Raw genomic sequence first — 46,501 nt, 5'->3', positions numbered from 1 at the left:
GTTAAGACTATATTTTAACCGCCTTGATGCGAGAGAGTTCCTGCTTGTACGGATTCTCGCATCTTGAACAAGAAACTGTGTTTACAAAAAAATCCACTTGAACGCCGTGTGGGGAATGGAACATATGAGTTAATGTGCTTGTCTTATTGTTTCTATCACCTTCTCCACACTCTGGGACACTGATAGTTTTGAACTATCAAGTATCAGATGATCTCTGTCCCATTGTTCGTACTCGCGGTTGATTACAGCTTCCCAGTCCGGTAAGTCTAACCCCTGAATATCGGTTTTTCGGTTTTCTACACGAGAACGATGCTCTGTCTGGTCAGAGCAGATAACTTCAATTTCCAAAAATTGTGTACTACCAGAAAGCGCTACATCACGATAGGCATCTCTGGTCAGTTGCATTGGATTAACTGAATCAGTGATAACGGTCAACCCTATTCTCAAGTTTTCGCGGGCTAATGCGTATGCGACAAAGTACCCTGTTGGGCCCATATCGTTATCCTCATTTTCAGTTTCGCGAATAGCCTGTTCTATTGTATCAATTCGTAAATATACGGCACCAAGCTGTTTGGCTAGTATGCGTGCAATAGCACTTTTCCCGCTCCCGGGTAATCCACTAAAAATAATTAACATTATTATTCCCTTCTAATATGGTAAATGAAACTAAACTGGATTTTCCGATCTATACAGGCTCTGAATCCGACAGACCTGAGAACGATAGTACGCCTGCGGCGTGAGCTCGCCTGCTGCACAGCCGAAGTCCTTTCCACCCTCATCGCCGTATTTTATACTGTCTTTCATGTATATACCGCGGCCCGAAAAGCATCACGGAGCACTTCGCTTTGAGTTCTATAATCACCTGCGCTAACCAGCGAATCGATGAAGTCGCGAAGCTCCTCACCAACATCTTGCAACAAGCCCCTAATGCGACAGAACTAAGCACAGTAATGAAAGCCAAGTAACGTTAAATCGCAGCCTCGCTTTCACCAGGCCAATAATTGGCTTTTAATTAATCGGAAAAACAGCTAAATCTCTATAACCGTCTAATGGATGATATGCATATGATAAATTGGGTGCTGTTTTTAGCTTTCTCGCAAAGTGATTTTTTGTACTTACACTTCGGTTAAACGAAGTGTATATTGGGTCACCTAAAAAATGCCTAATTTCATCATAAAAACTTATACTCCCTTGATAAAAGGATGAAATTCTTTCATGATCAAAAATAAAACTTACACTTTTAAGGTTATTAATCACTGCAATTTTCTGAACAGTTTTAATATCATTTTTAATTTTATTTAAAGAATCACCTTCGACATTATAAACGATATCTTTCAATTTAACTCTGCCAGTTTTAGGCACGCCATCAATAATTAATAATTCAGGTTTGCAAATAATAAGTATTTCGTTGTGAAAACTATCGCTCATTTTTGAAGTAAAAAACTTAAAGTCTTCTAATGTATTAAATGGCACACCTAATAATTTATCATCTACTGCTTTGCCTCTGTTGATTCGATCAACTAAATCATAAGGATTTACTAATATTCCAGTCGATAGATTATCTAATCTACCTGCATGGTTTGGAAACCAAACATCAGAATCATGTGTCCCTAAAATATTTTGATAAGGTACATCAAGAACAAGATGTGTTGGAAGCACTCCACGCCCTTCTCCTTTAGAATAAGAAAGTAAAGAACCAGACATAATATCCCATGTAGATACTACATCTTCAAACCTTGCCCTTTCAAAAGGAGATATACCACCTAAATTTCTTTTACTCGTTACGCCAATTTCGGATGACATTGTATGGATAATCTGAAAGTCCCCATTCAATAGTCCTTGTTGCCAAGAATACAATTTACGTCTCTTTTTGATCACATTATTCATATTATTCACACTTAAAGAATTCAATTTATTTATTTTTACAAAAACACCATTATATAAAAATGAGCATATCATTCAGAAAAAATGACACTATTACAAACAACCTTTAGCAAAAAACACCCAAGAGTTTCCACACTATGAGCTTTGATGTTTTGCCATTTTCCATCTGTCAATAGCTTTGTTTTTCTGAATTTTTAGATTATATTTTTTTGTAATTAGAGCCATAAAAAATGGTATTATTTTTGGGTAAGCGTGAGTACTCTGAATCAGCATTATTTTTGTTACTTAAGTATTGTGAATCAATATGTTCCTGAATGTTCATTAGACCAGATGAAATCGCTCGCTTATTTTCGATTGCTGACTCTCCCCTCGTACCAGCAGCAAAATCAATTAATTTGATGTTATGTGTTTTTTCTTCAATGACGAAAGTCAATTCGCCAACATGCCTGCAGATATCATCCAGATGATCTTGTATATCTTTAATCTTGTTATATAGTGCTTGTTTATCTGTGACTTTTTGTATTATGGATAATATTTTTGGATCTACACTACTGTTTTGCATAATGGGTTTAATTTTGACAATGAACTTAATCATCTCTATTTTATATGCGGGTTCATATGATCTCATTTTATTTTTGTTATTTTCATTTACCTTACGACAATAAAGTTCCAAAGCTTTATTATCTTTCGTGGAATTTTTTTCTGGTTTTTCTTCTGGTTTTTCTTCTGGTTTCTCTTCAGTGAAATTACCATCCTTTGTCGGTATTATGTCTTGTAACTTGGGCAGAAGAAAGCCTGGGATAATAGTTGATAATTCATTATAATTTAATAGTTCACTTCTCTTTACCCGCGGCTTGCAAAACATTACACCGTAAAGTTCAGAAACATTAACATAAAAAGCTTTATCCATGCCTGAGTTATTTTTTTTCCAGGCAATAGTTTTTTGGGTTATTATTGATTTTTCAAACAAAAATTCTGGCATTAATTTAATTTCGGTTGAATGTAAATTTAGAGAACTTATAAAGTCAGGCATAAACCCCATCCTTAATTGTAAAACCTCAGTTGTTATTGATTGTTCAGAAGAAATGAACGTTAAATCTCTAGTGACATTTTAAGTATAAATAATATTTTTTGACTTGAGTTTAATTTTTCATTAACACTATTATCTTGATAACACATTAATAATGATCTCTGTTTCGCATGTTAAATACTGATATTTATTTTCAATCTTTACCCTTCGGAAACGATAAATCTTTTTAAAAAAAATTAAAGCTATACTTAGGTATTGTTTATACCTATGCTTTGGTTTTTAATGCTCAGTTCTTTTAATATTGACATATCTTCTTTATGTATTGATAAATATAGTTATATCTTGGTTTGTATCCACATTGGAATTTTTTTCCGAAAATTAAATAACAGAACCATATAACAAATGGTTTTATCCTACAGACGGCTCTATCGCATTAGGGATCGTCAGGCAACATGCTGTTTTTTTGTGATGTTACACTCCGATGTCTTTGATATGAAATGCCTTCCGCCGCCTGCATTATCCTGTTGGTATTATGGCTCTGTGTGTACGCTGGTATCTGGCTTATGCCCTGAGCTTGCGCAATTTGGAGAAGATGATGGCTGAACGCAGTGTTACCGCTAACCATTCCACGCGGCATCGATGGGGGCGTATGGATAAAATCGACATCAAAATCAATGGTCAGTGGAGATATCTGTACCTCGCAGTGGATACCGCAGGTCAAACCAGCGACTTTTTGCTGACCGCCAAACGGGACCCAACTGCCGTATTACGCTTCTTTCGCAAGGCCATTCGTTATCATGGCGAACCCAAGGGGGTTACTATCGATAAAAGTGGCGCCAACACGGCAGCGCTGACGACACTCAACGCCGACAAACCAGAAGAAGAAACCATGACTGTCAGGCAGAACATCTTTCAGCAAACGAGTCGTCATTTTATTCGAGATTAAAGAGACCCAGCGGGTTTCTATATATTTCAGTGCAGGGTGAGTGTGATCGCCAGCATCAAAAGCGAAATCGCCAATCACGAGCCGGAACGGATTATCTGGAAAGCAGATGCCACCCTCGTAAGAAATACCGAAATCTTTGCCATGGATATGAAACTGGTGAAGATAGTCATTGTCCCAGCCCTGCACAATCTGAAAAATGAAGTGAAGCGCGGCCAGTGACGTATCAGCAGCAATTCTTAGCCGACGCCAGACCATGGGACTGACTTCGCTAACCGCGATTTTGATAACATAGATCTTCATAGGCAGCTAACAAGCGCTGTTAGTCATGATGCCGGTTATTCTACTTCCGGCAGGGCGTTATCTGATGGTTGCCCCACACTTTTTTATGCTCTCCGGCTACGATACCTGAATAAAGGCACTCTCTAACAGAGTCTTAGCTCCCGCCGCTGGCAGGCTACTGTTCAAATGTAGCCCGGCAGTGATGTAGAGCTGAATTTATTCTTGCGTTATTTCTTGCGCCAAACGGTTAGCTGCCCCACGGCGTGTTGATATTTACGAGCCGTCTCACGGATGATAAACGGAATATCCATCGGCGCTCGCACTTCCAAAAAGTTATCCACTAACAAGCGTTGCAGGGCCTGATGTGTTGTTAACGCTTCACCGTTTTCACGTATCCCCCCCAACCAATTCTCCTTCGGCGTAAACTCTTCCAGCCAAGTGTAAGGCGAAGAGAGCATCAGAATGCCGCCAGGGCGGATCATTGTAACAATGTCACGCAAAAAGCGCTTCGGTTCACGTAGTCGATCAATCAGGTTGGACGCCAGCACCAGATCATAAGGTTCTTTTTGTGGTTTGAGGTTGCAAGCATCACCTTGTAAGAAGTGGACTTTTTCGGTTTGTTCAGTGCTCAATCCGACGTCTGCTAAGCGAACCTGGCAATATTCCATAAGCTCGCCCTCTTCTTGCATCGAGTAGCATATTTCTTCCCCGCCCGCTAACGACAGCGCCACGTCAATGAAGCGTGCCGAATAATCAATGCCAGTGACCTGTTCAAACGAGCGCGCTAATTCAAAACTGGCACGGCCGGTAGCGCAGCCAATATCCAACGCACGCTGGCGTTTATCACACAGTTTTTCAGCGATAGCGACCAGCGCACAGGCATAGTTATCCACGCCGAAATATGATTTACCATATTGAAAATCAAGGTATTGCGACACTAATGTGTCCGTTTCATACAAGTTCACAATCTGTTTTTCTTGATGGGTAGAGACGACATAGCGAAAACCCGCATGCTGGAAAAAATGACGACGGAAAGCATAACGCGATGAACGCAACGCTTCATTACCGGTTGAGATCCAACTTCCGCCTTTAATGATAGAGTGCTTTCCATCGAAGGTAGGCGTAGAAAAATCGTCATACAATGGGTGAACGCGAAAGCCAGTAAAACCGCCGATTGGCGTTGTCGTCCATTGCCAAACATTGCCCACGACATCGTAAAAATCTCCTTGGGGGAAGCGGTCAACAGGACAAGCAGATGCCCACCACGCCAGATTAATATTACCCGGTGCTTGCTGCCAGTCTGGCTGATCGCCCTCGACGTGCTGGCGTAAAATGTACCATTCGGCTTCGGTCGGAAGCTGAATAGACTTGCCAGTTTCATCGGCTTTCCAGCGGCAAAAAGCGGAGGCTTCGAGCTGATTAACTTCGGCTGGCCAGTCCCACGGCATCGGAATTTCTTCAGTCATAAGGCGCAGTTTGAGCGATTTAGGCTGCGTAATATCACCGACCCAAAATGTTGGGCAGATCGCCAGTGCGAAGTCGCGCCATCCCTGACCTTCTTCGTCCCACCATGCGTTGTTTTGATAGCCGCCTGCTTGGATAAATGCTAAAAACTCGGCATTACTGACCAGCATTTTACTGGCCTTAAACGGCCTAACCTCAGTCTGGAACGTACCGTATTCGTTATCCCAGCCGTAGGTATCATCGGTTTTACCTAACGTTATCTGGCCACCGGACTGTGAAATCAATGAATTGGCAGGGACACTGGCACAATCAGTCTGCGCATCGGTGCAACGTGGCCAATACGATTGTGGTGTGACCCATTCAATCGGTAACTGGCGGATCAGCACGCTTGAGGTCTCAAGATGAATGCGCTCATGCTCAATTCCCATCAAAACAACCCATGCTGGGTTATCCCAATTGAGCGGCAATTCTATCGGCATATCTTTGATAAATTGAGAAATCAGCGAGTAAGCTTTGCTACGGTAGTCACGTAATTGTTCAACACTCGGCCAATTATAATGGCTGTTATCGAGGTCGTCCCAGCTCATTTCATCAACGCCGATCGCCAGCATGGCTTCGATGCTATTGTCGAGGCGATGCTTAATCAGGCCCGCCGCTATCAGCTTATTAATATAGAAAGTGGCGGTATGGCCAAAGTAGAAAATCAGCGGATGGCGCAGGGAAATCGCTTTGTTGAAGTAAGCGCGTTCGTCACTAAGGCAGTCAAACAGGCGTTCATATAACTCCCAGGTTCGTTGGAAATAAGTCAGGATTTCTTGCCGTTTTTCTTCCGAGCTACGCCCGCTCAAATACAGCGTTTGCGTAGGTTCAGGCAACCCGAACTGGGTCATTTGTTGTTGATTCATGATTATTTCCTCTGCTTTCTGCTCATTAAAAGTACAGAGCAGGATTTAGCATTAATTATAACGGCTCGCATTCGAAATCCCTCAGACTCGCAATAACTGCAAATATATATCTCAGATATGCTTACCCATAATATGTAAGGTGTTCAGCTGGGTGGCGATACTGAATATCGAATCTTCAATATGTACTAACCCCTGACGGATATAAAAACGGTATGCCTGCGGGTTGCCATCCAGCACTTCCAGCCACAAGAAAGTTTCACCACGACGTTGTGCCATACTCACTATTTCTGCAAACAACGTCTCACCGTAACCTTTGCCTGTCTCACCGGGTAGGAAATAGAGCTTATGCAGTAGTGTTCCTACCGGACCACGTTCTCCCATAGAACAGTGCCAGGAGACTTTGGCAAACCCAACCGGATTTGTATCCTGCGCAATAAACCAGCTACTGGTATTACTCTGCAGGCTCTGCTGCAACACAGGCAGAGAATATTCCTGAGATAAAAAAGCCTGTAAGTCCTCGTGTTTATGCCACAGGTGAGAAAAATGGTGAGTATAGCTGGAATACGCCATTTCATTTAGTAACTCAGCGTCACCCGAATAAGCCTCTCGTATCGTAATCATTTTATTCTTAGTGTCCTGATTTAAATTAAAAACATCTGTACTTGTAGAAATTCAGTTTATACCTCTGGCCTATAATCTGATATTGTGCAAGCATCTCATTTGGATTAGAGGACGATATTGAAATAAACCCTGCATCGTCAGGTGGATTTAAAATAACAATGTCATTTGGGCAGTCGTTAATATCAAATGAGTTAATTCTATTTTCTTTCAAAACAAACCTCTTTGCTATTATTCGGTTTTATTTTCTCAATAGTTATAACGTAGTTTATTGAGATGTTATTTTGATTGGTTTTTAACTTTCACACAAAAAACACTTATCGTAGTAGATTGAACAAGGTAAATATTAATACACTTTAAAATACGGTTCTATAATCTTAATGTATAAAAATTACTTGTGAATTTATAGAGGATTTGTTTTTTTTATTGAAAGATAATTCTTTATTTAAACGGAAATTTTCATTTCGGTTTGTTGTAAGCAGTTCGGCACTGTTGCAAATAGCCAGTGGTGATAAACTGAGATCCCTTTCGTAGAAGGAGCAGCATATGAATCCTTTCCATGGACGGCATTTTCAGGGCGAGATGATCCTTTGGGCTGTTCGCTGGTACTGTAAATACGGCATCAGCTATTGCGAACTCAAGGAAATGCTGGCTGAACGGGGTATCAACGTTGACCACACCACTATTTATCGTTGCGTTCAGCGCCATGCCCCTGAAATGGAGAAGCGTCTGCGCTGATACTGGCGTCATTCGACCGACCTGCGCCCCTGGCATCTTGATGAGACCTACGTCAAAGCCGGCGGAAAATGGACTTATCTGTACCGGGCCGTCGACAGCCACGGCCGGACTATCGATTTTTATCTTTCGTCCCGTCGTAATACCCAAGCGGATAATCAATCCAATAGTGGCCAGTTTATTTATATTACAGTGGCAAGCAGAGTGACCTGCTTGCCCAGTTCAATTTTTAGTTGCTGACCCAGCCTCCTTGTTTAATCGCTTTGTTCAAATAGCCATTAATAAATTTCTTTGCATCTCGAATATTTATCTTTATAGAAGTGTTCGGTTGTGAGCCAAGCATCAAACGTTGGATAAATTGATTCTGCCCCGACTGCGTTACTAACATTTCTATTTTTTGTAGCCATATAATGGCTTCCTGCCCGGTTTCAGGAAAAAAGGTATCGAGATTAATATTTTGGAATTTAACACCATTAAATATGGTGCCCCCCTGAATTATTTGTAGCAATATTGAAATAGACCTAATATTGGGGGGGATTCTATAAGCTTGCGGCCCCTTATATCCAACAACCGTAAACGCCCGGCCGTTGGACAAAGTAGGTTCAGGTTCCATATCGAAAAAAAATGGCGCTATTGATGCGAGCTGCTGAACTTGAATTTGTGCATGGGTAATATCAACGGCATCAGCAATATCGGCTGCCTTATTGGCGGCGGCAATATCCATTGGCGCTTGATAGTTGAGACCTGATTTCCCCATGAAATGGTAATATCCATCAATCAATTCAGCGTTGGGAATAGACTCCAAATTGAAGTAGGTCATTACTTGAGTAATGGGTTTGTTTAATGAAAAGAGAATATTGGCTTTTATTTTTTGAAACGACATTGGTTGGCTATTCAAAAAGCTGAAGAATAGCCTTTCTTCCATATTAAGGGCATTAGCCACTTTGATGCTATGTCCTAAGTTTGAGCGCATAACAAAATCATTATCAGTAATATTGAGCAGCATACTTTGCTGCGTATGGTCGAGGATATTGACGGTAAAACGATTTTTCCACGACAGGCCAGCGATATAGAGATTCGCTACAGGAATATCATTAAGTGCCAAACCAATGCAGCTAAGGTTGTCTTGGTAGAAAATAATAATTTGCGTGTTTTTGTCTAACCAATTGAGCTCCAGTTGCTGTTTACTTAGGTTTAATTCTACAGTTGTCGCTTTGGCTTTAACTTCCAACGTTTTTGTAGTTGATGAATAGCGATTGTTATAGATAAATTCAGCCTGAGAGTTTGACCAGTTAGCATTGCTGACACTCAGTAAATCACTCTCAGATAATGCAAAGGAGAACCCTTCGCCTTGTTGGCTGGCAAAACGCCATACGCCTTGTGGGTTAAAGCTCAAGTTTTCACGCGCAAAACTGCCTGGATAGCGTGCAAGCAGGCTTTCAATAATACCGCCCATACTGTGGTCGGCAAACTCCAGGAAGGGTGCCTGACTAAAAGAGGTTGCATCAGCAATCACTGTTTCTAGGTAGATCAATGAAACCGCTATATTCCCGGATTGCTGTTCCAAGATGGCATTAAAGCTCAGATCCCCCATTTTCCCCGTAGCCATAATTTTATCATTAGGCCCGATCAGTAACTGCGCACTTTTAGGGAAAAGGCTCTTACGCAGTCGGTTACCATCACACAAAAGCAATTGTCCCTGAGATTGTGCCAACCACAGCCGATTGTTGGCGATATCAATCACACCATTGCTTTTGCCCGCCACAAAAGGAATTTTTGCAACCAGTGAAGCTAGAGGCCGCACTGCTTGCAGTATTTGTGCGGCATATTGTTCCAGTAGCGTATCGTCACTGAACATCAATACAGGGCGAGGTGGCGAGTTTTGTTCACCAACAGATAACGCCAGAGTTAATGTGGGCAGGCTATTATTTTGTTTGGTAACACCAGTAAGTGTTAGACGTGACTCTAGCAGCAGATGAATCGGGGGTTTACCATTAAACTGTATACGCTGATCTCCAACAGACAATATATTGTTATGTAAGGTTATAGCTTTGATCCGTTCTGGTAATAGTGCGCCGAGAACAATTTTATTGTCCACAACCGAGCTTTGTTTGATCAAGGCTTCAATATCAAAGATCCAATGCTCTTTGTCTGCATCTGCGCAGGTGATTGTGATTGCCACTGTTTTAGACGGCATGATCAGAGTGTATTCACCACCATTTCCAATCAATTGATAGAAAAGCTTACCGCGCTCAGTATCATCAAGTAGGGTGGGAACGATCAACGTGCGGACACGGCTGTCCAGTTGTACATTTATTGGTGTGGAAAATAGTTCGGCAGTTAAACGAGTAATAGCCCAATCTGTGGGTAAGGCATAGAAACCCCATTTAAACTGGGCGCCATAATATTGTCCCAATGCCGTCAAGGCTGACGGATTTTTATAACGGACCCCCGGTGCTTCATCGTAGCTGAATGTATAGTGGCGCTGTGCGGATGCGGGTAGCAGGAATATTTGCGCGTCTGTTAAATCCAGCTCTTGAGTGTGTTCCTTTAATCCCAAACCAAGATAAAGATCCAGCTTCAACCCGTAATCAATAGACGGGCCGCTTAAGTAATGGTCCCAATGACCGGAGTGAGTATGCCAAGATCCCCCTTTGCTACCCACCGAGGTAACGGAACCAAAATGGATATGGTTATCGCGAAAATTAATACTGTCGACCACGGCCCCTATAGCGAGCCCCCAAACAATAGGGCTTTGACCTGCATCTGAAATTTTCCTCAGCTGATTGGGTTGGCTGACGCTGGTTTGTATGGCATCAAAGGCAGTGAAGGCTGATTTGTTCTGTTCCGCGAGGGTGGTGTAGTTACCGACTAACGCGGGTAAACCCGCGGCAATGCCAGCCAATGGCACGGCGACCATGCCAAGCAGGCCACTGACCGCAGCGGAGGCCGCCGAGAGTGAGGTTAGTAGGGCTGCGATATTAGTGCCGACCATTAAGCTGCTTAGCGTTAAATTAGCAATCGTGGTATTGATTTCTACCGGGTCAGTGGATGCACTGAGTTGGAAACTCATGCCCAGAATATTAGCAGCATCCAGTAACAACCCGACAACCCCTGGGGCCACAGTACCAAGGAGTGATGTGGCCGCGCTAAGGGGTTTTAATTCAGTGGCAGAGGCAAGTTTGACCAAATTAGCCACTGCACTGACATCATGAACTAAGCCGAGGGTATTTTGTGCCAACTGAGTATAAGTCTGTAATTGTAATGGCCAGCTGAGAGCATTAATACCGCCATTGCTGGGATTAATATTCATCAATGTTTGAAGCATAAAGGCAGCATTTAAGGTGTGCGCCGCCTCGCCTTCAAGGACATTAGGTTTCGCAATGATTTTGCCACTTTGTTTATCTAACATTAGGCCGCTGCTAAAATGACCAAGCAGCTGCTCATAGCGCTGACTAAACTCAGAAAAGATACTTTCACTCGTGCTGATATATTGGATTTTATCGGTGAGTGAGTTGACAAAGGCCACCTGATGTTCGCCGTTTTCGCCTGCTTGCACGGTAAAAGTGGCATGCCAATGCTCATCCAAGTGGTTATCTAAGTGTAACTGACTCGCGGCGTCATTCCACTCATTACCCAGATTAACCAATTCCAGTAATTCCGAAACTCGCTGCTCAATTTCATTGCGGTGGGATTCATGTTTTTCGTTTAGCCGCAACAATTCACTGATGCGTTGACTCACCTGACGGTGCATTTCTTCCAGCAAGTTGGCAGACTGACTATCCAACTGATTATGTGTCGCTATGGCATCGTCAATATAAGGCGTGACTTGTTGCAATTCCTCGATAGACAGCGGTAGTTTATACAGTGACTGAGTTTCCTTATTCCAAACTAATTTGGTTTTGTAAACCAGCCCATGAATATCAGCGACCTCCTTATTAATCCAATGATCATTGATTCTTATTTCTTTTTTGCCATTCTCTAACACAAGCAGGTCATTCTCACGGGCATTAACTGACCAATTACTGTCATCCAGACCAAGTATTTCCGCCTGCTGTTTAAGCCAGATAGCCAATTGGCCCGGTAAAGTATCAGCCAGTGGCTGTTTCGGGTTAAGTAATGAACATCCGGTGAGATTGAGCGTAATACCTTTAATCAGAACAGAGCGAGATCCCAAACGTGCAAATAGTGATGATAAGTGACCTTTAAGCGTTTCGGCATTCATCCCACCAAAGGTAGTGGTATCACCCTCGGTCTCGCCATGGCCAACCAAGGTGATACGGATCTTGCCTTCTTTATCTAATTTAAGGGGGGAGGTATAGACAAACTTTTTATAGGTCTCGCCCCAGGTAAAAACTTCTGCCGGCTTGCCGTCACCTAATTGTAACCACTCACTTGTGTATCGGTGCTTATTAAATAATGCACGGCTTGCTTCAAAACAGGTATCATCGCCTTGCAATTGAAAGATTAAGGTTTTTTCGTAATGAGTGCCCTCAGGCTCCAGAGGTGTATTTGGCAATGACGTGAAGTAAGCTTGGTCGGGGCTTTCCCAGACTGAGAAATCGATAGTTTCCCCCAACACTCTTGACTTTCTAGTATTTCTGGCGAATACATCAGGATTAGTGATATTGCTATCCAATTCGTCAAGTCTATACATTATGGGGTCAGCCACGGAAAATTCAGCGCTGCTTTTTATGCTATTATCCCCAATATATAAATGACTGAGTATTTCCCGGGCAAGCGTTGTTGCAAAAAACTCATTAAGAATCAAACTTTCATTTACTTTATTAATTTTTATTTTTCTAAATATATTTTCTTTATGGAGGGTATCAGTAATAATCGACAATTCAAAAGAGTAGGCTGTGGATCTTGTAATAAGTGTTTTTCTTGCTACGAGTTTAATGTTTATGTCTTTAGAAAAAACCTCATCATTGAACTGACTTTCAAATTTCTGAGTGGCTTCCCACAGTGGCTTTTTTGTTATATTACTTCTCGCTGCCAGTTCATGCAAAGTGAGTACCTGATGAGTTTTTTTTTCAACAATATTTTCTGTCAACTGTGCCATCTTAAATATGGGGAAATTTAATGTTATTTCATAAACACTGATAACTTGCTCAGTTTTTATCTCCTCGATAACAGATATTTCTTTTTGCCCTTTATGTTTGATGCTATTGGGGAAAGTTGAATTTTCAACATCTATTCCCTGCTTTGGCTTGAGTTTTATTTTGTAAACCAGCGCCGTAGTTTCTACTTTATATCGGTTGAATAGCCAATCCGTTGGCATATCTACGAGTGTAGGCGGATCCTCTACATCTTCAATAGTAATTTTATTTTTATCGGCAAAGTCTAGGGCTGACTCTATTACGAAACCTCTAAGCTGATATTGTGCAAGCATCTCATTTGGATTAGAGGTTGATGTTGAAATAAACCCTGCATCGTCAGGTGGATTTAAAATAAAAGTCGAAATATCATAATTATCACCGCGAGATTTAAATCCATCAACCATGATGGTACCTGGTGATCGTGAGTCTATGCGATAAACAATCATATCTTCTTTATTTAAAATAATAATGTCATTTGGGTATTTGTTAATATTAAATGAATTAATTCTATTCTCTTTCAAAACAAACCTCTTTGCTATTATTCGGTTTTATTGTCTCAATAGTCATAATGTAGTTTATTGATATGTTATTTTGATTAATTTTTAACTTTCACAAAAAGTACTTATCGCAGTAGATTTAACAAAGTAAATATTAATACGTATTTAAAATACTATTTGATAACCTGAATGTATAAAATTTACTTGTGAATTTATAGAGGATTTGTTTTTTTTATTGAAAGATAATTCTTTATTTAAGCGGGAATTTTCACTTCGGTTTGTTGTTAGCAGTTCTATAGGCACTATTGCAAAGTTTTATTTTATCAAAAGTCGAACAGTAGCCCGCCTGCGGGGCCGGTGTCATGGGCGTTCGCCGTAATTGTTGCGCTTCTGCCCACTGCTCTCACACCAAATACTTCTGCCAAAGTTGTAAAAGCAAAGGCTGCAGTGCCTGTGGCATAAAAGTCACCGAGCAATGGATTGCTGAGCAACAACACATCCTCCTCGACTGCGAATGCAAGTCATGAATCCCGAAAATCACCTACGGCTATTTTTAAACCGGTAAACAATCTAATTTACTGATTTTATCATCAACGCGTTGTCTCACACCCCTGAATACTGTACATTAACACAGTATATTATCTCTTTTGGAAAAAAACATGCGTGTTGAATTGATTTATGACAAACGGAATGTCGCGGGTTTGGCTAATGCTGGTGAAATGATTAAGGCGGAACTCACTAAACGTGTGCATCGTGTCTTTCCAGATGCCGACGTCAAAGTCAAAGCGATGCAAGCGAATGGCATCAATACTGATGCGAACAAACAAGAAAAATCAGTGCTCAATCGTTTGGTTGAAGAAATGTTTGATGAAGCAGACGAATGGCTTGTCAGTGAGTTTTGATCTGAGGCAATCCGAGCAATTCCGCTCGGATTAAACGGTTTTCTATTGTATTCTAATAAAGTAAGGAAAATTTAATATTTTTAATTTTCTTTTAAGATTTAATTTAAAATATTAACCTTATATCAATGTTACCTTTCATTATCAATATTTAAGCCAATTAAAGGTCAGTAATGAAAAACGTAACATTAATAAAAAAAAGCGTATGCGCATTAGCATTGCTTATTACATGCCATACCGCCTCAGCTAGCTACGATTCAAGTATCACCGATAACTTAAAAATGAGCACCTCACTTGGGTTATTAAATGCAGAATCGCAAGAATCTGTCTATCAACCCGAAAACCAAGGGCACAAAGTCAGTCAACTGGATTGGAAAGTGAGAAACGCCCCCATCATCAAGATGGATATTTCATGGGATCTCTTATCCAGATTCACATTAACTGCCAAAGGCTGGAGTACATTATCATCATCAGATGGCATCATGGATAATTATGATTGGTTAAACCAAAATCAAATTAACTGGAGCGAGTGGTCCCATCATAGTAAAACTAATTTAAATTACGCCAATGAAATAGATCTCAACGTCAAGTTTTGGCTTTTAAATAATAGCAATTATCGTATTGGAGCCATATCCGGCTATCAGCAGAGTAACAATAGTTGGACGGCACATGGTGGTGACTTAATTTACAGTAATGGCAGCCAACTCATTAATCTGTCTGATGATATCAAAGCCATCAGTTATAAACAGAAGTTTGATATGCCCTATATTGGTTTAGCTGGCTATTATCGCCATCAAAATTTCGAGCTTAATACATTGTTTAAATATAGCAATTGGGTCAAGGCCAATAGCCTTGATAAGCATCATCTGCGTAACCAAAGCTTCAACGATACCAGCAAGAACGCTCGCTATTATGGCGTCGCTATGGATATCGGATATTACGTCACTAAAAATACCAAAGTATTTGTTGAAGCTTCTTGGAATCGATACTCCGAAGGTAAAGGAAATTCACAAACACTCAATCATGCTAACGGTGACGTCATCAATACGCAAGAAGGTGCAGGTATCGCTTACCGAAACCAAACACTTTCCTTGGGTTTGCAGCATAAATTTTAATCATCACACATCATGCCGCCCAGCCTCAATACACCGTCTACACCCTCGTAGCCCTCATATTAAGGCTGATTTTACACTTTAAATATCACTATTATTTTCAACATTTTTTAATTCTTACCAATAAACTTTGAGCATTACCTTTATCAAGTTTATGTTTTTCTTGGATATCGATAACAACAAAATCCCCTCATCTGTCACTGTTACATAAAGAAGCGTTAACAATGACGCACTTATCGCGATTTGTTACTGTGACTCATTTCAAGTTTTCCGCTGCTAAGCCGTTACTGGGATCATGTCTTCCCCATTATTTAGGACGCTCTATGCTTGATTCCATTCGTTCACGTATCTTGGCTGCCTGCATCATCATCGTCGCGGGTTCTCTCGCCATTAACACTTATTTTAACTATTCCGTTGCCAACAAATATAATAGCAGTGCCATCGATAATACGTTGACTGCCGTGACCGCCAGTCATGGTGTCGGGATTGCAGACTGGGTGGCCGCTAAAACACAAATGATTGTGTCACTCAAAGACAGTGCACTGACGGCAGACCCAATACCCGCATTGCGTCAAGTAGCCGCAGCCGGTAATTTCATTAACGTTTATATTGGCTACGCCAATAAGACAGCCACTTTTTCTAATCCTGATGGCATTCCTGAAGGTTATGACCCCACGGGCCGCCCGTGGTATTTGCAAGCAGTGAAGGTGGGCAAACCCGTAGTGACTCCGCCGTATGTTGATGCGGGAACTAACCAGTTAGTGGTGACCTTTGCCTTACCCATTATTCAGGATGGGAATGTCAAAGGGGTATTGGCTGCTGATGTCACCATGGATAGCGTTATTGCAAACGTGAAATCCATACATCCAACCGATGATAGCTTCGGCATGTTAATTGATGTCGATGGCACCATTATCGCTCATCCGGATGCACAACTAACCCTTAAGCCACTGAGTGATATTGCACCGTCCTTGGATCTAAAAGCACTATTGACAGCGACAGACCCTATTGTTGCTCAAATAGGTGAGCAGCGTAAGTTGCTGCTCGCACAAGCCGTACCGGGGACACAATGGTTTACGGTGGTCGCTCTCGATCAGGCACAAGCCACTGCCGGTATGCGATCATTACTGACAACATCTCTGGTGACGCTGATAGTGATTATTTTGATCGCTATTGTGATTATTGGCCTGATCACTCAACGTGCCTTACTGCCCCTGAGTCACGTGCATAAAGCCATGGACGCCATCAGCTCCGGCACCGAGGATTTAACGAGACGTTTGCCGATCGAAGGCCGTGACGAAGTGGCAAAAATTGCCCAATCATTCAACCGATTTGCCGACAAGCTAAGTGCTGTGATGGCTCAAATTCGCGATACCAGCGAATCGGTACGTATTGCTGCCAATGAAATTGCGGCTGGTAATCAGGATTTATCCGGTCGAACAGAATCGGCTGCGGCTAGCTTGCAGCAAACATCGGCAGCTCTGGAGCAAATATCGGCCACTGTTGCCCAATCAGCCAGTGCCGCACGCCAAGCAAACACGGCGGTACTCTCCGCTGCAAATGATGCTTCCCGCGGGGGGGACGTGATTGCAAAAGTGATCACCACGATGGAATCAATTGAGGCCGCATCGGGCAAAATTGGCGATATCACGAGTGTGATCGATGGCATTGCCTTCCAGACTAATATTCTGGCATTAAATGCTGCGGTAGAGGCCGCCCGCGCCGGTGAACAAGGCCGTGGTTTTGCGGTGGTTGCTGGTGAGGTCCGCACCTTGGCGCAACGCAGCGCGCAAGCAGCAAAAGAAATTAAAACCCTGATCGAATCCACCGTCAGCAGTGTGTCATCAGGTTCAGGCCAAGTGCGACAGGCCAGCAATACCATGACCGAGATTGTCAGCAGCGTCTCTGATGTCACTACGATCATGTCAGAAATCACGAACGCCGCAGATGAACAAATGCGCGGCATCCATGAGATCAATAGTGCAGTCGCCCAGTTGGATACGATGGTGCAACAAAATGCAGCGTTGGTGCAGGAATCAACAGCAGCATCAGCGGCCTTACAAGCGCAGGCCGTTGATTTAACTGGTGCGGTGAATCAGTTCAGGATCTAGTTCAGTAGAGCTTATTTTTTAGCAGAATGACCATTTATGCAGAACAACCGCTTTAGCGGTGTGATCGCTTATCACCCGCTAAAACGCCCTATCCCAATAAGATCCGTGCACCAATCTTAATCGGCGCAAAGTTATCGTTTGAGACCCCCGCCTCCGCTAACGCTAATTTGAGTTGTTGCGGGGGTTCATCCAACGATTCATCTGCCAACTCAAATACCCCCCAATGAATCGGCACTGTTATAGGTTGTTCTAATTGCTGGAATAACTGCACCGATTGCTGCGGGTCCATATGCTGCGCTTGCATAAACCAGCGAGGGGCATAAGCACCAATCGGTAATGCCGCATAATTGAATGGCCCCAACCGCTCGCCTATCGCGAGTAATTGCTGGCAATAACCGGTGTCACCAGTGAAATAAAAGTTGATTCCATCGCGTTTGACCACCCACCCCGACCATAGGCTTTGGTTGCGATCCCAAGGCGTTCGCATGCTCCAATGGCGAGCCGGTACACAGTGAAACTCAAATTCAGCAGCCGTCGTTGTATCCCACCAATCCAGCTCATGAACATGGCGGGCACCGTGTTGCAGTAGCCAATTTTTCAGTCCCAGAGGGGCCAAAAAGGTGATATCGGGAAAGCGCCGCAATAATTGGTTGATCGTAGTGACATCCAAATGATCGTAGTGATTATGGGAAATCACCACCACATCGATTTGTGGCAAAGCCTTCACTCTGGCGGGAACTGGGGTTTTACGGGCAGGCCCGTAGAAATTTAGCGGCGAAGCGCGACTCGATAGCACAGGATCAAAGAGGACTGTCTTTCCAGCCACACGCAGCAATAGCGAGGCATGTCCTAACCACCACAACGCATCTTGTTGACCACTGAAATCTGCTACCTGCCACCAGTCATTGATGAACTGTTTGTAGCCCTGCTGGGGGGGCTTTGGTAATGCTTGGCGTTTTCGTTCTTCACGCCAGCGTTTCAAATCTTGCGGATGATGAATAACTGGCTCCAGATTCTGGAATCCAAACTCAGTGTGATGTGGCTTACTCGCATCATAATAAGGGTTTTTCTTCGCCATTTTATTCCTTTACAGCTCACCGCAATGACAGCCAACAGACATGATTAGGCTGCACCTATTATCGTCATTTAGTCATTCTCAATTGCACCACTTTAACACGCCACGCAATAGACCTAATACTGGTGATGATATTTCAGTTTGCTGATGAAAATCTTGCCACATCGGTCACGGTCATGTTTAGCGTAAAAAGGCATTATCACGGATGCGTATTATCACGAGCTTTTCAGTGTTTTGTTGAAAACCCTCAATCACCACTAATTTGATTTATATCAATTTATCACTGCAATACGCGCCATTTCAGAGCCAAAAAAACCTTTTCGTGATCTAGCCCTCATTTTTAAAAACGCCTTACCTTTATAAAGAAAACAGATATCCATTATTTATGAAACATTGTTTTAATTTGAGGTGGCAGTTTAAATGAGTAAACCTATTACAACCAGGCACACATTGGCATATGGGAGTGCCAATTTATTGGGCAGTGGGGCGTTAGCCATCAGCGGTGCTTGGCTGATGTATTTCTACACCACCTTTTGCGGATTGTCTGTCGTCGAAGCCGCCACAATTTTTTCAATCGCCAGTATTCTTGATGCTATTAGTAACCCGATCATGGGTTATATCACCGATAACTTCTACAACACTCGCTTGGGCCGCATCTTTGGTCGGCGTCGCTTCTTTATCTTGCTGGGTATTCCGTTAGTATTAGTCTATCCGATGCTCTGGATGAGTGGCTTCGGGTTCTGGTATTACCTGCTGACCTACGCGCTATTTGAACTGATTTACACCTCCATCATGGTGCCTTATGAAACACTGGCAACCGAGATGACTACTGACTTTGCTAAACGCTCAAAATTAACCGGTTCCAAAGCCATTTTCGGTAAAGTTGCTAACTTTTTAGCGGCCTTTATTCCCGGACAATTTATTGCTATTTATGGCAAAGATTCAGCGACACCTTTCCTCTATACCGGTATCGCCTACGGCTTGATTATGTGCTTCGCGATGATCTGGCTATACAGCTCCTCATGGGAACGTCCAGCCAGTGAAGTAGTACGTGAAACCACCAGCAGTTTGGGTCAAGCACTGAAAAAACTGTGTGTGGACATGGCATCTACCTTCCATTTACGTATTTTCCGCAAGCATTTGGGCATGTATTTGTTCGGTTTCGGTGCTGAATGGTTGTTCGCTTCCGCCTTTACCTACTTTATTATTTTTGGCTTAGGCCAAGATGCTGCGCTGGTTTCTCAACTCAACAGCTTTAGTTCAATCATGCAGTTGATCTCGACCGCCGTCTTTATTGGTATATGCGTCAAAATGGGCTTTGCACGCCCGTTCCGTATTGCCCTGCAAGTGGTGATCGTCAGTGTCATTGCCTATGCCGCGCTCTATTTTACTGGCTGGTCACAAACGACAACTGTGGTTGTTTTATTCGGTATCACTGCGGTGTTCGGCTTAAGTACCGGCGGTATTTATTACATTCCGTGGACGGTTTATACCTTCCTGGCCGATGTAGACGAAGTATTAACAGGCCGTCGCCGTGAAGGGATCTACGCAGGTGCCATGACCTTTGCCGGTAAAATGGTCCGTTCGATTATTGTCTTTGCCATGGGTTGGACATTAAGCCGCTTTGGTTTTGTCTCAGGCCAGTCAAGTCAACCAGAAGTGGCGGTACAAGCGATTGTGGGTGTATTTGCTATCGGGGTCATCTCACTGGCGCTAGTGGCGATTTACTACACCACGCAAATGAAGTTAGACCGTAAGAATCATAAAATTCTGCTGGAAGAAATTGATCGTATTAAAAGTGGCGGTGCCATGGCGGATATCCCTGCACACGCCAGAGCCGTTGCTGAAGAGCTAACCGGCTGGAAGTATGAGCAATGCTGGGGGAACAACCCACTGGGTATGAAGGATTCTTCCACTGTTATCCCTAAACCGGTGACAGAAAGTTAACTGATCTAAAGTGAATCCATAAAACGCATCGGCCTCCCTCCGGTGCGTTTTTTGGATTAGTACTCAGAGGATGCGGATTTCTATACCATTTGCGTCTTCACCGACTTCCCTTCCTACTGAAAATGTAAATTATTCGTCTACTCGAAAATTTCAGCATGTTTTATTCACATATCCGATTACTATAAGTTCACGACCGCTTATTTTTTGATTTTTGGACATGGATAAAAGAGTGCTGAAACATTACTCCTTCTCGCTGCTGGCCGCTGCCCTACTCACCATACCTTTGCACAGCCAAGCCAAGACAGAGCTTTTGACCTCACAAGTTGTGGATCAATATGCTGAACATATTTTCTATAACAGTGGTGCCATGGGAATGGCGTTGGTGGTTATCGATAACAATCAAGTGGTCAATCGCAGTTTTGGTGAAACCAAACCGGGCAACAACCTCCGTCCGCGACCTGACTCATTAATTCGCATTGCCTCCATTACTAAACTGATGACCAGTGAAGTGATGGTTAAGCTGGCTGACGATGGCACGGTTAAATTGACCGACCCGCTACGGAAATACGCCCCTAAGGGTGCCAAGGTGCCTGCTTATAATGCCAAGCAGCCGATTACCTTGTTGAATCTTGCCAGCCATACCAGTGGCCTGCCCCGCGAGCAGCCCGGTGGCCCGCAGAAAAGACCGGTATTCACTTGGCCAACTAAAGATAACCGTTGGCAGTGGTTGAAACAGGCGACCGTAACCGTCCCTCCGGGTGTTAGAGCCGCATACTCCAACTTGGCCTACGACTTACTGGCTGATGCGTTATCACGGGCTTCTGGCAAACCTTATACCAGCTTGCTGCGTGATAAAATTACCGCGCCGCTGGGCATGAAAAATACCACCCTCACCCCAACGCCAGAGCAATGTAGTCGCCTGATGGTCGGCGTTGGCAGCAGCCGCTGTGAGAACACCCTTGCGGCTGCCGGAAGTGGCGGGATTTATTCAACGCCAGAGGATATGCAGCACTGGATGCAGCAATTCTTATCATCGGATAGCAGTGTGCGTAAAAGCTCAGCCAAACGCGAACAGGCGATGTATTTCCAGCGCCGTGACCTGACCTCGTTGAAGGGTATGGATGTGGCGGGTCAAGCCGATGCGCTGGGTCTGGGCTGGGTGTATATGGCGCCGAATGCAGACCTACCAGGTATCATGCAGAAAACCGGTGGTGGCGGTGGATTCATTACTTACATGGCGATGATCCCAGAGAAGAACATCGGTGTGTTTGTGGTGGTCACTCGCACGCAACTGACCAAATTCAGCAATATGAGCGATGGCGTTAATCAGTTGGTCGCTCAATTGGCCAAGAATGGCTGATTCGATGACGGCAGTGGAAACATTGCCGTAGTGGAATGATTGCCGTAGTGGAAATATTGCCGCCGAGTCCAAACGGTAGAAAAGCAAAAACCCTGTTATCTTATTTAGATAACAGGGTTTTTTATTGGTGCCGGCACCAAGAGTCGAACTCGGGACCTACTGATTACAAGTCAGTTGCTCTACCAACTGAGCTATGCCGGCGTAATTTGGCGGAAGGATAGAGATTCGAACTCTAGGACCTGTTACAGTCGACGGTTTTCAAGACCGTTGCCTTAAACCACTCGGCCATCCTTCCAATGAGCGGGATTATGGTCTATAGCGTGATGATATGTCTAGTGTTTCAATTAAAAAAAATTGAAATTTAGTTCGTTTGGTTAAACTTCACGCCAAAACTGGTCAAAAAAAACCTATCCGTTCAAAAAGTAAACGTAAGTAAACCCAATAGCGAAAGACGTGACGTGGGATCAGAAACAAAAAAACGCGGCCAAATGACCGCGTTTATCTCAGTATTTCTTCTGAAGACAGAATTAGAACTGGTAAACCAAACCAACCGCGACGATATCATCAGTGTTGATGCCCGCGTTTTTGGTGAAGGTGTTTTCATCCAGCAGGTTGATTTTGTAATCAACGTAGGTGGACATGTTTTTGTTGAAGAAGTAAGTTGCACCGACGTCAACGTATTTCACAAGATCTTGGTCGCCGTAGCCATTACCCAAGTCTTTACCTTTTGATTGCAGGTAAGCAAGGGATGGACGCAGACCGAAATCAAATTGATACTGTGCCACTAACTCAATGTTTTGCGCTTTGTTAGCAAAACCGTAGACAGCATCAGTACTGGTATTGCTGAAGTTACCAAAACGAGTCAGGTTGTAGGTTTGAGTATAAGTTGCCGCCAGATAGACATTGTTAGCATCGTATTTCAAACCGCCAGAATAGGCATCAGCATTATCGCCGTGGCCAAAGGCCAGCTCATTTTGCTGAGTAGTACGTTTAGAGCTCGCCATCGCAGCCGATGCACTCACGCCCCAACCCAAGTCATAAGACAGGGACATACCATAGCCGTCACCATTTTGGCCCTGTACATCACGGCCATTGTTGGTTTCAGTACCACTGCCGTTTTTGCCTTGATATTGCAGTGCAAAATCTAAACCATCAACCAGACCGAAGAAGTTAGTGTTACGGTAAGTCGCCATACCGTTACCACGTTGAGACAAGAAGTTGTCTGCACCGTAGGTATCGCCACCAAACTCTGGCAGGACGTCAGTCCATGCATTCACGTCGTACAGCACACCGTAGTTACGGCCATAGTCGAATGAACCGTAGTCAGCAAATTTCAGACCAGCAAAGCCAACACGAGTAAAGTTACCTTGATCTTGGTCTTCTGCTTTATTCAGGTTTGCTTGATATTCCCACTGGCCATAACCAGTCAGTTGGTCACTGATTTGTGTTTCGCCTTTCAGGCCAAAACGCATGTAGGATTGGTCACCATCTTTGCTCTTATCATCAGAGAAATAATGTAGACCATCAACTTTGCCATACAGATCCAGTTTGTTACCGTCTTTATTGTAAATTTCAGCCGCGCCTGCACTACCTGCAACTAATAAAGCCGGAACGAGCAGGGAAAGAACTCGAAGTTTCATCGTTATTATCCTCTATTATTAGATTAACTATGCCACTGCTCTTGCGAGCATATAATCCCAACCGGGTTCGTCTATTGTGGTAATAATATTCGGATTAATCCATACAGAAAATGCTACCAAGTTGCGAATAATGTTTCATATTCCCCGATAAGTATTTCTAGATGTAAATAACGACGAACTTTAATAAAAACAAATAATACACAAAATATAGCACTCATTGCTAAATTTAAATAATAAACACATTAAAAACAGATAGTTAATGAAAACAAAAAGATAGCACAAATTGACAAACAATATAAAATAACCCAGCACTATAATAGCGACGCTATCATCATTATTTATTATATTACTTTCATTGTGGCTTTCGCAGCCAGATAATTCGTTAGTTGACGGCCGGTCTTTTGACCGGCTTTTTTATTGCCTGTAATATAGATAGCAAAGTATATTTATAGTGCTAATCATATTCCCCCAATGAAATAGTGGCCTGATAATATAGTTTCATTATTATATTTCAGCACGAATAGCTTAAAATCAGCGGTGGATATTTAGGTGGATTGGTTAACTATTACCCAGCTACTTATTACTGTTACGTCTCATTAAATCACTAATAATGAACCTTCTGCCGCAAGTGGCATTGCACCCTCGCGGCAGAATATTCGATGAGGCTATTAGCGCTCCCGCAATGACTCTTTTACTTTATTAAGTGGTTTTATCAGGTAGTCTAACACTGTCTTTTGGCCGGTTTTAATTTCCACACTCGCGACCATGCCCGGCAATATGGGGAATAATTTACCGGCTTTATTTTTCAGCTCTGCCCTGTCCGTGCGAACGTAAACGCGGTAGTAGAATTGGTCACGTTTCACCTCGTCTTGCAGCGTATCCGGCGAAACCGTCTCCACCACCCCGTTCAAATTGCCGTAGATGGAGGAGTCATAGGCCGTAATCTTGACCGTCGCGGGGAGACCGGGCCGGATATAGGCAATATCACGCGGGTTAATCCGTGTCTCAATCAACAACTGTTCTTCAATGGGGACGATTTCCATCAGTTTACCGCCGGGTTGTAGCACCCCGCCCACAGTGGAGACCTGGATATCTTTGACGATGCCACGCACGGGGGAAATCAATGTCGTGCGGGTCAACTGGTCTTGCTTGCCAGAGACCACCTGTAACTGCGCGTCCAAATCCGCATTGTTTTTCAACTGTTCTTCTCTGGCCCTGACGGCATACTGGTTACGCGCCTCATCGATTTTACCGCGTAAGTCGCTGACTTGACGTTGTAGACGAATCACTTCTACCTGACTGGCAGCGCCTTTCGCCACCAGCGGTTCAGTCATGCGTAACTCCTGCTGCACCAGTTTTAGGGATTGCTGCAAGTTGCTGACGGTTTCATTAAGATTTTGTCGTCGGGAGAGATAAAATTGTGTCTCCCGCGCCACCAACTCAGGCTCTTTGAGGGTATCACTACCGAAAACTAAGGCTGCACCAGTTAACTCAGCACGCAAACGCTCGGAAGAGGCCCGCAAGGTACGGACTCGAGCGGCAGCTTCACCGTAATTAGATTGAAAACGGGTCGGGTCAAGGCGGGCCAATATTTGTCCTTTATTGATGATGGCCCCTTCGTGGACTAACAATTCGTTGATGATCCCGCCATCAAGGCTTTCTATCAGTTGCGCGCGGCTTGAGGGCGTGACTTTCCCCGTGCCGACCGTGACCTCATCCAAAATGGCGAAGTATGCCCAAACAAACATCACGATCATCCCCGCCAGTGTTAGCCAGACAATCAGTGACATGCGTCGTTCTTGATGCGCCCGCTCTTGTTGCAGGCTAAGACTACTCATAACCCACTCCTTTTAAGCAGCACCTTGCTGAGATTTATTGGCGACCGTGTTGAGGATGTGATCCCGTGGACCATCAGCTACCACGCGGCCGTTATCCATCACAATGATGCGATCCACGAGTTTTAATAAGGCTGGCCGATGGGTGACCAGCACCAACATGCGGCCCTCTAGCCAAGTATGCATCTGGTTAATGACATAGTTTTCCAGTTGATCATCCATGGAGGCGGTCGGTTCATCCATCAACACCACTTGCGGATTGCGTAAAATCATCCGGCTCAACAAGACCATCTGCCGCTGTCCACCTGACAACCCTTGGCCCCCTTCATTGATAATGCGATCAAGGCTGGCCGCATCTTGTTGCACTAGGGTTATTGCGCCGCTAATGCGCAAAGCCTGTAGCATCTCCTGCTCGGTGGCATGAGGGTGGCCCAGCATCAGGTTTTGCCGCAGAGAGCCAAAAAATAAGCGAGAGTCTTGCGATAAGAAGCCCAGTTGACGGCGTAAATCTGCCGGTTCAACCTGTTTGATGTCCACACCATCAATGATGACTTTGCCTTGTGTGGCGCTAGCCTGACCGGCTAACAGTTTGAGTAAAGTCGATTTACCGGCCCCGACTTTGCCGAGGATCGCCACTTTTTCGCCGGGTTTTATCTCCAGTGAACCAATGGTGATGACGTTTTGCCCCTTTTCTTCATCATAGGTGTATTGCAGATTGCGCAGCTGATAGTGGCCATTCAGGATGGGGCAGTGCGCCATTTCCCCCTCTTCGGGTCTGTCCAAGGGTTTCTTGAGCAATTCATTCAAACCCGTCATGGCACTTTTGGCATGCTGCCAACGTGAGAAAACCATGGTCAGTTGCATTAATGGCGCGATGGTTCGCGAGGAAAGTAAACTGCTGGCGACCAGTGTACCGGTGGTAATCTCCCCGCCCAGTACCAAATAGGTGCCGAAAACCAGCATACCGGCATAGGTTAATTGTGAAACAGTCGAGGCCCACCCGGTGAGGCGCGCGCCCCATAACCGTTGTTTCATGCCAACGGCGGCGCTGACCTCATGCGTTTGTTCCCATTGGCGCTGGAAGTAGGGTTCAGCCTGTAACGCTTTGATGTCTTCGATACCCTCAATAGTTTCGACCAATATCGCATTACGCAGTGCGCCTTCGCGCATTCCCTCTTTCGCCAACTTTGCCATCGGGATTTGAATCAATAAGCCGGGGATCACGATCAGCGGGATGGCCAGCATCGGAATAACCACCAGCGGGCCGCCGATAAACGCCATAATCGCCAGAAACAGCAAGACGAACGGCATATCAGCCGCCGCCCCGACGGTGGTCGAGGTGAGCAGTTCACGCACTTGATCGATTTCACGTAGTTGGGAGATAAACGAACCGGTCGATTTAGGCCGCGCCTCGTTTTTGATCGCCATTGCGCGAACAAACAGCATCGATGACACATTCAGGTCGATTTTTTTCCCCATCAGATCCGAGATCTGAGTGCGGGTCAGTCGGATGATGTATTCCATAAATGCGGCCAATAACACGCCGAAAAACAGCACCCATAACGTGGTCAAAGACTGCGCCGGAATCACCCTGTCATAGACCTGCATGGAGAAGAGTATGCCGCCCAAAGCCAGTACGTTCCCCAATACCGAGGCGAGTGAGATTTCAGCAATTTTTCGCCCTGCGCCACGAAAGTTTTGCCAAAACCAATGCTTACGGTAAGGCTTCACGAATTCGTCGATTCGCTGATCTCGGCCACGATCAGCGATGCCCACCATCACAACCTGCCCTTGACTATTATCCAGCAAGGTTTGCAGGCTTGCTTCGCGCACCACATCACCGCCATCACTGAGCCAATAGTGGACTAAACCTTGGTCGTTGATGCGTTCGAGTACCGCCACGCTACCGGAATCCATTGCCACCAATACAGGCAGTAGCGCATTGCGCCAGCGCACTTTTTTCAACGGGACCACACTGCTCTGTAAACCAAGCAAACCGCTAAGGCGTTCCAATTGACGTAAGCCGCTGAGTTGCTCGAACCAACGCATTTGCTGAGTGAGAAACTTGATATCTGCGGGTTTACCATAACGGCTAGCCACCCGTGCCATGGCTGCTATCCAAACTTCAGTCGGGATAGGTGTTGCGGATGTCGATTGCGCGGATGTTGGCTGCGCTGATGCTGATGGCGTCGGTATAGATTGACCTGATGCAGATTGATCAGGCGTTGATTCATTCGCTGTAGTTTGACTAGCTGTAGTTTGACTTGCTGTTGATTGACTTGCTGTTGATTGACTCGCTGTAGATTGCATCATGCTACCCCTGTCGCGTCTCGTTATTGGGTCAATTAAGCACATCCCTTTGCCCACCACGGCGCAAAGGGGCTGCTATCAGAGCGTGGGTAACCTCTCACCGCTCTGGGCGACACGATCAATTCCCAACATATCCACCAGATTATCGACGGCAGAGGCATAACGCGCTGTCGCATCCCAACCGTCGTAAAGAGCCATGAGTCGCATGGAGTCGGCCTGTAACACATCCTGCTCGACACTCAATAGGTCATTCAGGCTACGTTTGCTGAGCTTATATTCATCCTGATACACACTGCGGGTATGGCGCGCGCTCTCCAATTGCAGTTCCCCTGCTTGCTGGCGCTGCACCGCACCAATCATGTCGGCATAGGCCGTTGCCGCTTTTTGGTTGACATCTAGCTTGGCTTTTTCAACTTCCGCTTGCGCTGCCGAACGTGCCCCTTCCGCAGCACGCACCTTGGCACTCACCGCACCGCCTTGATAAACCGGCGCTTCAACCGCCAGTTGAACCTGATCGTCCCAGTAAGATCGGGCATCATTTTCATAGCGTGTTCTGCCCGCCTGAAGTTTGACCGTTGGCCAGTGCTGCGCCTGACTTTGCCGTACACGTTCTCTTGCCGCCTGCTGTTTAGCCTCTGCACTGCGCACAGCACTGCTAGCATCATAGGGGATGGCATTCAGGGTGATTTTTTGCTTGAGCAAATCTTGGGGTAAATCCGGCAAATTATCGGAGACCACCCCCGTTAATACCGTCAATTGTGCCTTTGCCGAGCGTTCTTGGGCGCGATATTGCTCCAATGTCGCTACCATACCTGCAATACGGGTTTCCGCTTGTAGCACATCCGATTGCGAGCTCAGACCCGCATCCGCTCGAAGTTGTGCGGTTTCTTTCACTCTTTCCAGCGAGCTAATATTATCCCGTGCTGCCAGACTTAACGCCTGATAGCGCTTCACCTGCAAATACGATTGCACCGTGCTTAACCCCACCGCCGTCATGACGTTAAACAGATCATAACGGTAGGCATCGGACAAATACTGCTGTTCATTAATGCTGCCGCCGGTTTTACCGAAGTCATACAGCAACTGGCTCAGTTGAACCCCCGCCGATGCATTGCTATTCAGGCTACCGGCCGAATCGGTTTGATGGGATTTCCCTGCCGTCCCCTGTAACGCAATTTGCGGATACCAGCCACTTTCAGCGACATCCAAATCACCTTGCCCCACTCTGATTTTCGCAGCGGCTTGCGCAATTTGGGGATTACGGGCAAATGCCCGTAAAATCGCCTCGCGCAGACTCAGCTCCGCTAACTGCTCTTCACTGGGTGCTGATTGCCAATTAAATACCGCCACCGGCGGGGATTCAGTGGCCCCTGCCGGTGACAACCCGATCATCGATAGCAACATTGCACTGCAAAAGGTCGCGGCAATCTGCCGCCCCCCAACACGCCTCATCATTTTATTCATCACCGACATACCTCTGCGCCGATCATTATTCATGGGTCTTTTTATGCTTTACCGAGCCGGTGACATCACACTAAATGCACCTGTAAGCCTTGCTGGATCAGCACGTCGCCCAATGTATTGCTGCTCTCTAACGAGGAATTGTGGTAAACGTCAAACGTCTGCCCATCAATACTGCGTTGCCCGACACTATTCCAAACCCCCTCCGGCGTGTTACTGAGGGTGACCTGCCCACCCAGCGCCCCTTTAATCAGTAAATCATCTTGCGGTTTATCGGTCAGCGTCAGGGCATCGTGCAAACCAAGAGTGATGCTATTGGTGCCATTCATCCCTAAATCAATGATTTCGATATGCTCGATACTTAGGCCCAGATGAGTCAGATCCAGTGCTTGATGGCTGCCGCCCAGCGACAAGGTATCTACCCCTAATCCTCCGTCAATATGATTGAAATTCAGAGAGTTGACGGTGAACAGATCCGAGCCGCTACTGCCCGTCAATGTCTCGCCAGACATCACCCCGCCATCGGCTAAGTTCAAGGTAACGCCACCGATGCTGTAGGCACCCTCTGTCACGGTGGTTGTCAGGGTACTGTCGATGGGTTCACTGCTGGCAAGCGCTACCGAACTTTTCGCACTGACCGCATGTGCCGTGTCGCTGTTGCTATCATTGCCGCTGTTATCCATCATCAGACTGGCGGCTTGAATATCACTGCTGGCGGCCATGAGCTGGATACCAGAACCGGAAAGCAGCCCGACCGAGATGCCTTTGTAGTTACCGGCTTCGTCAGTGACGGAGACGGCTACCGTGGTGGTTAATAAGTTCAGTCCACTGAGGAAGGAGCCGTAGAACTTGACGCTCCAATGGCCGGTGTTATCGACGATCCCATCAAGGGTGTGGCCCAGTAACACCACTTTCACCGTGGTATTAGGCAACAAATTGAGGCTAGAGCCAGAAATAGTCAGGCCATTGACCGGCAGTAACAGTAGATTGCCGACATTCCCCAACACATCGACGCCCAGTAACGGCAGCGCATGAGTTTTCACCGTGAAATCAGTGTTAACCGCCGCCGTATTCCCCACGCTATCCGTGACCGAGACACCAATTTTGGCCGAGCCATCCAGTAAGCCAGTGAGGGCCGAAGGCGTAATTGGCACACTCCACGTACCGTCGCTGTTTATGGTGGCGGTTAAGCTGGCATTACCCACCGTGACCTTGATTTGCAGGCCGGCGGCATGGGTGCTGGTGCCTGAAATCACCTGCGCCGTCGTCGATTCAACGCCGTTGAGATAGTGGTCGGTGGCAAAGAAGGTATTGAGCGTAATGGTGGGCACGTTGATGCCGATAGAAACAGGCGCAGACACCGTTGCGCTGTGTCCCGCCGCATTGGTGAGATTGGCTGTCGCCGTAAAGCTGCCATCCAGTAGGCCCGCCAAGGCTGATGGAGGAACCAAAATGCTCCAAGTGCCATCGGCTTTCACTGTGGTGCTCAGCGCCAGATTACCGACATTCACATTGACGGTGGCCCCTGCCGCAAAGGTACTGTGACCGGTGATCGTTTGGGTCAGCAGTGCATCGGCGGCATTGAGTAAGCCGTCGCCAAAGATAGAATCCAGTGTTAGCGTCGGTATGCCATTGGAGATGACACTGAGGATGCCAGTACCCGAGGCGGGGTTGCCCACCGCATCTTGCAGTGACACATTGACCGTCAGATTGGTATCAATCACCATGGCTTTGAGGTCAATAGGTTGAACCAACACACTCCAATTGCCCCCCGCACCCACCGTGGCGGTATAGGGTTTGCCGTTCAGCGTGACATGGATTTGTGTTCCCAGCGCCACATTGGTGGTTGTGCCGCTAATGGTCTGTGCCACCAGCAAGTCAGCCACACTCAGAATGCCATCACCAAAAATCGTATTGACAGTCAAGGTCGGCTGCGCATGAATCAAGACATTGACTAAGCCGTTGGCACTGCTGGTATTACCGGCCCCATCCACCAGTGATGCACTGATGGTTTGGCTGCCATCCAAGAGTGTGCTCAATATATTGGTGGGGACGGATAGGCTCCATACGCCATTAGCACCGACGAGCGCACTTAATTGAGTGCCGCCAATGTTCACCAATACTTGTGTGCCCAGCACGCCATTCACCACCGTCCCACTGATGGTTTGTATGGCTTGGCTATCGAGAATACTCAGTAAGCCGTCACCAAAAATGGGGTCCAGTACCAGCTTCGGTAGGTTACTAATAATGACATTCACGCTGCCAGATGCAGTACCGGTGTTCCCTGCCGGATCAGTGACCGAGACTTGAACGGTCAGGTTACCGTTAGTCAGTGCAGTCAAATCAGCGGGTTGTAAGGTCAGGGTGAAACTGCCATTCGCGGTGGTCGTGGCAAAGAAGGTTTTACCGCCGAGAGTCACGCTGACCTGTGTTCCCTCTGTCACACCACTGACGGTCCCGCCGATAATTTGTCCAATAGCGGTATCCGCCAAACTGAGTTTTCCATCACCAAAAATCGGGTTCAGCGTGATAACTGGCGCGGTCACATCCACCATTAATGGGCGAGTGGCCGAATTGGTGTTACCGGCGATATCCGTTACCGTCACGGTGGCTGTCAATGTACCCGCGGCTAAACCGCTTAATGATGTCCCTGATAATGGCAGACTAAAAGCACCGTTACTGTCGAGGGTGGCCTGTAAGGTTAATGTGCCCAATTGGATGGATACCGTAGCACCCGCAGGCAGGTTTTTAACCGTACCACTGATGAACTGTGTTACCGAAAGATCGTTAATATTCAGAATGCCATCGCCAAAGATCGGGTTAAGGGTGATTTGCGGAAGATTGTGCGTCAGCACGTTCACTGACGTCTGTGTTTCAGCGATATTACCCGCGGCGTCTTTGACCGAAATGCCCACTTGCAGGCTACCATCCTGTAACCCACTCAACAGCGAAGGCAGCACACTGACCTGCCATACCCCGCCGGCTTGCACTTGTGTGGTGAGCACATTTGTCCCAATCGTGACCGTGACCGTCGCCCCAACAGCCACATTACGTATGACGCCACCGAGCGTCTGGGTCGCCGCCGCCTCCAAGGCATTGAGGATGCCATCACCACCGATCAGCGACGTTAGCGGGTCGAAAGCCGGTAAATTGTGCGTCAGTACATTTAGTATTGGGGCACTGCCCACGTTGACCACATTATTATTGGCATCGGTGACAGTGACATTTAAGGCCAATGGGCCATCACCGAGCAACGCTAACTGTGCCGCAGGCAGGGTCAGCGTCCATTTACCATTGGCCCCCACATCAGCACTGAGCAGTACGCCATTCAGGGTCAGATGCACTTTGGCCCCCAAACCCGCATTTAATGCCGTGCCTGACAACGTTTGGTCGACTAATGCACCAACGGCATTCAGGTAGCCCCCGTTAAACAACGGATCAATGGTGACAGCCAGCCCCGAATTTAGCGCGACATTCACGGTGATATTGCTATTGCTGGTGTTGCCTGCCGTGTCGGTCACACTCACTCCGGCGACCAACGGCCCGTCCGCTATCCCCGCCATATCGCTCGGCAAGATGTTAATACTCCATTTGCCGTCATTGCCCACCACGGCCATGAGTGTGGTGCCATTCAGCGTTAGAGTTAACGTTTTCCCTTCCGCGCCTAATGCCGTACCCGACAACAGTGTGCCCAGAATATTGCTGTTCAGTACCAGTGAGCTGACATCCAGCGTGATCAACGGAGGAACCGTATCCACTTGCAGCGTAGGTGTTTTCTCAACGCTGTTACCCGCCAAATCAGTCAGGGTTACGGTGATGGTATTCGTCCCTTGTGGCAACGTCTGTAAGTCTGCTGCCGGAATAGTGACACTCCATAGTCCACCAGCCAGGATCACCGCGGAATAGTCTTTCCCGTTAAGCGTTATAGTGATAGGTCGGCCAATATCACTCAATGATGCCGTACCACTGAGCAGTTGTGGCAACTTCGATTCAAGCGCGCTCAGTGTGTTATCTACCGCAAATGGCAAGACCGTCAGTGTTGGCGGAATACGGTCAACCAATAGCCCGACTTGCTCAGTGGCAGTCCCCCCTACCAAGGTCGCAATTATCTGATAACTGCCTTCGGGGAGGTTGGCTTTTGGCAGTGTCGTTGACCAACTGCCATCCAGCCCAATCAACGGAGCGGGGACAATCGGGACACCATTGATCGTGAGCAGAACACTACCACTGGCCGTATTACTGACTTTCCCACTGATGGTAATAACCGAGGGATCACTGAGTTCATTGATAATATTGTTTTGGTTAATGGCATCAATTTTCATCGTCACCAGCGGAGCAACGATATTCACGTTAATGTCGACAGGGACGGCCTGACCGATGTTATCGGCGCTGTCCTTCACTGTCGCACTGATAGCCACGTTTCCAGTGCCAAGCGAACCTAATTGCGCACTCCCCACTGTCGTTGTCCACCGGCCATCGGCTCCCACCGTCGCCGTGAGATTCAGGCTACCGAAGGTAATGTTGACTTGGCTCCCCACCGCCACATTGGTGGTGCTACCCGTGATAGTTTGAGGTATTTTGCTGCCGGCAAAATCCAGGATAAGCCCAAAGGATGGGGTATCTACCGTCACCGTCGGCAGATTGTGCGTGACAACGCCAATATTGAGTGAACTGCTGGCCTGATTGCCTCCCGCGTCAGTGACCACAACGTTGATTGCGTGCTGGCCGTCTGGGATGAGTTTTAAATCGGCGGATGACACCGTGAGCGTCCAAATTCCCGTCACCGGATCCACATTTGCGGTATAGGGTTTCCCGTTAAGGGTGACAACGACCCCTTGCGAAGTATTGAGCAATCCGGTGGTGCCCGTCAGTATTTGAGCCGTGCCTGCTTCCACTAAATTGAGCACTGCACCAAAGGGGAGCGGATTAATGGTTGGCAAAGGCGGCGTCAGGAAACTGTCAAAATTCACTGAACCGGTATTGCTGTTACCCACCGCATCGGTGACGGTGACATGGATTTGGTGCGCACCATTTGTAAGGCCGTTTAAAGCACCCGCCGGAAGGGTGACCGACCAGTCGCCGTTGGCTGGATTAACCACGCCAGGATATTCAATGCCACCGACATCAATCTTCAACTGCACATTTTGGTTATTTCCCGTGATCCCCGTTTTACCGGTAATCGTGATCGCGGCCCCAGCCTCCGTAATGTTGACGCTTGCGCCAAACGAAAGCGGGTCGAATGACGGTGACGGCAATGCTTGCTGTGAAATAAAGACGATAGGCTGGTCCGGCAGAATATTGACCACGTTACCGCCCCGATCCGTGACGGTAACACCGATAGTGTGCGGGCCAGCGGCTAGGCCTGTGAGTAGTGCCGTTAACAGGGGCAGAGACCAACTACCATCCACACCCGCAGTGATGGTTTGGATGACCTGACCATCAATAGAAATGACCACAGTCTGCCCATTTCCCGTGATACCGGTGCTGCCCTTCAATGTTTGCCCTAACAAGGCTTCAGCCAGATTTAGCGTGCCATCACCAAAAGGCAGCGTCAGGGTTGGATGCGGTAAGATGTGCGTCATCACCTCAACAGTATCAAGCACAGAGCCGAGGTTACCGGCGGCATCTTTGGCAGTCACCGTGACGTCCCATACCCCATCCGGCAAGGCTTTTAATACGCTCGCAGGCAAGTTCAATGTCCATTTACCTTGCGCGGTGACTGTCGCAGCATAGCCCGTACCATTGATATACACCGTCACTTGCTGGTTATCGCCCAGAATGCCCGTGTTCCCCGTGAGTACCTTATCGGTGGCGGCTTCAGCGGCATTGAGAATACCGCCAACAATCGGTCCGGCATCAATGGTCGGGGCGGGATTCGTGGTGACCAAGGCATTGAATTCAAACAATTCAGTATCGGTATTCCCGACCCGATCGGTGATGGTGACGGAAATAGAGTGCTGACCATCAAGTAACGCGCTTAACGCACCGGCAGGCAGCGTGCAGATCCAAGTCCCATCAATAGCTACCGTGGCAGGATAAGTCACCCCATCGATTTTCAGTATGATGGTTTGCCCGCTGCCGATTGCGCCGCTTTTGCCGGTCAAGATTTGGCTAGCCGCCGCTTCAAGTTTATTCAGATAGCCATCGGCGAACGGCAAGGTAGGCAACGTGATATTGGGCACGTTATGGATCAACACATCCAAATTGGCGCTGGCCGAGGCATCGTTGCCGGTATTGGGGTCCGTGGCACTCACCGTCACTTTCGCGATGCCGTCGCTCAGTTTTTGTAGCTCAGTGGCACTAATATTGACCGACCAAACACCGGCTGACGTGACACTGCCGTTATATTTCGCGCCATCGATCGATACCACCACTGCCGTTCCCACCGCCAGATGCGTACTGCTGCCGGTTAACGTGACGTTCGCGCCTATCTCGCTGACACTCAAAATGTTGTCGGTGAATAACGGTGCTAAGGTCAGCGTAGGGACATTGTTGATAGCAACCGTGAGATTGGTGACACTGTGGCTTTCATTATTCGCCGCATCAGTCACACTGACTTTTACGCCGCCCACCAAGGGGCCGTCACCCAACAGCAGTAAATCAGTAGAGGGGACAGTCAGACTCCAACTGCCGTCGCTGAGCACTTTAGTTTGATAATTCAGTCCATTCAGCGTGACCGTCACGGTTAATCCCACATCACCTGCGCAGGTTCCTTTGACCACTAAGCCCAACAAGGCATCGGCCAGATTTAACACGTTATCCAGGTTAGTTTGTACATCAACTGTCAGTAACGGCGCTTGCGTATCAACGGTGACGTTATGGCTACTGTTCGCAGTGTTTTGCGCCGCATCCTTCACCGTAGCACTGATGGTATTGCTGCCTTGTGGTAACGCCTGCACATCGCCCGCGGGAACGGAAACACTCCAACTTCCATCGGCTTGCACAACACCGGTATAGGTTTTACCGTGCAAACTGACACTCACCGTTTGGCCAGCAGGCACACGCTGGGTATTGCCGTGGATCGTTAGCGCCGACTGACTTTCCTGATAATTAATGATGTCATCGCTGGTGACCGTCGCGACGGTTAGCGAAGGCTGATCAGCAGGTGAAGCAATCACGGTCACCTGACGGCCCGCATTTGCAGGGTTATCACTCACATCAGTGACTTTGGCAATGGCCGTTAACGCGCCATCGGGTAAGTTGCTAACATCTGCCGCAATGACGGTCACTTGCCAACTGCCGGTGTTACTGACCTGACCGCTATACACCTGACCATTGATAGTGACATTGACGTTGGCGCCGATTTCGTTGGACGTACCGGAGATTTGAATATTCGCTGCCGCTTCAATGGCATTAATCACACCGTCGGTTGCTATCGGCCCCACGGACAATTCTGGTGGTAATGTATCAACGACTATCGGAGTCGTGATGCTGCTGGAATTACCGCCCGCATCGGTAGCCAGTACAATGAGCGACTGTCCACCTTGCGCTAAACCTTGCAAGACATTCGTTGGCAACGTCAGTGACCAGTGTCCGTCGTTACCGACCGAGGCGGCATAAGTTATCCCGCCAATTGTCACTTTGACCGTTTGCCCTGCACCGGTGGTACCGGTCGTGCCACTCAAGCTCTGGCTAATCGCCGCCTCTGCTTGCGTCAAAATGCCATCGCCGAACAGCGTATTAAGCGTGACATTCGGCAGGCTATGGAGATAAATACTCAACTCGCTGCTGGTGGAAATGGCATTACCATTGCTGTCTGATCCTGTGGCGGTGAGCGTCGCTTTGCCATCCATTAACAGCGCCAAGTCTGGCTGCGAAATACTGACACTCCAATTTCCCCCTGCGAGTACAGTGGCAGAGTAGGTTTTGCCATTGAGTGACAGGATGATAAGTTGACCCGGATTGACATTGCTGGTGGTGCCACTCACCAGGATACCCGCCGTGATATCTTGCACGTTGATCACGTTGTCACCGGTCAGGGGATTGATACTGATCCCGCTTTGTACATTGTTCACCACAATGCTTTGGCTGCCATTGGCACTGTTACCGCTGGCGTCGCTGACGGCCGCTGTAATATTAATCGCGCCGTTATTCAGCAAGGCCAAATCAATCGCAGGGATTTGAATGCTCCAGTGACCGGAGGAGTCGACGACGGCGTTATAGGTTTTGCCGTTGAGCGACACGATGACTTGCTGCCCTGTCTCCACGCCCGTGGTGGTGCCGCTGACTGTTTGGTTGGCCTTCTGCTCTGCGCCATCAAGAATATTGTTACCGGCAAAAGCGCTGATGGTGAGTGTCGGTAAATGAAGTGGGTCTGCATCCAAGACCATATTTTGTGTCACGGTAGTGCGGTTACCCGCCGCATCCTGCACTTGCGTCGTCACGCTATAAGTGCCATCACTGAGTGAAGCAAAGGCTCCCGCCGGAATATTCAGGCTCCAGCGACCATTAGGTTGCACCAGCGCGGTATAGGTCTGGCCCCCGACAGTGACTTTCACCACCGCACCGATTTCAGTGCTACTGCCGCTCACCGCAATGCTCGCTGCCGCCTCGACAGCATTAATAATATTATCGGTACCGATCGGATCGACCATTAACCCAGGGGCTTGTGTATCGACTTTAAATTGCGTGTTCAACGTATGGGTATTACCCGCCACATCCGTGGCAGTAATCACCAACGGCTGGTTACCTTGTCCCAACCCTTGCAGCACATTGGTGGGTAACGACAATGACCAACTGCCATCTGCTGCAACGCTGGCAGTGTAAGTCACGCCTGCCAATTTCACGGTAACCAACTGGGCGTTCCCCGCCACACCGGTGTTACCGGTTAATGTTTGGCTTGTGGCGGTTTCTACACCATTAAGCGTGCCATCCGTAAAGGGTAACGTCAGGCTGGCGATAGGTAACGTATGGATATAAATCCCCAACGTTGCCGTGCTGTTAACTGGGTTACCTGCAGCATCCGTGGTCGTGGCCGATAATGTCGCATTACCATCAGCCAACTTTGCCCAATCCCCTGCCGGTATCTGCGTGCTCCAACTGCCACCGACACCCACTGTCGCCGTATAGTTTTTGCCGTTCAGCGTCAGGGTGACTGTTTGGCCCACATTCACATTGGTTGTCGTCCCGCTGACCGTCACACCCGCTGCGGCTTCAACCGCGTTAATCCGGTTATCCCCTGTCAGTGGCGTGATACCCAGCCCCGCCAACAGGTTATTGACGGTGATCCCGTGGGTTTCCGTCACTGGATTGCCATTAGCATCACTGACTGTCGCCACAATATTGGTGCTACCGTTGGCTAATAAAGCCAGATCAACGGCGCTCACATGGGTACGCCAACTGCCATCGGCCCCGACTGTCGCCGTGTAGGTTTTGCCATTGAGCGTAATGCTGACAGTGCGGCCTGCTTCCACATGTTGGGTCATGCCGCTGATCAGTTGATCGACCTTTTGTTCTGCGCCATCAAGGATGTCGTTGCCCGCAAAGGAATTAACGGTCAGTGTCGGTAAATTGGCTGGGTTAGCATCCAACGTCACGTTTGAAGTGACCGTGGTGCTGTTGTTTGCCGCATCGGTAATAGTGACCGTTAAGGGGCGGCTTCCGTCTGCCAGTAGCGCAAGATCGGCGGCGGGAATACTCACCTGCCACGTCCCTATTGCGCTGACCTGCGCGACGTAGTTTTTCCCGCCATAGCTGACCAACACACTCGCCCCAATATCTGGGCTGCTGCCACTGACGATGACAGACGCACTGGCTTCAAGGGCATTGATGATGCCATCCCCCGCAACGGGGTTGACGACCAATGAAGGTGCTTGCGTATCGACAATCACCGGCAATGAAATTTGACTGGTGTTGCCCGCCGCATCCGTAGCAGTGGCACTCAGCAACAATGTGCCTTGCCCAAGCGCTTGTAATGTCGCCGCTGGCAGCGTCAACGACCAGCTGCCATCTGAAGCCACGACGGGATGATAAGTTACGCCATTGAAACTGACCACAACCGTCTGCCCCGCGCCATTAGCCCCCGTAGCCCCCGAAATTGTCTGATCGCTCTGGACCTCAATACCGTTTAGCTTGCCATCAACAAAAGGCGTGTTGAAGGTGGCTGCGGGGACATTATGGATATAAATTCCCAGCGGAAGATTAACGTCTGCCGCACCTGGGGCTTGTACGTTTAACGTAATTTGCCCATCAGGCAGCAAGGCCAATTGACCCGCTGGGATCTGCACGCTCCAGTTGCCATTCCCATCCACGGTAGTGATATAAAGAATGTTATTGAGCGTCACCGTCACAGGCGTTAAAGCCGGTAAACCCGAGGAAGTACCACTGACCGTAATACCGCTCTGCGACTCGGACAGGCTAATCAGATTATCGCCAGTGATGGGGTGAACACCCAGCCCTACTTGGGTATTGTCTACAACAAGGGGTTTAGTTGCGCTGCTTGGATTGCCCGCGATATCGGTTGCGGAGGCCTTCAGTGAGGTCGTGCCATTGGCAATCATCGCCAAATCAGCCGCAGGAATTTGCGTACTCCATGTGCCGTCAGCCCCAACGGTCGCGGTATACGTCTTATTATTCAGCGTGATGTAAACCAATTGGCCGGCTTCAATGTGGCTCGAGGTACCACTAACCGTCTGGTTAACCTTCTGTTCAGCACCATTGAGGTTGTCGTCAGTCGCAAATGAATTGAAGTTTAATGAGGGCAAGTTGAGCGGATTAGCGTCGAGTGTGACATTACTCGTCGTGGTGGCACTATTACCGGCCCCGTTAGTTACCGTGGCGGTGATTGATTGTAGGCCATCACTCACTCCCACCAACGCGCCAGCAGGCAGATCGACCTGCCAAGAACCATCACTTTGCACTTTGCCGGTATAGGTTTTACCGTGAAACATCACCGTGACTATCGCCCCCAAGGCTGTTGAGGTGCCTTTGATGACCACGGTATGGAGTGACTCGTTCAGATTGATGATGCCATCATCCGCGACGGGCGAAATGGTCAGCGTAGGAGGGGTAGTATCAACCACCACCGTCAAGGTCTTCTCTACCGTTTGACCACTGCCATTGCTAACGGAAACCACCACATTATAACTGCCGTCATGTAAGCCGTGTAACATGCTTGAGGGCAACGAAAGCGTCCATGAGCCGTCAGCCGCAACAGTCGTGGTGTAGGTAAAACCATTGATTTTGACATTGACCAACTGCCCCGCCGCAATGCCGGTTGTCTTACCGCTCAGCGTTTGGTTGAGGTTGACTTCAACACTATTGAGGCGGTTATCGGTGCCTAAAGGGGCGATGGTGAGTGTTGGCGCTTGATTCCCACCGTTGTTGCCGCCGTTATTACCACCATTGTTACCGCCGTTATTACCGCCGTTATTGCCACCGTTGTTACCGCCGTTGTTACCACCGTTATTGCCACCTGAACTGCTATCATTCGAATGGTTACTGCCACCGTGCGATGCCGCTATACCAATTCCCCCAGCGATCGCCAAAAAGCCCAATGCGCCAGCCAACAACCCTGCGGAACTTGTGCTGCTACCTAATGCCAATCCCGCGACGCTATCAATCGAGGTAAATTCAGGCACTAAGGCGATGTCTCCGGCAACTGCGGCCCCCATAGCAGCAGGGAAGGAAGCATGTACTGGCGGATTGATGCCGTCATCGAACACCAACTCGCTGAAATTTCCTTCACCGTCAGTGGTGAAAAAGTGTTGATAACGCACAGTAGTGCCATCTTTCATGTGCAAAATCAGATCACTGCCTTGGCGCTCATAGCTCGCCACCATGGCTGGCGTACCGTGGATACGCACAATACTCAGTTCATTCAATACAACAATTTGCTGTTGACCCGTAACATGCGAGATCATCGCCCCATTTTGGCGAGAAATAATGTCAATTGACGCTGTGGTTGGATTCGCCATGGTTAACCTCAAAAATCAAGCAAGACACTATCTCCACGTAAGAACATACCGGGGGGGACCCTGATAAGTCGGACGCTGGAGGATAAAATAAACGCCTCGCACAGGAGGGTTTAAGCTTGTTTCTGGTGTGGTTAACAACCGCAAAGGAATCAGCGAAATCGATACGTTACATTTTTTATATTTAACTTTTAATGTGATTTCAAATAGTAAATTGGCGAATCACTACTTACATATAAGTAGACAACTCACTAACTGTACAATGATATTTTCCATTTAATTGGCACACATTAAGAATTCAAATTGGTAGAAATACTCTCAAACCCAACTCTTTAAATCAAAAAACCAACAATCAATTAATTGATAATTATTGATTTTTATTGATACTAGCGTCAATGTAACATGATATTTCATACTGAATGCCTTTTCTTCTCCGCAATCAATAATCATTAATATTTTTAATGTAAATTCATTTCTATAGTCTTTCCTTAAGTCAAATTAATGCTCACCATAGTTCAGATTTTTGAATGTGTTGGCTTAATTTTTCATTGTTTGATATTTAAGCAAAATTGAGTTCTGAGCAGACAACTGGGGATTAAGTCATCGATTATTCCGCTAATCAGATAAATCCCTTCGACCCGCATTTCGCTTTGTGATAGAAACGTCAGTCTATATTGATCGTTCTTTACTGATCGTTTACTCCAATCACAGATTCTAATACGTCATGAGCAGCGAAATACGCCAACAGTCCGCCAATCAACAGTCGATCAATCAACAGCCGATCGACCCACAATTGGTCAGCCAGCCATTAGTCAACCAACAACCAGAACATCGACAAACGATGCAGCCTGGTGTTCCACAGCAAATCTCGACTCGATTGGCATTCTTCATCGCCGGATTAGGTATGGCTGCTTGGGCACCTTTGGTGCCATTTGCTAAGGAGCGTATCGATCTTAATGACGCGTCGTTGGGCTTACTGCTGCTGTGTATTGGCGTTGGATCGATGATGGCAATGCCTCTAACGGGTGTACTTACTGCAAAATGGGGATGCCGAGCCGTGATTTTACTGGCGGGGGCGATATTGTGCCTCGATCTTCCCTTGCTCGCGCTGATGAGTACCCCACTCACGATGGCCTTGGCGTTGTTAGTTTTTGGGGCGGCAATGGGTATCATCGATGTCGCGATGAATATTCAGGCGGTGATCGTTGAGAAAGCCAGTGGCCGCGCGATGATGTCAGGTTTCCATGGGCTATTTAGTGTCGGCGGCATTGCCGGTGCAGGTGGTGTCAGCGCGTTGCTGTGGCTAGGCCTTACGCCACTGATGGCAATATTAGTGGCTGTAGCATTAATGATAATCCTGTTGCTAAGCGCCAATAAAAACCTGTTACAAGGCAGTGGTGACCCTCATGATGGCCCACTGTTTGTTTGGCCACGTGGTTGGGTCATGTTTATCGGATTTTTATGTTTTGTGATGTTTCTAGCGGAAGGCTCAATGCTGGACTGGAGTGCTGTTTTCCTGACGACATTACGGGGTATGGAAACCGCGCAAGCTGGCATGGGCTATGCTGTATTTGCGATCGCCATGACACTGGGTCGCTTAAATGGTGACCGAATAGTGAATGCCTTGGGCCGATATAAGGTATTATTCGGGGGCAGTCTGTGTGCTGCGATAGGGATTATCACCGCAATCAGTGTTGATAGCAGCATTGCCGCGATTATTGGTTTTATGCTCGTGGGATTAGGTGCATCAAATGTGGTGCCTATTTTGTTCACGGCAGCAGGTAACCAAACCGTAATGCCAGCCAATCTGGCGGTGGCATCCATTACCACCATCGGTTATGCCGGTATACTTGCTGGCCCCGCAGTGATTGGTTTTGTTGCACAACTGAGTAGTTTATCGGTCGCTTTTGGCTGTGTGGCACTGTTATTACTGGCCGTCACTGCCAGTGCCCGAGCCGTCACGCGCTAACCCAGGAATATGCCGTCTCTTTATGCAAAATAACTCGCCATCTACCCATTCAGCTAAGATAACGCGCTACTTCTGGCTGTTTATCGTATTACTGCTCATCACCTTTGGGCTGTATGGTTATAACTATACCAATGCTTATCTGACAGAAAAGAAACATGCATTAACTTATATCGCCAGTGGTTTGCAGCAACGTATCGATGATTATCGCTATCACACTTATCAGCTCTATGATTTAGCGAATAATCCAGAATTGGCTGAGAAGGTGATTCTTTCAGCGCAAGAAGTCCGCCTACGCCCCGATATTTACTATATCGAGAAGCCACGCAGAAAAACGGATACCGTCATTTTTGGTAACCACGAACAAGCCACTCTGGTAACAGCGCTAGCGATGTCAGACTATCTTGATAGCCATTGGGGGTCACAAAATGACACTTACTCAATGTATTATCTCAACGGTCAAGACAATAGCCTGACATTGGTCACCACTCAAGCACTCAAAGAAGTCACGTCACGATTTAAAGAAAGTTACCTGACAGTGGCGGCAGAATCACGCCGAGCAGAAATGTTGCAACAGGCGAATACCTTAGATGAACGTGAGAGTTTCTCACCGCTACGCAAATTACGTTTCCAGAACGCCTACTATTTCACGCTACGGACCACCTTTAATCACCCAGGCCATTTAGCAACGGTTATCGCGTTTGATCTGCCCATTAATGACTTAATTCCCCCCAATATGGCGCGTTCTAACTTCCTGCTGCAAAAGGACAAAACACCCATTAATGAAGGTATGGCTCCTGAAGATATTGTCGCCGCCAGCGTGGAGCTCAATGGCTATTGGGTCGAATTTTCTGCACCATTGGCAAATGCCACACTGAAAATTGTTTACCGTGTCCCCATTAACCAATTAGCCATGGACTTACTGAAAAACAACTTCTGGTTGATTCTCAGCAATATATTATTGCTGGTGTTAGCCGTGCTGGGCATCTATTTTGTTCGTCGTCAGTATGTTCGCCCTAGCGCTGATATTGTTGAGAAATTAGAAACACAGAAATCACTGAGCCAAGAAATTATCACTAGCCTCCCGCAAGGATTATTGGTCTATAACTTCAGCAACAACACGATCATCGCCAGTAATCAAATTGCAGATAATTTGATGCCACACCTTAATTTGCAAAAAATTGCGCATATGGCTGAACAACACCATGGTGTGATTCAAGGCACGGTCAATAACGAAGTGTATGAAATCCGTATGTTCCGCAGCCAAATTTCACCGGAAACCTACCTCTTCCTGCTTCATGATCAGGATAAAGAGGTCTTAGTGAATAAAAAGCTGCAACAGGCAAGGCGCGAATATGACAAGAGTCTGCAAGCCAGAAAACTGATGTTGCATAATTTAGGCATTGAGCTGAATCAGCCTGTTAATACACTGAATCAAATTGCTCATACGTTACGAAGCACGACTGACTCACAGCAGCAGCAAGCACTGACAGCCCAATTGATTACACAATCTGATGCCATTATCGAATTGATTGATAACATAACCCTGCTCACACGACTGGAAACGCAAGATTGGCAGCCAGAGCAACATACATTCTCTCTTTCTGCATTAATCGACGCCCTGCTGTTAGAAATACTACCCGCAATAAATCAGAAAGGATTAACGCTCTTTAATCACTACAGTGCCGATATTGATCAGAATTACACTGGTGATGAGAATGTATTACGTAAAATAATTTCGCTGTTACTCCATTATTCCATCATCACGACTGATTACGGTAAAATTACACTCAATGTTAGCCACGAACCAGAGCACCCTGAACAACTGATTATTCAGATAACGGATACAGGTGTCGGTATATCGGATGAAGAGATCAGTAATCTAAATTATCCTTTCCTCAGCCAAACACTGGTCGATAGATACAATCACGGCTCTGGGCTGACGTTCTTTTTATGTAACCAGTTATGTAGGAAGTTAAACGGCCAATTAGAGATTCGCAGTAAAATCGATATAGGTACACGTTATACCATCCGCGTAACGATGGCTGTCGATAATTCGCAGGAAGAAGAGCAAGAGAAATTATTAGATGGCGTTACCGCATTATTAGATATCACCTCAGAGGAAGTCCGTTCGATCATCACCACATTATTGAGTTCATTTGGTGCTAGCTGTATTATTGCGGATGATCGCCTACCGGGTAGAGATTACGACGTTACCTTAACGGATAATTCACAACATTATGAAAATTATACTTTATTATTGACATCAGACGAAATTGGCTTACAACAGTTGCAGGATAATTATATCCGGGTAAATTATAATTTAGGTAGCGCAGTCATTGATGCAATATTATTATTAATCGAACAACGGATTTTATCAGATGAATCTCTGGAAGAGCCTGATACTATTGCTGAAGATGATATAAGTGTCTATGAGCAACAACTAAAATCCAGCGACTATTATTCCTTATTCGTTGAGACAGTACCGGTAGATCTGAAGAAACTGTATACTGAAGTTCAGCAACGTGATTTCATATCACTTTCGCAGACTGCACATCGATTGAAAGGCGTATTTGCTATGTTGAATCTGGTACTCGGCAAGCAGCTATGTGAAACATTAGAACAGCATATCGCAGATGGCGATCGGTTGAAGATCGAAAATAGCATCAGTCAAATTGATTCTTTCGTCACCAGACTGTTGCAGCAAGGTAACCCATAAACATGAACAACCTTAATGTAATTATTGCTGATGACCATCCAATTGTTTTGTTTGGCATCCGAAAGTCACTGGAACAAATTGAATGGGTCAACGTTGTTGGGGAATTTGAAGACTCAACATCACTGATTAACAATTTGTCTAAGCTTGATGCCAACGTGTTAATTACCGACCTTTCCATGCCTGGAGACAAGTATGGTGATGGCATCACACTGATAAAATATATAAAACGTCATTATCCTGATTTAGCCATAATTGTTCTCACCATGAATAATAACCCCGCTATTCTCAGTTCCGTGTTGGACTTAGATATTGATGGGATTGTCTTAAAGCAAGGTGCACCGGCTGATTTACCTAAGGCATTGGCCGCATTACAGAAAGGGAAGAAATTTACCCCTGAAAGTGTTGCTAAATTGCTTGAGAAGATCAGTGCTAATGGGTACGGTGATAAACGTTTATCGCCTAAAGAAAGTGAAGTATTGCGGTTATTTGCTGAAGGTTTCTTGGTGACCGAGATAGCGAGAAAACTGAATCGTAGTATTAAAACTATCAGTAGCCAGAAGAAATCAGCGATGCTGAAACTGGGCGTCGATAATGATATCGCCCTGTTAAACTATCTTTCATCTGTCACCATCAGTCAGGTTAATAAAGAAGAATAGTTTTCCTAAACCCAGTATTGCTCGCAGTACTGGGTTCA

21 protein-coding genes, 2 tRNA genes and 5 pseudogenes are annotated in these 46,501 nt (G+C 46.7%); 12 read left to right on the top strand and 16 right to left on the bottom strand.

The annotated features are described in order from the left end of the window. Nucleotides 1–129 precede the first annotated feature (129 nt). The 4 genes and pseudogenes from BN68_RS01530 to BN68_RS01520 all read right to left on the bottom strand — a co-directional run bounded on the left by BN68_RS01530 (nucleotide 130) and on the right by BN68_RS01520 (nucleotide 2,917). Nucleotides 130–636 (bottom strand): AAA family ATPase, encoded by a 507-nt coding sequence (locus BN68_RS01530; RefSeq protein ID WP_019209388.1) that lies wholly within the window; start codon nucleotides 634–636, stop codon nucleotides 130–132. 182 nt (nucleotides 637–818) lie between these two features. After that, a pseudogene (locus BN68_RS23110) lies at nucleotides 819–929 on the bottom strand (ribbon-helix-helix domain-containing protein); the annotation flags it as partial. Between the two features lie 79 nt (nucleotides 930–1,008). Then, complete coding sequence (locus BN68_RS22865) at nucleotides 1,009–1,887, bottom strand: hypothetical protein (protein WP_019209387.1); 879 nt, start codon at nucleotides 1,885–1,887, stop codon at nucleotides 1,009–1,011. A gap of 196 nt (nucleotides 1,888–2,083) precedes the next feature. Beyond that, nucleotides 2,084–2,917 carry a hypothetical protein gene (locus BN68_RS01520; RefSeq protein ID WP_019209386.1) on the bottom strand — a complete coding sequence of 278 codons (834 nt, stop codon included), beginning with the start codon at nucleotides 2,915–2,917 and terminating at the stop codon, nucleotides 2,084–2,086. A 529-nt stretch (nucleotides 2,918–3,446) separates the two neighbouring features. On the opposite strand from BN68_RS01520, the pseudogene BN68_RS23600 reads away from it, so the two are divergent. Both BN68_RS23600 and BN68_RS24530 read left to right on the top strand, forming a co-directional pair. Continuing rightward, a pseudogene (locus BN68_RS23600) lies at nucleotides 3,447–3,821 on the top strand (DDE-type integrase/transposase/recombinase); the annotation flags it as partial. A gap of 81 nt (nucleotides 3,822–3,902) precedes the next feature. Beyond that, complete coding sequence (locus BN68_RS24530) at nucleotides 3,903–4,079, top strand: hypothetical protein (RefSeq protein ID WP_230822805.1); 177 nt, start codon at nucleotides 3,903–3,905, stop codon at nucleotides 4,077–4,079. Here BN68_RS24530 and BN68_RS24525 read toward each other — a convergent pair. The 3 genes and pseudogenes from BN68_RS24525 to BN68_RS01500 form a co-directional block, all read right to left on the bottom strand. Next, a pseudogene (locus tag BN68_RS24525) lies at nucleotides 4,044–4,115 on the bottom strand (plasmid pRiA4b ORF-3 family protein); the annotation flags it as partial. The gene BN68_RS24530 and the pseudogene BN68_RS24525 overlap by 36 nt on opposite strands. Before the next feature lie 251 nt (nucleotides 4,116–4,366). Next, nucleotides 4,367–6,508 (bottom strand): 5-histidylcysteine sulfoxide synthase, encoded by a 2,142-nt coding sequence (gene ovoA / locus BN68_RS01505; protein ID WP_019209383.1) that lies wholly within the window; start codon nucleotides 6,506–6,508, stop codon nucleotides 4,367–4,369. 111 nt (nucleotides 6,509–6,619) lie between these two features. After that, nucleotides 6,620–7,129, bottom strand: a complete 510-nt coding sequence (locus tag BN68_RS01500; RefSeq protein ID WP_019209382.1) for a GNAT family N-acetyltransferase — start codon at nucleotides 7,127–7,129, stop codon at nucleotides 6,620–6,622. Nucleotides 7,130–7,672: 543 nt separating this feature from the next. Between BN68_RS01500 and BN68_RS23095 the strand changes: the two are divergent. Further along, nucleotides 7,673–8,014: pseudogene (locus tag BN68_RS23095) on the top strand (IS6 family transposase); the annotation flags it as partial. Nucleotides 8,015–8,090: 76 nt separating this feature from the next. Here BN68_RS23095 and BN68_RS01490 read toward each other — a convergent pair. Beyond that, on the bottom strand, nucleotides 8,091–13,484 hold the full coding sequence (locus BN68_RS01490) for a TcdA/TcdB pore-forming domain-containing protein (protein WP_019209381.1): 5,394 nt from the start codon (nucleotides 13,482–13,484) through the stop codon (nucleotides 8,091–8,093). Nucleotides 13,485–13,804: 320 nt separating this feature from the next. On the opposite strand from BN68_RS01490, the pseudogene BN68_RS23090 reads away from it, so the two are divergent. From BN68_RS23090 to BN68_RS01475, 4 genes and pseudogenes are all read left to right on the top strand, one after another. After that, nucleotides 13,805–13,975 (top strand): annotated as a pseudogene (locus BN68_RS23090) (transposase zinc-binding domain-containing protein); the annotation flags it as partial. A 144-nt stretch (nucleotides 13,976–14,119) separates the two neighbouring features. Further along, nucleotides 14,120–14,362: a DinI-like family protein gene (locus tag BN68_RS01485; RefSeq protein ID WP_019209379.1), complete on the top strand. Its 243-nt coding sequence runs from the start codon at nucleotides 14,120–14,122 to the stop codon at nucleotides 14,360–14,362. 170 nt (nucleotides 14,363–14,532) lie between these two features. Further along, the gene (locus tag BN68_RS01480) at nucleotides 14,533–15,474 is read left to right on the top strand and encodes an omptin family outer membrane protease (RefSeq protein ID WP_019209378.1); all 942 of its coding nucleotides are present in this window, start codon (nucleotides 14,533–14,535) and stop codon (nucleotides 15,472–15,474) included. Nucleotides 15,475–15,794: 320 nt separating this feature from the next. Beyond that, nucleotides 15,795–17,582 (top strand): methyl-accepting chemotaxis protein, encoded by a 1,788-nt coding sequence (locus tag BN68_RS01475; RefSeq protein WP_019209377.1) that lies wholly within the window; start codon nucleotides 15,795–15,797, stop codon nucleotides 17,580–17,582. A gap of 88 nt (nucleotides 17,583–17,670) precedes the next feature. Here BN68_RS01475 and BN68_RS01470 read toward each other — a convergent pair whose 3' ends face one another. Then, a complete protein-coding gene (locus tag BN68_RS01470) occupies nucleotides 17,671–18,660 on the bottom strand; it encodes an MBL fold metallo-hydrolase (protein WP_019209376.1) in 990 nt (329 codons plus the stop codon). Nucleotides 18,661–19,077: 417 nt separating this feature from the next. On the opposite strand from BN68_RS01470, the gene BN68_RS01465 reads away from it, so the two are divergent. Further along, nucleotides 19,078–20,604: an MFS transporter gene (locus BN68_RS01465; RefSeq protein ID WP_019209375.1), complete on the top strand. Its 1,527-nt coding sequence runs from the start codon at nucleotides 19,078–19,080 to the stop codon at nucleotides 20,602–20,604. Nucleotides 20,605–20,821: 217 nt separating this feature from the next. Further along, the gene (ampH, locus tag BN68_RS01460) at nucleotides 20,822–21,964 is read left to right on the top strand and encodes a D-alanyl-D-alanine-carboxypeptidase/endopeptidase AmpH (protein WP_019209374.1); all 1,143 of its coding nucleotides are present in this window, start codon (nucleotides 20,822–20,824) and stop codon (nucleotides 21,962–21,964) included. A 125-nt stretch (nucleotides 21,965–22,089) separates the two neighbouring features. On the opposite strand, the gene BN68_RS01455 is transcribed toward ampH, so the two are convergent. The 7 genes from BN68_RS01455 to BN68_RS01425 form a co-directional block, all read right to left on the bottom strand. Continuing rightward, nucleotides 22,090–22,165: transfer RNA gene (locus tag BN68_RS01455), tRNA-Thr, on the bottom strand. A 6-nt stretch (nucleotides 22,166–22,171) separates the two neighbouring features. Beyond that, nucleotides 22,172–22,259, bottom strand: a tRNA-Ser gene (locus BN68_RS01450). 232 nt (nucleotides 22,260–22,491) lie between these two features. Continuing rightward, complete coding sequence (ompC, locus tag BN68_RS01445; protein ID WP_019209373.1) at nucleotides 22,492–23,604, bottom strand: porin OmpC; 1,113 nt, start codon at nucleotides 23,602–23,604, stop codon at nucleotides 22,492–22,494. A 668-nt stretch (nucleotides 23,605–24,272) separates the two neighbouring features. After that, nucleotides 24,273–25,442 carry an HlyD family efflux transporter periplasmic adaptor subunit gene (locus BN68_RS01440; RefSeq protein ID WP_019209372.1) on the bottom strand — a complete coding sequence of 390 codons (1,170 nt, stop codon included), beginning with the start codon at nucleotides 25,440–25,442 and terminating at the stop codon, nucleotides 24,273–24,275. 12 nt (nucleotides 25,443–25,454) lie between these two features. After that, nucleotides 25,455–27,752, bottom strand: coding sequence for a type I secretion system permease/ATPase (locus tag BN68_RS01435; RefSeq protein ID WP_261373855.1), 2,298 nt, complete (start codon nucleotides 27,750–27,752; stop codon nucleotides 25,455–25,457). 75 nt (nucleotides 27,753–27,827) lie between these two features. After that, nucleotides 27,828–29,141: a TolC family outer membrane protein gene (locus tag BN68_RS01430; protein ID WP_231294022.1), complete on the bottom strand. Its 1,314-nt coding sequence runs from the start codon at nucleotides 29,139–29,141 to the stop codon at nucleotides 27,828–27,830. A gap of 137 nt (nucleotides 29,142–29,278) precedes the next feature. Beyond that, nucleotides 29,279–41,125 carry an Ig-like domain-containing protein gene (locus BN68_RS01425; protein ID WP_019209368.1) on the bottom strand — a complete coding sequence of 3,949 codons (11,847 nt, stop codon included), beginning with the start codon at nucleotides 41,123–41,125 and terminating at the stop codon, nucleotides 29,279–29,281. 838 nt (nucleotides 41,126–41,963) lie between these two features. Between BN68_RS01425 and BN68_RS01420 the strand changes: the two genes are divergently transcribed. The 3 genes from BN68_RS01420 to rcsB are packed head-to-tail and all read left to right on the top strand — an operon-like array spanning nucleotide 41,964 to nucleotide 46,463. Then, entirely contained in the window at nucleotides 41,964–43,091 is a 1,128-nt protein-coding gene (locus BN68_RS01420) for an MFS transporter (protein WP_042806469.1), read from the top strand. A 22-nt stretch (nucleotides 43,092–43,113) separates the two neighbouring features. Then, entirely contained in the window at nucleotides 43,114–45,807 is a 2,694-nt protein-coding gene (gene rcsD / locus BN68_RS01415; protein ID WP_019209365.1) for a phosphotransferase RcsD, read from the top strand. A gap of 2 nt (nucleotides 45,808–45,809) precedes the next feature. Next, entirely contained in the window at nucleotides 45,810–46,463 is a 654-nt protein-coding gene (rcsB, locus tag BN68_RS01410; RefSeq protein ID WP_019209364.1) for a response regulator transcription factor RcsB, read from the top strand. Nucleotides 46,464–46,501 lie beyond the last annotated feature (38 nt).

The organism is Yersinia massiliensis CCUG 53443 (genome assembly GCF_000312485.1).
GTDB classification, from domain to species: Bacteria; Pseudomonadota; Gammaproteobacteria; order Enterobacterales; family Enterobacteriaceae; genus Yersinia; species Yersinia massiliensis.
This window is presented reverse-complemented; position numbering and strand designations above follow the sequence as displayed.

Coding starts and splice junctions, on each gene's coding strand:
- BN68_RS01530 (WP_019209388.1), bottom strand. CDS start 636: ATGTTAATTATTTTTAGTGGATTACCCGGGAGCGGGAAAAGTGCTATT.
- BN68_RS22865 (WP_019209387.1), bottom strand. CDS start 1,887: ATGAATAATGTGATCAAAAAGAGACGTAAATTGTATTCTTGGCAACAA.
- BN68_RS01520 (WP_019209386.1), bottom strand. CDS start 2,917: ATGCCTGACTTTATAAGTTCTCTAAATTTACATTCAACCGAAATTAAA.
- ovoA (WP_019209383.1), bottom strand. CDS start 6,508: ATGAATCAACAACAAATGACCCAGTTCGGGTTGCCTGAACCTACGCAA.
- BN68_RS01500 (WP_019209382.1), bottom strand. CDS start 7,129: ATGATTACGATACGAGAGGCTTATTCGGGTGACGCTGAGTTACTAAAT.
- BN68_RS01485 (WP_019209379.1), top strand. CDS start 14,120: ATGCGTGTTGAATTGATTTATGACAAACGGAATGTCGCGGGTTTGGCT.
- BN68_RS01480 (WP_019209378.1), top strand. CDS start 14,533: ATGAAAAACGTAACATTAATAAAAAAAAGCGTATGCGCATTAGCATTG.
- BN68_RS01475 (WP_019209377.1), top strand. CDS start 15,795: ATGCTTGATTCCATTCGTTCACGTATCTTGGCTGCCTGCATCATCATC.
- BN68_RS01470 (WP_019209376.1), bottom strand. CDS start 18,660: ATGGCGAAGAAAAACCCTTATTATGATGCGAGTAAGCCACATCACACT.
- BN68_RS01465 (WP_019209375.1), top strand. CDS start 19,078: ATGAGTAAACCTATTACAACCAGGCACACATTGGCATATGGGAGTGCC.
- ampH (WP_019209374.1), top strand. CDS start 20,822: ATGGATAAAAGAGTGCTGAAACATTACTCCTTCTCGCTGCTGGCCGCT.
- ompC (WP_019209373.1), bottom strand. CDS start 23,604: ATGAAACTTCGAGTTCTTTCCCTGCTCGTTCCGGCTTTATTAGTTGCA.
- BN68_RS01440 (WP_019209372.1), bottom strand. CDS start 25,442: ATGAGTAGTCTTAGCCTGCAACAAGAGCGGGCGCATCAAGAACGACGC.
- BN68_RS01435 (WP_261373855.1), bottom strand. CDS start 27,752: ATGATGCAATCTACAGCGAGTCAATCAACAGCAAGTCAATCAACAGCA.
- BN68_RS01430 (WP_231294022.1), bottom strand. CDS start 29,141: ATGATCGGGTTGTCACCGGCAGGGGCCACTGAATCCCCGCCGGTGGCG.
- BN68_RS01425 (WP_019209368.1), bottom strand. CDS start 41,125: ATGGCGAATCCAACCACAGCGTCAATTGACATTATTTCTCGCCAAAAT.
- BN68_RS01420 (WP_042806469.1), top strand. CDS start 41,964: ATGCAGCCTGGTGTTCCACAGCAAATCTCGACTCGATTGGCATTCTTC.
- rcsD (WP_019209365.1), top strand. CDS start 43,114: ATGCAAAATAACTCGCCATCTACCCATTCAGCTAAGATAACGCGCTAC.
- rcsB (WP_019209364.1), top strand. CDS start 45,810: ATGAACAACCTTAATGTAATTATTGCTGATGACCATCCAATTGTTTTG.